Source organism: Streptomyces sp. NPDC033136 (assembly GCF_055578235.1).
This window is the reverse complement of sequence record NZ_JBVIPD010000026.1, coordinates 75,713-118,310: the sequence shown is the minus strand read 5'-3', so window position 1 is coordinate 118,310 and position 42,598 is coordinate 75,713. Positions and strand designations below refer to the sequence as shown.

Annotated in this window: 38 protein-coding genes, 1 tRNA gene and 4 pseudogenes; 34 read left to right on the top strand and 9 right to left on the bottom strand. The window is 70.5% G+C overall.

The annotated features are described in order from the left end of the window. Positions 1-356, bottom strand: a pseudogene (locus ACZ5TL_RS33885) (helix-turn-helix domain-containing protein); the annotation flags it as partial. A 504-nt stretch (positions 357-860) separates the two neighbouring features. Continuing rightward, positions 861-932: transfer RNA gene (locus ACZ5TL_RS33880), tRNA-Arg, on the bottom strand. 109 nt (positions 933-1,041) lie between these two features. Between ACZ5TL_RS33880 and ACZ5TL_RS33875 the strand changes: the two genes are divergently transcribed. From ACZ5TL_RS33875 to ACZ5TL_RS33750, 26 genes are all read left to right on the top strand, one after another. After that, on the top strand, positions 1,042-1,563 hold the full coding sequence (locus ACZ5TL_RS33875) for a response regulator (RefSeq protein ID WP_468594637.1): 522 nt from the start codon (positions 1,042-1,044) through the stop codon (positions 1,561-1,563). 343 nt (positions 1,564-1,906) lie between these two features. Further along, positions 1,907-2,956, top strand: a complete 1,050-nt coding sequence (gene nrtL / locus ACZ5TL_RS33870; protein ID WP_468594636.1) for an ArgS-related anticodon-binding protein NrtL — start codon at positions 1,907-1,909, stop codon at positions 2,954-2,956. Positions 2,957-2,980: 24 nt separating this feature from the next. Further along, complete coding sequence (gene lysA, locus ACZ5TL_RS33865; RefSeq protein WP_468594635.1) at positions 2,981-4,372, top strand: diaminopimelate decarboxylase; 1,392 nt, start codon at positions 2,981-2,983, stop codon at positions 4,370-4,372. Between the two features lie 155 nt (positions 4,373-4,527). Next, complete coding sequence (locus ACZ5TL_RS33860; RefSeq protein WP_468594634.1) at positions 4,528-5,820, top strand: homoserine dehydrogenase; 1,293 nt, start codon at positions 4,528-4,530, stop codon at positions 5,818-5,820. A 6-nt stretch (positions 5,821-5,826) separates the two neighbouring features. Next, positions 5,827-6,885: a threonine synthase gene (gene thrC, locus ACZ5TL_RS33855; RefSeq protein ID WP_468594633.1), complete on the top strand. Its 1,059-nt coding sequence runs from the start codon at positions 5,827-5,829 to the stop codon at positions 6,883-6,885. A gap of 341 nt (positions 6,886-7,226) precedes the next feature. Then, positions 7,227-8,156 carry a homoserine kinase gene (thrB, locus tag ACZ5TL_RS33850; protein WP_468594632.1) on the top strand — a complete coding sequence of 310 codons (930 nt, stop codon included), beginning with the start codon at positions 7,227-7,229 and terminating at the stop codon, positions 8,154-8,156. A gap of 402 nt (positions 8,157-8,558) precedes the next feature. Further along, positions 8,559-10,616 (top strand): transcription termination factor Rho, encoded by a 2,058-nt coding sequence (gene rho / locus ACZ5TL_RS33845; protein ID WP_468594631.1) that lies wholly within the window; start codon positions 8,559-8,561, stop codon positions 10,614-10,616. Between the two features lie 124 nt (positions 10,617-10,740). Then, a complete protein-coding gene (locus tag ACZ5TL_RS33840; protein WP_468594642.1) occupies positions 10,741-12,528 on the top strand; it encodes a trypsin-like serine protease in 1,788 nt (595 codons plus the stop codon). A gap of 208 nt (positions 12,529-12,736) precedes the next feature. Beyond that, positions 12,737-13,873: an LCP family protein gene (locus ACZ5TL_RS33835; RefSeq protein ID WP_468594630.1), complete on the top strand. Its 1,137-nt coding sequence runs from the start codon at positions 12,737-12,739 to the stop codon at positions 13,871-13,873. A 198-nt stretch (positions 13,874-14,071) separates the two neighbouring features. Next, positions 14,072-14,293 (top strand): 50S ribosomal protein L31, encoded by a 222-nt coding sequence (gene rpmE / locus ACZ5TL_RS33830; RefSeq protein ID WP_468594629.1) that lies wholly within the window; start codon positions 14,072-14,074, stop codon positions 14,291-14,293. Positions 14,294-14,397: 104 nt separating this feature from the next. Next, entirely contained in the window at positions 14,398-15,474 is a 1,077-nt protein-coding gene (gene prfA, locus ACZ5TL_RS33825; protein ID WP_468594628.1) for a peptide chain release factor 1, read from the top strand. A gap of 39 nt (positions 15,475-15,513) precedes the next feature. After that, complete coding sequence (prmC, locus tag ACZ5TL_RS33820; protein ID WP_468594627.1) at positions 15,514-16,359, top strand: peptide chain release factor N(5)-glutamine methyltransferase; 846 nt, start codon at positions 15,514-15,516, stop codon at positions 16,357-16,359. Positions 16,360-16,429: 70 nt separating this feature from the next. Further along, positions 16,430-17,077 carry an L-threonylcarbamoyladenylate synthase gene (locus ACZ5TL_RS33815; RefSeq protein WP_468594626.1) on the top strand — a complete coding sequence of 216 codons (648 nt, stop codon included), beginning with the start codon at positions 16,430-16,432 and terminating at the stop codon, positions 17,075-17,077. Next, positions 17,074-17,754: an arsenate reductase/protein-tyrosine-phosphatase family protein gene (locus ACZ5TL_RS33810; RefSeq protein WP_468594625.1), complete on the top strand. Its 681-nt coding sequence runs from the start codon at positions 17,074-17,076 to the stop codon at positions 17,752-17,754. Before ACZ5TL_RS33815 ends, ACZ5TL_RS33810 begins: the two co-directional genes overlap by 4 nt. Before the next feature lie 68 nt (positions 17,755-17,822). Continuing rightward, a complete protein-coding gene (locus tag ACZ5TL_RS33805) occupies positions 17,823-19,061 on the top strand; it encodes a serine hydroxymethyltransferase (protein ID WP_468594624.1) in 1,239 nt (412 codons plus the stop codon). Between the two features lie 129 nt (positions 19,062-19,190). Further along, the gene (locus tag ACZ5TL_RS33800) at positions 19,191-20,537 is read left to right on the top strand and encodes an MraY family glycosyltransferase (protein WP_468594623.1); all 1,347 of its coding nucleotides are present in this window, start codon (positions 19,191-19,193) and stop codon (positions 20,535-20,537) included. 299 nt (positions 20,538-20,836) lie between these two features. Then, entirely contained in the window at positions 20,837-21,274 is a 438-nt protein-coding gene (locus tag ACZ5TL_RS33795; protein WP_468594622.1) for a hypothetical protein, read from the top strand. 225 nt (positions 21,275-21,499) lie between these two features. Beyond that, positions 21,500-22,321 (top strand): F0F1 ATP synthase subunit A, encoded by an 822-nt coding sequence (atpB, locus tag ACZ5TL_RS33790; RefSeq protein WP_468594621.1) that lies wholly within the window; start codon positions 21,500-21,502, stop codon positions 22,319-22,321. A gap of 77 nt (positions 22,322-22,398) precedes the next feature. Further along, a complete protein-coding gene (atpE, locus tag ACZ5TL_RS33785; RefSeq protein WP_468594620.1) occupies positions 22,399-22,629 on the top strand; it encodes an ATP synthase F0 subunit C in 231 nt (76 codons plus the stop codon). 44 nt (positions 22,630-22,673) lie between these two features. Beyond that, positions 22,674-23,222 carry a F0F1 ATP synthase subunit B gene (locus ACZ5TL_RS33780; RefSeq protein WP_468594619.1) on the top strand — a complete coding sequence of 183 codons (549 nt, stop codon included), beginning with the start codon at positions 22,674-22,676 and terminating at the stop codon, positions 23,220-23,222. Beyond that, positions 23,219-24,034 (top strand): F0F1 ATP synthase subunit delta, encoded by an 816-nt coding sequence (locus tag ACZ5TL_RS33775; protein ID WP_468594618.1) that lies wholly within the window; start codon positions 23,219-23,221, stop codon positions 24,032-24,034. Before ACZ5TL_RS33780 ends, ACZ5TL_RS33775 begins: the two co-directional genes overlap by 4 nt. A gap of 126 nt (positions 24,035-24,160) precedes the next feature. Next, positions 24,161-25,750 carry a F0F1 ATP synthase subunit alpha gene (gene atpA / locus ACZ5TL_RS33770; protein ID WP_468594617.1) on the top strand — a complete coding sequence of 530 codons (1,590 nt, stop codon included), beginning with the start codon at positions 24,161-24,163 and terminating at the stop codon, positions 25,748-25,750. A gap of 20 nt (positions 25,751-25,770) precedes the next feature. Beyond that, positions 25,771-26,712, top strand: a complete 942-nt coding sequence (locus tag ACZ5TL_RS33765) for a F0F1 ATP synthase subunit gamma (protein WP_468594616.1) — start codon at positions 25,771-25,773, stop codon at positions 26,710-26,712. Continuing rightward, positions 26,713-28,161, top strand: coding sequence for a F0F1 ATP synthase subunit beta (gene atpD / locus ACZ5TL_RS33760; protein ID WP_468594615.1), 1,449 nt, complete (start codon positions 26,713-26,715; stop codon positions 28,159-28,161). 112 nt (positions 28,162-28,273) lie between these two features. After that, positions 28,274-28,651 (top strand): F0F1 ATP synthase subunit epsilon, encoded by a 378-nt coding sequence (locus ACZ5TL_RS33755; protein WP_468594614.1) that lies wholly within the window; start codon positions 28,274-28,276, stop codon positions 28,649-28,651. Positions 28,652-28,781: 130 nt separating this feature from the next. Continuing rightward, positions 28,782-29,228, top strand: coding sequence for a DUF2550 domain-containing protein (locus tag ACZ5TL_RS33750; RefSeq protein WP_468594613.1), 447 nt, complete (start codon positions 28,782-28,784; stop codon positions 29,226-29,228). Between the two features lie 23 nt (positions 29,229-29,251). Here ACZ5TL_RS33750 and ACZ5TL_RS33745 read toward each other — a convergent pair whose 3' ends face one another. The 3 genes from ACZ5TL_RS33745 to ACZ5TL_RS33735 form a co-directional block, all read right to left on the bottom strand. Next, positions 29,252-31,078, bottom strand: a complete 1,827-nt coding sequence (locus ACZ5TL_RS33745) for a glycosyl hydrolase family 18 protein (protein WP_468594612.1) — start codon at positions 31,076-31,078, stop codon at positions 29,252-29,254. Positions 31,079-31,212: 134 nt separating this feature from the next. Beyond that, on the bottom strand, positions 31,213-31,854 hold the full coding sequence (locus tag ACZ5TL_RS33740) for a response regulator (RefSeq protein ID WP_468594611.1): 642 nt from the start codon (positions 31,852-31,854) through the stop codon (positions 31,213-31,215). Continuing rightward, the gene (locus ACZ5TL_RS33735; RefSeq protein ID WP_468594610.1) at positions 31,851-33,083 is read right to left on the bottom strand and encodes a sensor histidine kinase; all 1,233 of its coding nucleotides are present in this window, start codon (positions 33,081-33,083) and stop codon (positions 31,851-31,853) included. The genes ACZ5TL_RS33740 and ACZ5TL_RS33735 overlap by 4 nt, the downstream gene beginning before the upstream one ends. Positions 33,084-33,236: 153 nt before the next feature. Between ACZ5TL_RS33735 and ACZ5TL_RS33730 the strand changes: the two genes are divergently transcribed. Beyond that, a complete protein-coding gene (locus ACZ5TL_RS33730) occupies positions 33,237-33,815 on the top strand; it encodes a hypothetical protein (protein WP_468594609.1) in 579 nt (192 codons plus the stop codon). Further along, positions 33,812-34,000, top strand: coding sequence for a DUF5708 family protein (locus tag ACZ5TL_RS33725; protein WP_468594608.1), 189 nt, complete (start codon positions 33,812-33,814; stop codon positions 33,998-34,000). The genes ACZ5TL_RS33730 and ACZ5TL_RS33725 overlap by 4 nt, the downstream gene beginning before the upstream one ends. A gap of 70 nt (positions 34,001-34,070) precedes the next feature. Here ACZ5TL_RS33725 and ACZ5TL_RS33720 read toward each other — a convergent pair whose 3' ends face one another. Continuing rightward, positions 34,071-34,643: a cob(I)yrinic acid a,c-diamide adenosyltransferase gene (locus ACZ5TL_RS33720; protein ID WP_468594607.1), complete on the bottom strand. Its 573-nt coding sequence runs from the start codon at positions 34,641-34,643 to the stop codon at positions 34,071-34,073. Positions 34,644-34,766: 123 nt separating this feature from the next. Further along, positions 34,767-34,877, bottom strand: a pseudogene (locus ACZ5TL_RS33715) (ABC transporter permease); the annotation flags it as partial. Positions 34,878-35,036: 159 nt separating this feature from the next. Between ACZ5TL_RS33715 and ACZ5TL_RS33710 the strand changes: the two are divergent. The 4 genes and pseudogenes from ACZ5TL_RS33710 to ACZ5TL_RS33695 all read left to right on the top strand — a co-directional run. After that, a pseudogene (locus tag ACZ5TL_RS33710) lies at positions 35,037-35,168 on the top strand (TetR/AcrR family transcriptional regulator); the annotation flags it as partial. Positions 35,169-35,284: 116 nt separating this feature from the next. After that, complete coding sequence (locus ACZ5TL_RS33705) at positions 35,285-36,133, top strand: 3-hydroxyacyl-CoA dehydrogenase family protein (RefSeq protein WP_468594606.1); 849 nt, start codon at positions 35,285-35,287, stop codon at positions 36,131-36,133. 148 nt (positions 36,134-36,281) lie between these two features. Continuing rightward, a complete protein-coding gene (locus ACZ5TL_RS33700; protein WP_030246483.1) occupies positions 36,282-36,605 on the top strand; it encodes an STAS domain-containing protein in 324 nt (107 codons plus the stop codon). Positions 36,606-36,872: 267 nt separating this feature from the next. Then, positions 36,873-39,377 (top strand): ATP-binding protein, encoded by a 2,505-nt coding sequence (locus ACZ5TL_RS33695; protein WP_468594605.1) that lies wholly within the window; start codon positions 36,873-36,875, stop codon positions 39,375-39,377. 68 nt (positions 39,378-39,445) lie between these two features. On the opposite strand, the gene nucS is transcribed toward ACZ5TL_RS33695, so the two are convergent. After that, positions 39,446-40,126 carry an endonuclease NucS gene (gene nucS, locus ACZ5TL_RS33690; protein WP_468594604.1) on the bottom strand — a complete coding sequence of 227 codons (681 nt, stop codon included), beginning with the start codon at positions 40,124-40,126 and terminating at the stop codon, positions 39,446-39,448. Positions 40,127-40,378: 252 nt separating this feature from the next. Here nucS and ACZ5TL_RS33685 point away from each other — a divergent pair, with 252 nt between their 5' ends. Continuing rightward, positions 40,379-40,771 carry an SCO5389 family protein gene (locus ACZ5TL_RS33685; protein ID WP_468594603.1) on the top strand — a complete coding sequence of 131 codons (393 nt, stop codon included), beginning with the start codon at positions 40,379-40,381 and terminating at the stop codon, positions 40,769-40,771. A 132-nt stretch (positions 40,772-40,903) separates the two neighbouring features. On the opposite strand, the gene ACZ5TL_RS33680 is transcribed toward ACZ5TL_RS33685, so the two are convergent. Beyond that, positions 40,904-41,929, bottom strand: coding sequence for an LLM class flavin-dependent oxidoreductase (locus ACZ5TL_RS33680; RefSeq protein WP_468594602.1), 1,026 nt, complete (start codon positions 41,927-41,929; stop codon positions 40,904-40,906). Between the two features lie 279 nt (positions 41,930-42,208). Between ACZ5TL_RS33680 and ACZ5TL_RS33675 the strand changes: the two are divergent. Then, positions 42,209-42,493 (top strand): annotated as a pseudogene (locus ACZ5TL_RS33675) (ATP/GTP-binding protein); the annotation flags it as partial. Positions 42,494-42,598: the final 105 nt, after the last annotated feature.

Below are 42,598 nucleotides of genomic sequence, written 5' to 3'. Positions count from 1 at the left end.
GAAGCACGAACGCCTTCGTCGACGCCGTCCGGGCCGCTTCCGCGAGAGTCGGGGCGAGCGCGGCCAGGAGCTCGACGGCCTCGGCGATGTACCGGTAGGCCGTCGTGGTCCCGATGCCGAAACCGGCTGCGAGCTGGGCGTACGGATGGCCGCTGCGAAGGTGGGCGAGGGTGAGCAAAGCCTGCCGGTCCGGGCTCAGACGCCGCCACCGGGTGGCGAGCTCCCGGCGGTGCCTGCGGAGCCTGGCGGACAAGAAGCGCAGGGCCCGAGCTGGACACGTCGACGCCGGACGGGTAGACAAGCGCACGAAGCCTCTGGTGGAGACGGTTCTTCTTGGTCGAAAACCCATCTACCAGGGGCTTCATCTGTCTGTCAGCCCAACTGACGTGCTCAGTCGTCAAGTTGGAAAGGGCTCAGTACTTGTTTCTGTTGGCGTCACCGACCTCAAGGTGGTCGCCACGCAACTCGACGTCCGGGGTGTACCAGGAGCGCCAAGTCTCGGCTCTGGCCCCACTCTCAGGGGTGCTGACCACCGAGCAGGTAGAACAGGTGCACAACGGCGCTCGCCATCGCCGGGCCTGGAGCAAGGCTTGAGCCCGTGTCCCGCAGCAGGGCGCTGGGTGTTCCCCTAGGTACTGCGGGCACGGCGTCGTCATGGTCCCGGAGTGGTGGTCTGGCGCTGATGCGGGCTCCCGTCCTTTTGCCGACGTCACCTGCGGCGATGCTCCAAGATCCCGTCCACGCCTCGTCCACAGCCCCCGACATACGCCCGCTCCGGGCCGCACACGCCTGCACATACGCGAAGACCCCGTCCTCAGCGTTCTCGCTGGTGGCGGGGTCTTTGGGCACCTCGTGCAAGGTGCCCCCGGCAGGATTCGAACCTGCGCACACGGCTCCGGAGGCCGTTGCTCTATCCCCTGAGCTACGGGGGCGTGTCCGTCGCGTTGCTCGCGGCGACGGGTAGAACACTACCAGCTCCCTCGGGGTGGTCATGAACGGGTTTCCGCTGCCGGGGGCGGGGGTTCGGAACGCTCGTGCGGGGTGGAAGTGGGGAAAACCCGGACGCGGTGGCCGGGGCCGACCTACTCTCGAGTTGTGCCAGGCGCGTCGGGTCGGGTGCTTGTTGTGGACGACAACAAGGTCATCCGACAGTTGATCAGGGTCAACCTCGAGCTGGAGGGGCTGGAGGTCGTGACCGCGGCCGATGGTGCCGAGTGCCTGGATGTCGTCCATCAGGTGCGGCCCGATGTCGTGACCCTCGACGTCGTCATGCCCCGGCTGGACGGACTCACGACCGCCGCTCGCCTGCGGGCCGACCCACGTACCCGTGACGTGCCGCTGGCCATCGTCAGCGCCTGCAGCCATCTCGAGGTCGAGGCCGGGCTCGAGGCGGGGGTCGACGCCTTTCTCTCCAAGCCCTTCGAGCCGACCGAACTGGTCCGGATGGTGCGGCAGTTGATGGAGCGGGCGGGGCGTGGAGGGCGGCAGCAGGGGGGTGGGGACTCCGACCCCGCGGAAGACGGTACCCAGGCGCCGGCGGTGGATCAGCCGGCCGTGCCGTAGTCGACCGTGTTGTGCGTCGGCCGTGCCGTAGACGGCCCGGCGACGAGCAGCGCGAGCCCCGCCGCGCCGGCAGGCCCTGTTGTGCAGTCGGCCGTACGGTAGACGACCCCGTTGCACAGTCGGCCGTGCCATAGATGGCCTTGTCGCACAGCCGACCGTGCCGCAGTCGGTGAGCCGGCCCTGCTCGGGCGGGTTCGTCGCCGGGGGCGCGGCCGCGGTCGGGGTGGCGCAGTGAAGTGAGCGGGGAGCAGCGCGCCCCCGTCCACCACCCTCCGCGTCCACATCCCGGACCCTCCCGAAACCGGTTCGCTCACCCACCCCCCTCCTCCCATACGCTTGTCCCGTGACCCCCGTCGAGCTCTCCCGCACCGTGCTGCACGCCGTGCGTCGCGCTGTCGACGACGGGGAGCTCAGCGTGACGGTGCCGGAGCGAGCCGTGGTCACGCCGCCGGGCCCCGGGGGCTGTGGCGACTACGCCACCAACATCGCCCTGCAGCTGGCCGGTGCGGCGGGGGAGCCGCCGCAGCGCGTCGCCGAGATCCTGCGCGCGCGGCTGCTCGACGAACGGCGCATCACCGACGTCGTCGTCACCGGGCCCGGGTTCCTCAACCTCAGCCTGGAGAGCACCGCCTCCGCCGGGCTCGTCGAGGCGATCCTGCGGCGCGGGCGGCGGTACGGGTGCGTCGCGGGGTCAAGCGGGAACAGGGTCGAGGTCCGGTGCCCGGCAGAGGTCCGGGCTGTCGTGATCGCGGACGTGCTCGCCCGTGTGCTGTGCAGTCAGGGCGACTTCGTACGGGTCGAGTGCGACGGCCGGCCCGCTCCGGAGTGGGAGTCCGTCCTCGGCGTGGACGTCACCAGCCGAGGGCCCCGCACTTTCGCCGACCGTCGTATCGACCTGCGTCCGGCGCCCGCCCCCGCCGATCCCCTTCCTCTCGGGCGCGACGCCGCCCGCTGGGCCCTGCTGCACCCCGCCGCCCACGACCGGCCCCGCATCACGCGCGAGCATCTCGTGCAGCGGGAGACCAACCCCCTCTTCCGTGTCCGGTACGCCCACGCCCGCACCCGGGCCCTCCTGCGCAACGCCACCGACCTGGGCTTCCACTCCGAGCCCGGCCCGGTGAGCGGGGCAGACGCGGACGCGCTGCTCGCCCTGCTCGGCGACCACCCCCGCCTCCTCACCGCCGCCGCCACGCACCACACCCCCGACCGTCTGGCCCGGCACCTCGTCACTGTCGCCGACGCCACGCTGCCCCTGCTCCCCGCCGTGCTGCCCCGCGGCGAGGAGAAACCCTCGGCCGCCCACCGTGCCCGGCTCGCGCTCGCCGAAGCCGCCGGGACGGTGCTGGCCGGCGGCCTGTCCCTGCTCGGCATCGACGCACCCGACCATCTCTGAGAGCCAAGAAGAGACACACGAACCATGAGCCGTTCCGCACACCCCGCCGGGCCCCGTCACGCCGATGTCCTCCCCGAGGGCCACTACTCCGCCCCGCCCGCCGACCTCAACGCGCTGGACCCCAAGGTGTGGGCCCAGACCGTGACGCGTGACGCGGACGGTGTCGTCACCGTCGGCGGTATCCCCGTCACCCGGCTCGCCGAGGAGTTCGGCACCCCCGCCTACGTCCTCGACGAGGCCGACTTCCGGGCACGCGCGCGTGCGTGGCGCAGCGCGTTCGGGACCGAGGCCGACGTCTTCTACGCGGGCAAGGCCTTCCTCTCCCGCGCCGTCGTGCGCTGGCTGCACGAGGAGGGGCTGAACGTCGACGTCTGCTCCGGCGGGGAGCTGGCCACCGCCCTGTCCGCCGGCATGCCCGCCGAGCGCATCGCCTTCCACGGCAACAACAAGTCCGTCGACGAGATCACCCGGGCCGTCGAGACCGGAGTCGGGCACATCGTGCTCGACTCCTTCCAGGAGATCGTCCGCGTCGCCCACATCGCGCGGAGCCTCGGGAAGCGGCAGAAGGTCCTCATCCGGATCACCGTCGGCGTCGAGGCCCACACCCACGAGTTCATCGCCACGGCCCACGAGGACCAGAAGTTCGGCATCCCGCTGGCCGGTGGCCAGGCCGCCGAGGCCGTGCGCCGGGCGCTCCAGCTCGAGGGTCTCGAGCTGGTCGGCATCCACAGCCACATCGGCTCGCAGATCTTCGACATGTCCGGGTTCGAGGTCGCTGCACATCGGGTGGTCGGGCTGTTGAAGGACATCCGCGACGAGCACGGCGTCGAGCTGCCCGAGATCGATCTCGGCGGCGGGCTCGGCATCGCGTACACCAGCGGCGACGACCCCCGTGAGCCGCACGAGATCGCCAAGGCGCTCACCGAGATCGTCACCCGGGAGTGCGAGGCCGCCCGGCTGCGTACGCCACGGATCTCCGTGGAGCCGGGGCGGGCCATCGTCGGCCCGACCGCCTTCACGCTCTACGAGGTCGGCACCGTCAAGCCCCTCGACGGGCTGCGGACCTACGTCTCCGTGGACGGCGGCATGTCGGACAACATCCGCACCGCGCTGTACGACGCCGAGTACAGCGTCGCGCTGGTCTCCCGCACCTCCGACGCCGAGCCGATGCTCGCCCGCGTCGTCGGCAAGCACTGCGAGAGCGGGGACATCGTGGTCAAGGACGCGTTCCTGCCGGCCGACCTGGCGCCGGGTGACCTCATCGCCGTGCCCGCGACCGGCGCCTACTGCCGGTCCATGGCCAGCAATTACAACCACGTGCTCCGCCCGCCGGTCGTCGCCGTCGACGGTGGTGCGGCGCGGGTGATCGTCCGGCGCGAGACGGAGGAGGACCTGCTGCGTCTCGACGTCGGCTGAGTGAGGAGCCGCAGGCCACGGGCGGCGGAAGATCTCCTGTCCGCCGCCCCCGCACAAATGAAATGCACGTCTCACGATCCGGACTGGGGGCAGAAACTCCCGTCCGGTGAGTGAGACTGGTTCCACCGTAGACGGTAATGAGGAAACGAGGTCGGATGATGCGTACGCGTCCGCTGAAGGTGGCGCTGCTGGGCTGTGGAGTGGTCGGCTCAGAGGTGGCGCGCATCATGACGACGCACGCCGACGACCTCACGGCCCGCGTCGGGGCCCCGGTGGAGCTCGCGGGCGTGGCCGTACGGCGGCCCGACAAGGTGCGCGAGGGCATCGCCCCCGAGCTGGTCACCACCGACGCGACCGCCCTCGTCAAACGCGGCGACATCGACGTCGTGGTCGAGGTCATCGGGGGCATCGAGCCCGCCCGGACCCTCATCACCACCGCTTTCGAGCACGGCGCCTCCGTCGTCTCCGCCAACAAGGCGCTGCTCGCCCAGGACGGAGCGGCCCTGCACGCCGCCGCCGGGCAGCACGGCAAGGACCTCTACTACGAGGCCGCCGTCGCCGGTGCCATCCCGCTGGTCCGGCCGCTGCGCGAGTCCCTCGCCGGCGACAAGATCAACCGCGTGATGGGCATCGTCAACGGCACGACCAACTTCATCCTCGACAAGATGGACTCGACCGGGGCCGGCTACCAGGAGGCCCTCGACGAGGCCACCGCCCTGGGATACGCCGAAGCCGACCCGACCGCCGACGTCGAGGGCTTCGACGCCGCCGCCAAGGCCGCCATCCTCGCCGGCATCGCCTTCCACACGCGCGTACGCCTGGACGACGTCTACCGCGAGGGCATGACCGAGGTGACGGCGGCCGACTTCGCCTCCGCGAAGGAGATGGGCTGCACCATCAAGCTGCTCGCCATCTGCGAGCGGGCCGCGGACGGAGGGTCCGTCACCGCGCGCGTGCACCCGGCCATGATCCCGCTCAGCCACCCGCTGGCCTCCGTCCGCGGCGCCTACAACGCCGTGTTCGTCGAGTCCGACGCCGCCGGGCAGCTCATGTTCTACGGCCCCGGAGCGGGCGGTTCCCCCACGGCCTCCGCCGTGCTCGGCGACCTCGTCGCCGTCTGCCGCAACCGCCTCAACGGCACGACCGGACCGGGCGAGTCCGCCTACGCCGCCCTCACCGTGTCCCCGATGGGCGATGTCGTCACGCGCTACCACATCAGCCTCGACGTGGCCGACAAACCGGGCGTTCTCGCCCAGGTCGCGACCGTCTTCGCCGAGCACGGCGTCTCGATCGATACGGTTCGCCAGCAGGGGAAGGACGGCGAGGCGTCCCTCGTCGTCGTCACGCACCGTGCGTCCGACGCCGCCCTCACCGGGACCGTCGAGGCGTTGCGCAAGCTCGACACCGTGCGTGGTGTCGCCAGCATCATGCGGGTTGAAGGAGAGTAACCAGCAATGACCCACCAGTGGCGCGGAATCATCGAGGAGTACCGGGACCGGCTGCCGGTATCCGACACCACGCCGGTCGTGACGCTCCGCGAGGGCGGCACGCCCCTCGTGCCCGCGCAGGTGCTCTCCGAGCGCACGGGCTGCGAGGTCCACCTCAAGGTGGAGGGCGCGAACCCGACCGGGTCCTTCAAGGACCGCGGCATGACCATGGCCATCACCCGGGCCAAGGAGGAGGGCGCGCAGGCCGTCATCTGCGCCTCCACCGGCAACACGTCGGCCTCCGCCGCCGCCTACGCCGTCCGGGCCGGGATGGTCTGCGCCGTGCTCGTGCCGCAGGGCAAGATCGCGCTCGGCAAGATGGGCCAGGCCCTCGTGCACGGCGCGAAGATCCTCCAGGTCGACGGCAACTTCGACGACTGCCTCACCCTCGCCCGTGGCCTGAGCGACAACTACCCCGTCGCTCTGGTCAATTCGGTCAATCCGGTGCGTATCGAGGGGCAGAAGACGGCCGCGTTCGAGATCGTGGACATGCTCGGCGACGCGCCTGACGTCCACGTCCTGCCGGTGGGCAACGCGGGCAACATCACGGCCTATTGGAAGGGCTACAAGGAGTACGCCGCCGACGGCGTCGCCTCCCGGACCCCGCGGATGTGGGGTTTCCAGGCATCCGGCAGCGCTCCGATCGTGCGCGGCGAGGTCGTCAAGGACCCCTCGACCATCGCCACCGCCATCCGCATCGGCAACCCGGCCTCCTGGCAGTACGCGCTCGCCGCGCGGGACGAGTCGGGCGGTTTCATCGACGAGGTGACGGACCGTGAGATCCTGCGCGCCTACCGGCTGTTGGCCTCCCAGGAGGGCGTCTTCGTCGAGCCCGCGTCCGCCGCGTCCGTAGCCGGCCTGCTGAAGGCCGCCGAGCAGGGCAAGGTCGACCCCGGGCAGCGGATCGTCTGCACGGTCACCGGCAACGGGCTGAAGGACCCCGACTGGGCCGTCGCCGGAGCCCCGCAGCCGGTCACCGTCCCCGTCGACGCGGTGGCCGCGGCGGAGCGCCTCGGGCTGGCCTGACGTGCGCTGACGCGCCGAGCGCCGGTGTAATGCCCGACACGTTCCGGCGTAAGACGGCGCTTACCTGGGGAATCTCCCTACGGCGGGTGCACAGGGGGCTTACGACACGCATCGTGCGCCTCCTGTGCGCCCTGTGTCGCCACAGAACCTTCCTTCGATAGGCTGTACTGAACCCGCCCGCGCATATGCCTTCGCATGGAGCGCGGTGCCGCGCCGTCTCGGCGGCCCGGGACAGTGGCCGGCCACCCCGGTCGGCAGCGGCCCCCAGGGTTCTCGTACGCCATCGGATGTCCATCCCACGTCATTCGACCATCACGCAGCTCAAGGAGAGTCATCGAGCGATGGCCGGTCCAGCGTTCCGCGCCGCCGCCGTCCGGGTGCGCGTCCCCGCCACCAGCGCCAACCTCGGCCCGGGCTTCGACGCCCTCGGCCTCGCGCTGGGCTTGTACGACGACGTGGTCGTCCGGGTGGCCGACTCCGGGCTGCACATCGACATCGCGGGTGAGGGCAGCGAGACGCTCCCGCGCGACGAGAAGCACCTTCTCGTCCGTTCCCTGCGCACCGCATTCGACCTGCTGGGCGGACAGCCGCGCGGTCTGGAGATCGTCTGCGCCAACCGCATTCCGCACGGCCGGGGCCTCGGCTCCTCCTCGGCCGCCATCTGCGCCGGCATCGTCGCCGCCCGGGCCGTGACCATAGGCGCGGAGGCCAAGCTCGACGACACCGCGCTGCTGGAGCTCGCCACCGAGATCGAGGGTCACCCCGACAACGTCGCGGCGTGCCTGCTGGGCGGCTTCACGCTGTCCTGGATGGAGGGCGGCGCGGCCCGGGCGATCAGGATGGAGCCCGCCGATTCCATCGTTCCGGTGGTTTTCGTGCCCGGAAAACCGGTACTCACCGAAACCGCGCGTGGCCTGCTCCCGCGCACCGTGCCGCACGTCGACGCCGCCACCAACGCCGGCCGGGCCGCCCTGCTCGTCGAGGCCATGACGCGGCGCCCCGAACTGCTGTTGCCCGCCACCGAGGACCGCCTGCACCAGGAGTACCGCGCGCCGGCCATGCCCGAGAGTGCGGCACTGGTGGAGCGGCTGCGGGGCGACGGCATCCCCGCGGTCATCTCCGGCGCCGGACCGACGGTCATGGCGCTGGCCGACGCGGACACCGCCGACAAGGTCCAAGCCCTGGCCGGCACGGACTGGGCCGCCAACCGGCTGAGCCTCGATCCGCAGGGCGCGAGTGTGCTTCCGCTCGCCACCTCCGGTGACATCTAGAAGCACACGATTGCCGGATTTCGAGAGGGGGAATGTTTGTTGGATCCGGTAGTGTTAATCTCAAGTCTGCACCCGACCCCACCATGGCGAGGTGCCTCGTGTCCCCGTCCGGGACAGACATTCTTCCGGGAGCCCCCCAAGCCGCACTGTGTTCCGTACGTCGGACCGTACGCCGTACAAGGACACTGAGCGGGGCGCAGGGCACGCTCCGGAACCGGTGCGACCACGCCACGTGACACTGACACTGGGTGCCACGGCTCAAGGAAGCGCCATCACCAGATTCCTCCGCCGTTTAGGCGGACCACCGCCCCGGCACGGTTCACACCACACGGACCGAAGTCGGACAGCACAACCGGTCGCCGAGCCAGACAGGCCGACGTCCGCTCCAGGGAAGGACCCTTCGTGAGCGACACCACCGATCTGATGGGCGCACGTGTCGAGGAGACCGCTGCCGCGCCCGCCACGGACGCCTCCGCGCCTGCCACCGGTGCCGGCTCCCGGCGGCGCCGCGGTACCGGCCTCGAGGGCATGGTGCTGGCCGAGCTGCAGCAGGTCGCATCCGGCCTCGGCATCAGGGGCACCGCGCGCATGCGCAAGAGCCAGCTGATCGAGGTCATCAAGGAGGCGCAGGCGTCCGGCGGCGCCGCGCCGGCCGCGAAGGCCGACGCCGCCGCCGAGACCAAGCCGAAGCGCCGCGCGACTTCCCGGACCCGTACGGGTGACAACGCCGAGAAGGCCGAGAAGAAGGCCGGCGCGAAGGAGGCCTCCGAGGCCCCCGCCGACACGGCCGGCAAGGCCGCCGCCCAGCAGCAGATCGACATTCCCGGTCAGCCCGCTGGGGGCCCCACCCGCGCGAGCGAAGCCGAGCGCGGGGGAGACGACGCGCCGTCCGAGCGCCGCCGTCGCCGTTCCACCGCCGAGGCCGGAGCCCCCGCTTCCACTCCCGAGACGGTCGCGGCCGAGGCGAAGAACGAGCCCAAGGCCGAGACGCCCGCGCAGTCGCAGCAGCAGTCCTCCGGCAACGACGCCAAGTCCGACTCCGGTGACGGCGAGGGCCGCCGTCGCGACCGCCGTGACCGCGGCCGGGACCGTGACCGCGGTGACCGCGACCGCCGCAGCGGCAAGGGCGACGACCAGCAGGGCGGCGGCCAGCGCGGCCAGCAGCAGAACCAGCAGGGCGGCGGCGGTCGCCAGGACCGCGGTCAGCAGGACGACGACGACTTCGAGGGCGGCCGTCGTGGCCGTCGCGGCCGCTACCGGGACCGCCGTGGCCGCCGCGGGCGCGACGAGATGGCCACGGAGCCGCAGATCAACGAGGACGACGTCCTGATCCCCGTCGCGGGCATCCTGGACATCCTCGACAACTACGCCTTCATCCGAACGTCCGGCTACCTGCCCGGCCCGAACGACGTGTACGTCTCCCTCGCCCAGGTCCGCAAGAACGGCCTGCGCAAGGGCGACCACATCACCGGTGCCGTGCGCCAGCCCAAGGAAGGCGAGCGGCGCGAGAAGTTCAACGCGCTGGTGCGCCTGGACTCCGTCAACGGCATGGCGCCCGAATCCGGGCGCGGGCGGCCCGAGTTCAACAAGCTGACGCCGCTGTACCCCCAGGACCGCCTCCGCCTGGAGACGGACCCGGGTGTCCTCACCACCCGCATCATCGACCTCGTGTCGCCGATCGGTAAGGGCCAGCGCGGTCTGATCGTGGCCCCGCCGAAGACCGGCAAGACCATGATCATGCAGGCGATCGCCAACGCGATCACGCACAACAACCCCGAGTGCCACCTGATGGTCGTCCTCGTCGACGAGCGTCCGGAAGAGGTCACAGACATGCAGCGGTCGGTGAAGGGCGAGGTCATCTCCTCGACCTTCGACCGCCCGGCCGAGGACCACACGACGGTGGCCGAGCTGGCCATCGAGCGCGCCAAGCGCCTGGTGGAGCTGGGTCACGACGTGGTCGTGCTGCTCGACTCGATCACCCGCCTGGGCCGTGCGTACAACCTCGCCGCCCCGGCCTCCGGCCGCATCCTGTCCGGTGGTGTCGACTCGACGGCGCTGTACCCGCCGAAGCGCTTCTTCGGTGCGGCCCGGAACATCGAGGACGGCGGCTCGCTCACCATCCTCGCCACCGCCCTGGTGGACACCGGGTCCCGCATGGACGAGGTGATCTTCGAGGAGTTCAAGGGCACGGGCAACGCCGAGCTGAAGCTCGACCGGAAGCTCGCCGACAAGCGCATCTTCCCGGCGGTGGACGTGGACGCGTCCGGTACCCGCAAGGAAGAGATCCTGCTCGCCCCCGACGAGCTCGCCATCGTCTGGAAGCTGCGCCGGGTGCTGCACGCGCTCGACCAGCAGCAGGCGGTCGAGCTGCTCCTCGACAAGATGAAGCAGACGAAGTCGAACGCCGAGTTCCTGATGCAGATCCAGAAGACGACGCCGACGCCCGGCAACGGCGACTGACGCAGCACCGCGCGAGAGGGCCGCTCCCCTTAAGGGGGCGGCCCTTTGTGGTGTCCATGTAGAGATAGGATCACGCTCTCTTCGAACTTGTGATCCCGAGGGGGGGACATACGTGGGTACACCCATGTCCGGGGGCGGTCGGCACAGACGCCGGATACGCATCGCACTGCCCGTCGCCGCGGCCGGTGCCGCCACCGCCGTGGCCGCCGCGCTGCTGACGACGTCCGCCGGTGCGGCCACCCCGCTGCCGCAGCCGACGGTCAAGCCCGCCACCAGCTCGCCGTCGCTCGCCGAGCTGGAGAAGCGCGTCGCCGGCGCCATGGCCGGTGACGACGTCGCCGGGAAGACGAGCAAGGCCTCGCTCAGCGCGGGCACCGTCGCCGGCAGCATCAACCCGAAGGTCATCGGCGGCAACGAGACCACCATCAGCACGGCCCCGTGGATGGCGCAGCTCCACTACTACGACGACCGGGGCACCTCCACCACCGGTGACGACATCGGCTTCTTCTGCGGTGGCGCCGTCGTCGCGCCGACGAAGATCCTCACCGCCGCGCACTGCGTCAAGGGCTACAACTGGAAGGGCAACGGCGCCGTCGTCACCGGCACCGCGCAGCTGCCCTCGGCCGACGGCACCGACCTGCACGGCGGCACCGTCACCGGCGTCTGGCGGCAGTGGAACCACCCGTCGTACAACGCGACGACCATCGACAACGACATCGCCGTGCTCACCCTGCCCGTCCCGGTGAAGGCCACCCCGATCCGGATGACGACGTCCGGCGACACCACGTCGTACAAGGCCGGCACCAGCGCCAAGGTCTACGGCTGGGGCCGCACCAGCTCGACCAGCGACGCCATCTCCGAGACGCTGAAGACCGCCACGCTGCCCATGCAGTCCGACACGACCTGCGCCGGCGCCTACGGCAGCGACTTCGTCAAGGGCCACATGGTCTGCGCGGGCAAGCCCGCCACCGGCAGCGACACCGGCACCGTCTCCGCCTGCAACGGCGACTCCGGCGGCCCGCTGGTCGTGAACAACCGGATCGTCGGTGTCGTGTCCTGGGGCGTGACGGACTGCGTCGCCAAGGGCGCCTACAGCGTCTTCAGCAAGGTGCGCTCGTACGTCGGCGCCACCTACCCGCGCCTCGACGACACCAACATCAGCGGCGACCACAAGGCCGACCTGTGGGTGCGCAAGGCCTCCACCAAGACGGGTTACTCCAAGGACTCCAAGGGCACGTCGTTCGCCGCCCGCGAGTCCTGGGGCAACTGGAACGGCGTCAACGTCGTCCTGCAGACCGACCTCGACCGGGACGGCTACCAGGACCTGGTCCACCGGCGCAGCAGCGACGGCGACCTCTTCTGGACCCACTACGTGATCTCCAGCGGCACCTGGTCCACCAAGAAGCTCGCCGACAACTGGAAGACCCGCACCCGCGTCATCACCCCCGGTGACGTCACCGGCGACTACCTGCCCGACCTGCTCTCGGTCGACTCGGCGGGCGTGATGTGGATCTACCCGGGCAAGGGCAACGGCAGCTTCGCGTCCCGCGTGAAGGTCGGCACCGGCTGGAACCAGTACAACTCCGTGCGCGGCAAGGGCGACTTCAACGGGGACGGCAAGACCGACCTGATCGCCCGCAGCAGGTCGGGCAGCTACGTCTACCTCTACAAGGGCACCGGCAAGGCCGGCTCGGGCGCCTTCTCGGCCCGCGTCAAGGTGCGCACGTGGAGCGGCTACAACGCCTTCGACGCCACCGGCGACGTCACCGGCGACGGCAGGGCCGACTTCCTGGCCCGCACCCCCGGCGGCACGCTCTACCTGTACCCGGGCACCGGCAAGGCGACCAGCGAGATCTTCGCCACAAGGAAGTCCGTCGGTACCGACTTCAAGCAGTACGACATCTTCGGCTGACACCGCAGGTGAGCGGGTACGTCCCGCGCCAACCGAGCACGGACTGTGCCCACCGCCGCACGCGGTGGGCACAGTCCGTCGTGCAACCCTTCTCCGAGTTTCCCCGTCTGACCAGGCGGAGCGACGATGGTGTGAGGAGGAGGTCCCCGACCTCGACGCCTGACGCTGACCGCAGGGGGTAGCCGACCGTAGACGAGCTGAGGAGCACATGGCTGCCGAGAGCACGCCGGATCCGGACATACCGGGCGAAACCGGAACCGAGGGAGCGCGGCGCCGCGCCAAGGGCCGACGCCGCAGGTCCCGCACGCGTCACAAGGGCCTGATGATCACGGCCTGGACCGCCGCGGGCATCGTCGTCCTGGGCGGCGCCGGGGCCGGGTACCTGCTCTTCAGGCTCAACGACAACCTCAGGAGCGTCGACATCGACCAGGTCCTCGGCGCCGACCGGCCCCGGAAGGCCGACAACGGCTCCGAGAACATCCTGGTCCTCGGCTCCGACACCCGCGCCGGCGGCAACAAGAAGCTCGGCGGCGGCACCGACGACGGCAGCGCCCGCTCCGACACGGCGATGATCGTGCACGTCTACAAGGGCCACAAGAAGGCCAGCGTGGTCTCCGTCCCGCGGGACACCCTCATCGACCGCCCCGCGTGCACGGACGCCGAGGGCAAGGAGTACCCCGCGGCGAACGGCGTCATGTTCAACTCCGCGTACTCCACCGGCGGGGCCGCGTGCGCCGTGAAGACCGTCGAGTCCCTCACCGACCTGCGCATGGACCACTATCTGGAGGTCGACTTCGCCGGCTTCCAGAAGCTCATCGACGACCTCGGCGGCGTCGAGATCACCACGACCAAGAGCATCGACGACCCCGACAGCCACCTGAAGCTGAAGGCCGGCACCCACAGACTCGACGGCGAGCAGGCCCTCGGCCTGGTTCGCACCCGCCACGGCGTCGGCGACGGCTCCGACCTCGGCCGCATCCAGCTCCAGCAGGCCTTCATCAAGGCCCTGGTCAAACAGGTCAAGGACATCGGCGTCTTCACCAGCCCCAAGAAGCTGCTCGACCTCGCGGAGACCGCGACCAAGACGGTGACGACCGACTCCGGCCTCGGCTCGGTCAACAAGCTCGCGTCCTTCGCGGGCGGCCTCAAGGGCATCACCCCGTCCAACATGCACATGGTCACGATGCCGGTGGCCTACGACCCGGCCGACCCCAACCGCGTCCTGCTGCAGAAGAAGAAGGCCGACCAGATCTGGAAGGCCCTGGAGCACGACAGGCCCATCCCCGAGTCGGCGACCTCCGGATCGGCGACAGGCGAAGCCAAGGGTGTGGTCAGCGCCCCGTAAGGCGCGCGGGGCTGTACCGATGTGCGGCTCCGCCGCGTGGGCGCGACCAGCCCAGGTCCGCCCCGCGGGGAACAAACGACGGCAACCCCCGGTTTGGGGAGTAGGCCCCAGTCCTGGCAGACTGGTACGTCGGCTCCGGTTCACGCTCCCGCACCCCGCGTCAGCGACCCGGCGCCCTCCCGAAACCTAGGAGACACCTTGAAGCGCGACATCCACCCCGCGTACGTCGAGACGCAGGTCAGCTGCACCTGCGGCGCGTCGTTCACCACTCGCAGCACCATCGAGTCCGGCTCCATCCGCGCCGATGTCTGCTCCGAGTGCCACCCGTTCTACACGGGCAAGCAGAAGATCCTCGACACCGGTGGCCGCGTGGCCCGCTTCGAGGCCCGCTTCGGCAAGGCCGCCGGCTCCAAGAAGTAGCGAGCCCCATTCCGCCGGTCCGCGGACGCCCCCTCACCGGGCGCTCCGGGACCGGCGTTTTTGGTCGCCCGCCCTTCACCCCCGTAAGTACACAGGAGCCCAAGATGTTCGAGGCCGTCGAGGAACTCGTCGCCGAGCACGCCGACCTGGAGAAGAAGCTCTCCGACCCGTCGGTCCACTCCGACCAGGCCAACGCGCGCAAGCTGAACAAGCGTTACGCGGAGCTCACCCCGATCGTCGCGACGTACCGCTCCTGGACGCAGACGGGCGACGACATCGAGACCGCGCGCGAGTTCGCCGCCGACGACCCCGACTTCGTGGCCGAGGTCAAGGAACTGGAGCAGCAGCGCGAGGAGCTGACCGAGAAGCTGCGCCTGCTCCTCGTCCCGCGTGACCCCAGTGACGACAAGGACGTCATCCTCGAGATCAAGGCGGGCGCGGGCGGTGACGAGTCGGCGCTGTTCGCCGGCGACCTGCTGCGCATGTACCTGCGGTACGCCGAGCGCGTCGGCTGGAAGACCGAGATCATCGACGCCACCGAGTCCGAGCTGGGCGGCTACAAGGACGTCCAGGTCGCCGTGAAGACCAAGGGCGGCCAGGGGGCGACGGAGCCCGGGCAGGGCGTATGGGCCCGCCTGAAGTACGAGGGCGGTGTGCACCGCGTGCAGCGCGTGCCCGCGACGGAGTCCCAGGGCCGGATCCACACCTCCGCGGCCGGTGTCCTCGTGACGCCCGAGGCCGAGGAGATCGACGTGGAGATCAACCCGAACGACCTCCGCATCGATGTCTACCGCTCCTCCGGGCCCGGCGGACAGTCCGTCAACACCACCGACTCCGCCGTGCGCATCACGCACATTCCGACCGGAGTCGTCGCCTCCTGCCAGAACGAGAAGAGCCAGCTGCAGAACAAGGAGCAGGCACTGCGTATCCTGCGCTCCAGGCTGCTCGCGGCGGCGCAGGAGGAAGCCGAGAAGGAAGCCGCCGACGCCCGCCGCAGCCAGGTCCGCACGGTCGACCGCTCCGAGAAGATCCGCACGTACAACTTCCCGGAGAACCGCATCTCGGACCACCGCGTCGGCTTCAAGGCGTACAACCTGGACCAGGTCCTGGACGGCGACCTCGACGCGGTGATCCAGGCCTGCGTCGACGCCGACTCGGCGGCGAAACTGGCGGCTGCGTAAGGCACGCACGAGCACGTACGAGTACTACGGAGGACTTGCGTGAATCTGCTGCTCGCGGAGGTGGCCCAGGCCACCCAGCGGCTCGCCGACGCCGGCGTGCCCTCGCCGCGCACCGACGCGGAGGAACTCGCCGCGTTCGTACACGGCGTCAAGCGCGGCGAGCTGCACTCCGTCAAGGACTCCGACTTCGACGCCCGGTACTGGGAGGTCATCGCCCGCCGCGAGGCCCGCGAACCGCTCCAGCACATCACCGGGCGCGCCTACTTCCGCTACCTGGAACTCCAGGTGGGGCCGGGGGTGTTCGTGCCGCGGCCCGAGACGGAGTCCGTGGTCGGCTGGGCCATAGACGCCGTGCGCGCCATGGACGTCGTCGAGCCGTGCATCGTCGACCTGTGCACCGGCTCCGGCGCCATCGCGCTCGCCCTCGCCCAGGAGGTGCCGCGTTCGCGCGTGCACGCCGTGGAGCTGTCCGAGGACGCCCTGCACTGGACCCGCAAGAACGTCGAGGGGTCCAGGGTCGACCTGCGGCAGGGCAACGCCCTGACGGCCTTCCCGGACCTGGACGGCCAGGTGGACCTGGTCGTCTCCAACCCGCCGTACATCCCGCTCACCGAGTGGGAGTACGTCGCGCCCGAGGCACGGGACTACGACCCCGGCATGGCCCTCTTCTCCGGTGAGGACGGCCTCGACCTGATCCGGGGTCTGGAGCGCACCGCGCACCGGCTGCTGCGCCCCGGCGGCGTCGTGGTCGTGGAGCACGCCGACACCCAGGGCGGACAGGTGCCGTGGATCTTCGCCGAGGACCGCGGCTGGACCGACGCCGCCGACCACCCGGACCTGAACAACCGCCCGCGTTTCGCCACGGCCCGCAAGGCACTGCCGTGAGCGCACCGGGCACACCGCGGTCTTCGCGGACATCACCCCAGCAGCACGTGTACGAGGAGGCCAGCTAAAGATGGCACGGCGATACGACACCAACGACGCGACCGACCGCGTGACCGGTCTGCGCGAGGCAGCGTCCGCCGTCCGCCGTGGCGAACTCGTGGTGCTGCCGACGGACACGGTGTACGGCATCGGCGCCGACGCGTTCTCCTCGGAGGCGGTCTCCGACCTGCTGGAGGCCAAGGGCCGGGGCCGCAACATGCCCACCCCCGTCCTCATCGGCTCCCCGAACACGCTGCACGGGCTCGTCACGGACTTCTCCGAGCTGGCCTGGGAGCTGGTCGACGCCTTCTGGCCGGGCGCGCTGACGCTCGTCGCCAGGCACCAGCCGTCCCTCCAGTGGGACCTGGGCGACACCCGGGGCACGGTCGCCGTGCGCATGCCGCTGCACCCGGTCGCCATCGAGCTGCTCACCGAGGTCGGCCCCATGGCCGTGTCGTCGGCGAACCTCACCGGCCACCCGGCGCCGGAGGACTGCGACGCCGCGCAGGAGATGCTCGGCGACTCCGTCTCCGTCTACCTGGACGGCGGCCCGACCCCCGGCATCGTCCCGTCGTCGATCGTCGACGTCAGCCGCGAGGTCCCCGTGCTGCTGCGCGCCGGTGCCCTCTCGGCGGACGAGCTGCGAAAGGTCGTACCCGACCTCGAGGTGGCGAATTGACGGCCGCTGGAGCGGGGCGTGGCATAGGCAACGGGGAACGCGCGGCGGAGATCACGACGACCTTCGTGGGACTTCCGCGCGACAGCTTCCGCATCCTCCACGTCAGCACCGGCAACGTGTGCCGCTCACCCATCACCGAGCGGCTGACCCGCCATTTCGTCACCGAGCGGCTTGGCATCCTGGGCGGCGGTCTGATCGTGGAGAGCGCGGGCACCTGGGGCCACGAGGGCGCGCCCATGGAGTCCCACGCCGAGACCGTCCTGGCCGACTTCGGCGCGGACGCCTCCGGCTTCACCGGACGCGAACTCCTCGACGACCACGTGATCCGGGCCGACCTGGTGCTGACCGCCACCCGGGACCACCGGGCGCAGGTCATCTCCATGGGCCACTCGGCGGGCCTGCGCACCTTCACGCTCAAGGAGTTCACCCGCCTGGTGAAGGCCATCGACCCCGCGACCCTGCCCCCGCTGGAGGAGGGCGTGGTCATCCGCGCGCGTGCCCTGGTACGCGCCGCGGCGGCCCTCCGCGGGTGGCTCCTGGCACCGGACGCCGAGGCGGACGAGGTGTACGACCCCTACGGCGCGCCCCTGACGTTCTTCCGGTCCATCGGGGACGAGATACACCAGGCGCTCGACCCGGTCGTCACGGCCCTGACGGGCGTCCCCGCACGGACGTAACGACCGAGCGCCCAGCGGGCCCCGGGCCTACATTGGTCGTACGTCACCGTCGACGCCCGGAGCCCACCATGACGGTCATCCCTGCCATCGAGGCCGATGTCCTGCGCCGCCAGGACCCGGAGCTCGCGGACGTCCTGCTCGCGGAACGGGAGCGGCAGGCGACGACGCTCCAGCTGATCGCCGCCGAGAACTTCACCTCGCCGGCCGTGCTGGCCGCCCTCGGCTCACCGCTCGCCAACAAGTACGCCGAGGGCTACCCGGGGGCCAGGCACCACGGCGGCTGTGAGGTCGCCGACATCGCCGAACGTCTCGCCGTCGACCGGGCCAGGGCCCTGTTCGGCGCCGACCACGCCAACGTCCAGTCGCACTCGGGGTCTTCGGCCGTCCTCGCCGCCTACGCCGCCCTGCTCCGCCCCGGTGACACCGTCCTCGCCCTCGGCCTGCCCTACGGCGGCCACCTCACGCACGGCTCGCCCGCCAACTTCTCCGGCCGCTGGTTCGACTTCGTCGGATACGGCGTGGAGGCCGAGTCCGGGCTCATCGACCACGAGCAGGTCCGCACCCTGGCCCGCACCCGCCGACCCAAGGCGATCGTGTGCGGCTCGATCGCCTACCCGCGGCACATGGACCACGCGTTCTTCCGCGAGGTCGCCGACGAGGTGGGCGCCTACCTCATCGCGGACGCCGCGCACCCCATCGGGCTCGTCGCCGGGGGAGCGGCGCCGAACCCGGTGCCCTACGCGGACATCGTCTGCGCGACCACGCACAAGGTGCTGCGCGGTCCGCGCGGCGGCATGATCCTGTGCCACGCGGAGCTGGCAGAGCGGGTCGACCGGGCGGTGTTCCCTTTCACACAGGGCGGCGCGCAGATGCACACCATCGCCGCCAAGGCGGTCGCGTTCGGGGAGGCGGCAACGCCGGCGTTCGCCGCGTACGCCCATCAGGTGGTGGCGAACGCGCGGGTTCTCGCGGCCCGGCTGGCCGCCGAGGGCCTGGTCGTCACCACCGGCGGCACGGACACCCACCTGATCACCGCCGACCCGGCACCGCTCGGCGTCGACGGCCGCACCGCCCGGGGGCTGCTCGCCGCGTCCGGCCTGGTCCTGGACTGCTGTGCCCTGCCGCACGGCGACGCCCGGGGACTCAGGCTCGGCACGGCCGCGATCACCACGCAGGGCATGGGCGAGGCGGAGATGGCCCGGATCGCCAAGCTGCTCGCCGGGGTGCTCCGTGGCGTGACGGAAGCATCGAGGGCCCGTGAAGAAGTGCGGGAGCTGGCCGGTGGATTTCCGCCGTATCCCCGCTGAGCCGGGGTAAGCGCATCAGGGTGCACAGCCACTCGTGCAACCATCGTCGCTACCCGGAAGTCCCCACCCTTATGCGCGCATCGCTAGGGTGTGAGGCTGAGATGGCCAGCGAGACCTGTGGGGAAGCCCGTGCGTGAATACCTGCTGACGCTCTGCATCACGGCCGCGGTGACGTATCTGCTGACCGGGCCGGTACGGAAGTTCGCGATCGTGGCCGGAGCGATGCCGGAGATCCGGGCACGTGACGTGCACCGGGAACCCACTCCGCGGCTCGGCGGGATCGCGATGTTCTTCGGTTTGTGCGCGGGCCTGCTGGTCGCCGACCACCTGACCAACCTCAACCAGGTCTTCGAGACGTCGAACGAGCCCCGGGCCCTGCTGTCCGGGGCCGCGCTGATCTGGCTGATTGGTGTGCTGGACGACAAGTTCGAGATCGACGCCCTGATCAAGCTGGGCGGCCAGATGATCGCCGCGGGCGTGATGGTCGTGCAGGGTCTGACCATCCTGTGGCTGCCGATCCCGGGCGTCGGCTCGGTCGCGCTCACCCAGTGGCAGGGCACCCTGCTGACGGTCGCCCTGGTCGTCATCACCATCAACGCGGTCAACTTCGTCGACGGCCTGGACGGCCTCGCGGCCGGCATGGTCTGCATCGCGGCCACGGCGTTCTTCCTGTACGCCTACCGCATCTGGTACTCGTACGGCATCGAGGCCGCCGCCCCCGCCACCCTCTTCGCGGCGATCCTGATGGGCATGTGCCTGGGCTTCCTGCCGCACAACATGCACCCGGCGCGGATCTTCATGGGTGACTCGGGCTCGATGCTGATCGGCCTGGTCCTCGCCGCGGGCGCGATCTCCGTCACCGGGCAGGTCGACCCGGACGCGCTCAACCTGTACGTCGGGTCCGAGAAGGAGGCCGTGCACCAGACGGTCCCGGTCTACATCCCGCTGCTGCTGCCGCTGACGATCATCGCGGTCCCGGCCGCCGACCTGGTCCTGGCGATCGTGCGCCGCACCTGGCGCGGCCAGTCCCCGTTCGCCGCCGACCGCGGCCACCTGCACCACCGGCTGCTGGAGATCGGCCACTCGCACAGCCGCGCGGTGCTCATCATGTACTTCTGGTCCGCGCTGATCGCCTTCGGCGCCCTCGCCTACTCGGTCAACTCGGCGTCCATGTGGATCGTGCTCGGTGTCGTGTTCCTCAGCGCGATCGGCCTGGTGCTGCTCCTGCTGCCGCGCTTCACCCCACGCGCCCCGCGCTGGATGGAGCACTTCGTGCCGCCGCGCTACCGGCGCCGGCGCTCGGTCGCGGCCCTGTCACCCGAGGCCTCGACGCCGGCGTCCGCCGCTGAACAGCCCGCCGCCGTCGGTGCCGAGAACCGCACCCCGGTGGTGGCCGGGGTCTCCGGTGTCAACGGGGCGACCGCCGTCGGCCCCCGTTCGCGTCTGGCCGACCGGGGCAAGGCCGGGACAAGGTAAGAATCTGACTAGAGCATTGCCAAGTCGTGGGATGGTGATGGGGGTACGAAGCGCCCCAATACCAGACATCTGGGCAAGGTTCTCGCTCAGACGCGCATGTTCACCCTCATGTGTGACAGTGCGCACACCCTCAGGTAAAGACTGCATCAAATAGTTTGTGATACGGTTCACGAGAACCCCCCGGATAGAGCCGAAGGACCGCAGTGCGACGGTCCATTTGGCGTGAGGTCTCCACTCAGCCCGGGACTACGCTCGTCCATGACGACACCCCTGCCCCCTGCGAAAGCGGAGTTGCCGCCATGCCGTCCAATGACGCCCGGATCCTGGCCCAGGCCGCCGTGCCCACGGCTGTCGTAGGTGTGACGGCTGCCGTCGTCGGCGCGGTGGCCGCGGGAGGCGACGGGGCCGTCGGCGCGGGGATCGCCACCGCCGTAGTGATCCTTTTCATGGGCGTGGGCCTCTATGTCCTGCAGTGGACCGCCCGGTCACTTCCCCATCTCTTCCAGGCGATGGGTCTGATGCTCTACATGGCGCAGATCCTCCTGCTGTTCGTCTTCATCGCGGTCTTCAAGGACACGACGCTGTTCGACCCCAAGGTCTTCGCCCTCACGCTGGTGGCCACCACCCTGACGTGGGTGGCCACGCAGGCGCGGGCCACCATGAAGGCCAAGATCCTTTACGTCGAGCCCGAATCCTCGGCCGAGCAGTCGGCCGAGAAAACAGGGCGCCCGGCGTGAGGCGTAGGGCCGGGACAAGGGCGCATGAGCGACCCTGCTATCGTCCGGTGCCAACTGCGGCATCGCGGGCGCGGGCATCTGAGCTGACGCCTGCTCGATCGCGAGGCTTGATGCCCCACAGCCGCCCCCACATCCGTAACACCAGTCCAGTGCCGACCCGCGGCTGTGCGCCGCGCCGACACAACGAGGTTGCCGTACCCATGCGTCACGCTGAAGGAGCCCGCGGTGAGTGCTGATCCGACGCAGGTGCTCGCCTTCGAGACCGACTGCCACATCTTCGATGGCTGTGGCTTCCCCTCTCCGGGCCTGCACTCGTTTCTGTTCGAGCCCCTGTGGGGCGACGCGGACAGCAGCCTGTACTTCAACAAGACGATGCTGCTGGCGCTGCTCGGCTCGGTTGTCGTGGTCGGCTTCTTCTGGGCGGCCTTCCGCAAGCCGCAGGTCGTTCCCGGCAAACTGCAGATGGTCGCCGAGGCGGGGTACGACTTCATCCGGCGCGGCATCGTGTACGAGACGATGGGCAAGAAGGAAGGCGAGAAGTACGTTCCGCTCGTCGTCGCACTGTTCTTCTTCGTCTGGATGATGAACCTCTGGTCGATCATTCCGGTCGCCCAGTTCCCGGTGACCTCGAGCATCGCGTACCCGATGGCGCTCGCGGCGATCGTCTACATCACTTGGGTCTCGCTGACCTTCAAGCGGCAGGGCTTCACCGGTGCCCTGAAGAACTTCACCGGCTACGACAAGTCGCTCGGTGGCGCGCTGCCGGTCGTCATGCTCATCGAGGCCTTCTCGAACCTGCTCGTGCGGCCGTTCACCCACGCCGTGCGACTCTTCGCGAACATGTTCGCGGGCCACATCCTGCTGCTGCTGTTCACCATCGCCAGCTGGTACCTGCTGAACGGCATCGGCATCGCCTACGCCAGTGTCTCGTTCGTGATGGTCATCGTGATGACCGCCTTCGAGCTCTTCATCCAGGCCCTGCAGGCATACGTCTTCGTCCTCCTGACCTGCACCTACATCCAGGGCGCGCTCGCCGAGCACCACTGAGCGTCCGTCCCCCTCCGAACCCCCAGTCACCCGGTGGCCAACACCCACCGGCCCGTGAAGAAAAGGAAGAACCTGGCATGTCCTACACCCTTGCGGCCGTCACCGGTTCGATCGCCTCCGTTGGCTACGGCATCGCCGCGTTCGGCCCCGGCATCGGCGTCGGCATCATCTTCGGCAAGGGCACCGAGGCCCTCGCCCGTCAGCCCGAGGCCGCCGGTCTGATCCGCGCCAACCAGATCCTCGGCTTCGCCTTCTGTGAGGCGCTCGCCCTCATCGGCCTGGTCATGCCGTTCGTCTACGGCCTGTGATCGTCTGATCCACGACCAGCTCACTCGACGAAAGGCCCTCTGATATGAGCCTACTGCTCACTATCGCGGCCGAGGGGGAAGCCCAGAACCCCCTCGTCCCGGAGATCCCCGAGGTCGTCATCGGCCTGCTCGCCTTCGTCATCGTCTTCGGCTTCCTCGCCAAGAAGCTCCTCCCGAACATCAACAAGGTTCTGGAGCAGCGCCGCGAGGCGATCGAGGGCGGGATGGAGAAGGCCGAGGCCGCCAGGACCGAGGCCCAGAGCGTGCTCGAGCAGTACAAGGCTCAGCTCGCCGAGGCCCGGCACGAGGCCGCGCGCCTGCGCCAGGAGGCGCAGGAGCAGGGCGCCGCGCTCATCGCCGAGATGCGTGCGGAGGGCCAGCGGCAGCGCGAGGAGATCGTCGCCGCCGGTCACGCCCAGATCGAGGCCGACCGCAAGGCCGCCGCTTCCGCGCTCCGCCAGGACGTCGGCAAGCTCGCCACCGACCTGGCCGGCAAGCTCGTCGGCGAGTCCCTCGAGGACCACGCCCGCCAGAGCCGCGTGATCGACCGGTTCCTCGACGAGCTCGAGGAGAAGGCCGAGGCCGGACGATGAACGGAGCGAGCCGCGAGGCCCTGGCAGCCGCACGAGAGCGTCTCGACGCGCTGACGGACTCCACGTCCGCCGACGCGGCGCGGCTCGCCGACGAGCTGGCCGCCGTCACCGCGCTGCTCGACCGCGAGGTGTCGCTGCGTCGGGTCCTCACCGACCCGGCGCAGGCCGGTCAGGCCAAGGCCGAACTGGCCCAGCGCCTGCTCGGCACCCAGGTCAGCGGCCCGGCCGCCGACCTGGTGGCCGGCATGGTGCGCTCCCGCTGGTCGCAGTCGCGCGACCTGGTGGACGCGCTGGAGACGCTGGCCAACGCCGCCGACCTCACCGCTGCCCAGCAGGCCGGCAAGCTCGACGACGTCGAGGACGAGCTGTTCCGGTTCGGCCGGATCGTCTCCGGCAGCACCGAGCTGCGTGCCGCGCTGACCGACCGCAAGGCCACCACCTCGGCCAAGGGCGAGCTGCTGCGCAGCCTGCTCGGGGGCAGGGCGCAGTCGGCCACCGAGCGTCTGGTGACGCGCCTCGTGACCGCGCCGCGGGGACGTAGCCTGGAGTCGGGACTGGAGTCCCTGTCCAAGCTCGCCGCCGACCGCCGGGACCGCATGGTGGCCGTCGTCACCTCGGCGGTGCCGCTGAGCGACCCGCAGAAGCAGCGCCTGGGCGCCGCCCTCGCGAAGCTCTACGGCCGCAAGATGCACCTCAACCTGGACGTGGATCCCGAGGTCCTCGGCGGAATCCGGGTGCAGGTCGGTGACGAGGTCATCAACGGCTCCCTCGCGGACCGTATCGAGGACGCCAGCCGCCGGCTCGCCGGCTGAGCAGCAACTCAATAGGCAGTACGTACTTACGACGGCCCTGGTTGGGCCGTGCAGAAGAATCCTGGGGGTCGCCCCCAGACCCCCAAAGTGAAACTTCGGGCCCAACAAGGAGAGCAGGGAACCCAGATGGCGGAGCTCACGATCCGGCCGGAGGAGATCCGGGACGCGCTGGAGAACTTCGTCCAGGCGTACAAGCCGGACGCGGCCTCGCGCGAGGAGGTCGGTACGGTCACCTTCGCCGGCGACGGTATCGCGAAGGTCGAGGGCCTGCCCTCGGTCATGGCCAACGAGCTGCTGAAGTTCGAGGACGGCAGCCTCGGTCTCGCCCTCAACCTCGAGGAGCGCGAGATCGGCTGCGTCGTCCTCGGCGAGTTCAGCGGCATCGAGGAGGGTCAGCCGGTCTCCCGTACCGGTGAGGTTCTCTCCGTCGCGGTGGGCGAGGGCTACCTCGGCCGCGTGGTGGACCCCCTCGGCAACCCGATCGACGGCCTCGGCGAGATCGAGACCGAAGACCGTCGCGCCCTGGAGCTTCAGGCCCCGGGCGTCATGGTCCGTAAGTCGGTGCACGAGCCGATGGAGACGGGCTACAAGGCCGTCGACGCGATGACCCCGATCGGCCGTGGCCAGCGTCAGCTGATCATCGGTGACCGCCAGACCGGCAAGACCGCCCTGGCCGTCGACACCATCATCAACCAGCGTGACAACTGGCGCTCGGGCGACCCGAACAAGCAGGTCCGCTGCATCTACGTCGCCATCGGCCAGAAGGGCTCCACGATCGCCGGTGTGCGCGGCGCTCTGGAGGAGGCCGGCGCGCTGGAGTACACGACCATCGTCGCCGCCCCGGCGTCCGACCCGGCCGGCTTCAAGTACCTGGCGCCGTACACCGGTTCGGCCATCGGCCAGCACTGGATGTACCAGGGCAAGCACGTCCTGATCATCTTCGACGACCTGTCGAAGCAGGCCGACGCCTACCGCGCCGTGTCGCTGCTGCTGCGCCGCCCGCCGGGCCGTGAGGCCTACCCGGGTGACGTCTTCTACCTGCACTCCCGGCTGCTGGAGCGCTGCGCGAAGCTCTCCGACGAGATGGGTGCGGGCTCGATGACCGGTCTGCCGATCGTCGAGACGAAGGCCAACGACGTCTCGGCGTTCATCCCGACCAACGTCATCTCCATCACCGACGGCCAGTGCTTCCTGGAGTCGGACCTGTTCAACGCCGGTCAGCGCCCCGCGCTGAACGTCGGTATCTCCGTCTCCCGCGTCGGTGGTTCCGCCCAGCACAAGGCGATGAAGCAGGTTTCCGGCCGTCTGCGCGTGGACCTCGCCCAGTTCCGTGAGCTGGAGGCGTTCGCCGCCTTCGGTTCCGACTTGGACGCCGCGTCCAAGGCGCAGCTGGAGCGCGGTCAGCGCATGGTCGAGCTGCTGAAGCAGGCGCAGTACCAGCCGATGGCCACCGAGGACCAGGTCGTCTCCGTCTGGGCCGGTACCACCGGCAAGATGGACGACGTCCCCGTCGCCGACATCCGCCGCTTCGAGAAGGAGCTGCTGGAGTACCTGCACCGCAAGGAGCAGGGCCTGATGACCTCCATCCGCGAGGGCGGCAAGATGTCCGACGACACCCTTCAGGCTGTCGCCGAGGCCATCGCGGAGTTCAAGAAGCAGTTCGAGACCTCCGACGGCAAGCTGCTCGGCGAGGACGCCCCGGCTGCCGGCAAGTGACGACGGAAGGGACCTGACTCATGGGAGCCCAGCTCCGGGTCTACAAGCGTCGCATCCGATCCGTCTCCGCGACCAAGAAGATCACCAAGGCGATGGAGATGATCGCCGCCTCGCGCGTCGTCAAGGCGCAGCGCAAGGTGGCGGCGTCCACGCCGTACGCGACCGAGCTCACCCGCGCGGTCACGGCGGTCGCCACCGGCTCTGACACCAAGCACCCGCTGACGACGGAGGCCGAGAACCCGACCCGCGCCGCGGTCCTGCTCCTCACGAGCGACCGCGGTCTGGCCGGCGCCTTCAACTCCAACGCCATCAAGGCCGCGGAGAAGCTCACGGCGAAGCTGGAGGCCGAGGGCAAGGAGGTCGACAGCTACATCGTCGGCCGCCGCGGTGTCGCCCACTACAACTTCCGCGAGCGCAAGATCGCGGAGTCGTTCACGGGCTTCACCGACGACCCGTCGTACGCGGACGCCAAGAAGGTCGCGGCCCCGCTGATCGAGGCCATCGAGACGGACACGGCCGAGGGCGGCGTGGACGAGCTCCACATCGTCTACACCGAGTTCGTGTCGATGATGACGCAGACGGCGATCGAGGCCCGGCTCCTGCCGCTCAGCCTCAAAGAGGTCGAGCAGACGGATACACCTGCCGCCGACGCGGCGGGCAAGCCCAAGGGCGAGATCCCCCCGCTGTTCGACTTCGAGCCCTCGGCGGAGGACGTCCTGGACGCCCTGCTGCCGCGTTACGTGGAGAGCCGCATCTACAACGCGCTGCTCCAGTCGGCCGCCTCCAAGCACGCCGCCACGCGGCGCGCGATGAAGTCGGCCACCGACAACGCCGGAGAGCTCATCGAGACGCTCACCCGGCTTGCCAACCAGGCCCGCCAGGCCGAAATCACCCAGGAAATCAGCGAGATCGTCGGTGGCGCCAGTGCCCTGGCCGACGCGACCGCGGGGAGTGACCGATAAATGACCACCACTGTTGAGCCGACCGCTCCTGCTGGCGTGGCCACTGGCCGCGTCGCGCGGGTCATCGGCCCGGTCGTCGACGTGGAGTTCCCCGTCGACGCGATGCCGGAGATCTACAACGCCCTGCACGTCGAGGTCGCCGACCCGGCGCTGGCGGGCGAGAAGAAGACGCTGACCCTCGAGGTCGCCCAGCACCTGGGTGACGGCCTGGTCCGCGCCATCTCCATGCAGCCCACCGACGGTCTGGTCCGCCAGGCCTCGGTGACCGACACCGGAGCGGGCATCTCCGTCCCGGTCGGCGACTTCACCAAGGGCAAGGTGTTCAACACCCTCGGTGAGGTGCTGAACAGCGACGAGACCTACGACGGTGAGCGCTGGTCCATCCACCGCAAGGCCCCCGCGTTCGACCAGCTCGAGTCGAAGACCGAGATGTTCGAGACGGGCCTGAAGGTCGTCGACCTGCTCACCCCGTACGTCAAGGGCGGCAAGATCGGTCTGTTCGGTGGTGCCGGTGTCGGCAAGACCGTGCTGATCCAGGAAATGATCATGCGTGTCGCCAACCTCCACGAGGGCGTCTCCGTCTTCGCGGGCGTCGGTGAGCGCACCCGTGAGGGCAACGACCTCATCGCGGAGATGGAAGAGTCCGGCGTTCTGGACAAGACCGCCCTGGTCTTCGGTCAGATGGACGAGCCCCCGGGCACCCGTCTGCGCGTGGCCCTGGCCGGCCTGACGATGGCGGAGTACTTCCGTGACGTCCAGAAGCAGGACGTGCTGTTCTTCATCGACAACATCTTCCGCTTCACCCAGGCCGGTTCCGAGGTGTCGACCCTGCTCGGCCGTATGCCCTCCGCGGTGGGCTACCAGCCGAACCTGGCCGACGAGATGGGCACCCTCCAGGAGCGCATCACCTCGACCCGTGGTCACTCGATCACCTCGATGCAGGCGATCTACGTCCCCGCGGACGACCTGACCGACCCGGCCCCGGCCACCACCTTCGCCCACCTCGACGCGACGACGGTGCTGTCCCGTCCGATCTCCGAGAAGGGCATCTACCCGGCCGTGGACCCGCTGGACTCCACGTCCCGGATCCTCGACCCGCGGTACATCTCGGCGGAGCACTACAACGCCGCGATGCGTGTGAAGAACATCCTGCAGAAGTACAAGGACCTGCAGGACATCATCGCGATCCTCGGTATCGACGAGCTCGGCGAGGAGGACAAGCTCGTCGTCCACCGTGCCCGTCGCGTGGAGCGCTTCCTGTCCCAGAACACCCACGCTGCCAAGCAGTTCACCGGCGTGGACGGTTCGGACGTGCCGCTGGACGAGTCGATCTCCGCGTTCAACGCGATCTGCGACGGCGAGTACGACCACTTCCCGGAGCAGGCGTTCTTCATGTGCGGTGGTCTCGAGGACCTGAAGAAGAACGCGAAGGAGCTGGGCGTCTCCTGAGCCTCGTGCTCATGACAGAGGGGGCGGGCGCGTCCCGCCCCCTCTGCCACGCCCATTAGACTTGTAACCAACACCCGGCACTCCCGCCGGGTGGTGACCCGAGGAGCCACCCTTGGCTGCTGAGCTGCACGTCGCGCTGGTCGCGGCCGACCGTGAGGTCTGGTCCGGCCAGGCCACCCTGGTCGTCGCGCGCACCACGTCCGGCGACATCGGCGTCATGCCCGGTCACCAGCCGCTGCTCGGTGTGCTGGAGTCGGGCCCGGTGACCATCCGTACGAGCGAGGGCGGCACGGTCGTCGCCGCGGTCCACGGCGGATTCATCTCGTTCGCGGACGACAAGCTCTCCCTGCTGGCCGAGATCGCCGAGCTGTCGGACGAGATCGACGTCCATCGCGCCGAGCAGGAGCTGGAGCGCGCGAAGGCGGAGGAAAACGCGGAGGCCCAGCGCCGCGCGGACGTCCGGCTGCGGGCTGCGACGGCGGCGCGCTGACTCCGTCCACCGTGTGATGACGTCACTCAGCCGCGGCTGGGTACCGGAGAGATCCGGACCCAGCCGCGGCTGAGGCGGATGTGGGTGATTTTTACGTTCCGTTACCTAGGAGACGAGGAGGTCGGTGTCGATGGTCCTCGCTCTGACTGTGTGCGGAATCGTGGTGGCTCTCGTGGTGGTGGGACTGTTCGTCTTCGGTCTGCGCCGCCGGCTCATCCAGCGCTCGGGCGGTACCTTCGACGCGAGCCTGCGCTGGGACACCCCGGCCGAGGGCGACACCAACGGCAAGGGCTGGGCGTACGGGGTGGCCCGGTACAACGGCGACCGCGTCGAGTGGTTCCGCGTCTTCTCCTACTCGCCGCGCCCGCGCCGCATCCTGGAGCGGTCCGCGATCGAGGTGGCCGGCCGCCGGGTCCCTCAGGGCGAGGAGGAGCTGGCGCTGCTCTCCGACCATGTGATCCTTGCCTGTCTGCACCGGGGCACGCGTCTGGAGCTCGCGATGAGCGAGGACGCGCTGACCGGTTTCCTCGCGTGGCTCGAGGCAGCCCCGCCCGGACAGCGAGTGAATGTGGCGTAGTCACATTCACTCGCCGAATGTTTTTACGACAGCCCGTTGTCGATCGCTGTCACCAGCTCCCCGTTTCCGGTGTCTCCGCTGAACTCCCAGAAGAACGCTCCGCCGAGCCCCTGGGACTTCGCCCACGCCATCTTCGAGCCGATGGTGGCCGGAGTGTCGTACGACCACCAGTTGCTGCCGCAGTGGGCGTACGCCGTGCCCGCGACGGTGCCGGTGGCCGGGCAGGAGCTCTTCAGGACCTTGTAGTCCTCGATGCCCGCCTCGTACGTGCCGGGAGCCGCGCCGGTCGCCGATCCGCCCGGGGCGGACTGGGTGACACCGGTCCAGCCGCGGCCGTAGAAGCCGATGCCGAGCAGGAGCTTGGCGGACGGGACGCCCTTCGCCTTCAGCTTCGCGATGGCGTCGGCCGAGTTGAAGCCCGCCTGCGGGATGCCGGGGTACGAGGTGAGCGGCGAGTGCGGGGCGGTCGGGCCGTCCTTGTCGAAGGCGCCGAAGTAGTCGTACGTCATCACGTTGTACCAGTCGAGGTACCGGGCGGCGCCGCCGTAGTCGGCCGCGTCGATCTTGCCGCCCGACGAGCCGTCGGCGGTGATGGCCGCGGTGACCAGGTAGTCCGGTCCGAACTCGGCGCGCAGTGCCTGCGAGAGGTTCCTGAAGGCCGCAGGTCCTGAGGTGTCGCAGGTCAGGCCGCAGGCGTTCGGGTACTCCCAGTCGATGTCGATGCCGTCGAAGACGTCGGCCCAGCGCGGGTCCTCCACGACGGCCTTGCAGGACCTGGCGAACGCGGCCGCGTTCTGCGCCGCCTGGCCGAAGCCGCCGGAGTAGGTCCAGCCGCCGAAGGAGTACAGCACCTTGATGTGCGGGTACTTCGCCTTCAGCTGGCGCAGCTGGTTGAAGTTCCCGCGCAGCGGCTGGTCCCAGGTGTCGGCGGTGCCGCTGACGGACTGGTCGGCGGTGTAGGCCTTGTCGTAGGCGGCGTAGGTGTCGTCGACGGTGCACTGACCGTTCTTGACGTTGCCGAACGCGTAGTTGATGTGGGTGATCTTCGACGCGGAGCCGGACGTCACCAGGTTCTTGACGTGGTAGTTGCGGCCGTAGACACCCCACTCGGTGAAGTAGCCGAGCTTGATCTTGTCGCCGGTGGGCGGGGGCTCCTCGGTGCCGCCGGTGGTGCGGACCCTGACCGAGCCACTGACCGGGCCGGTCTGGTCGGCGGTGTCGCGGGCCCGGACCGAGTAGGAGTAGTCGGTGCCCTTCGTCAGGCCGGTGTCCGTGTACGACGTGGTCGTCACGGTGGCGACCTTGGTCCCGTCGCGCAGGACGTCGTAGTTCCTGACGCCCTTGTCGTCGGTGGCGGCGGACCAGGTCAGCTTCACCGAGGTGTCGGTGATGCCGGACGCGGTGGGGGTGCCGGGGGCGCCCGGCGCGCTGTCTCCGGGCTCGGTGGTGCCGCCGTCGCAGCTGCCGCCGTTGAGCTCGCAGTGGGCGGGGGAGCCGGATCCGGTGCCGTTGAAGCCGAAGGTGACGGAGGCGCCGGGGGCGAGGGTGCCGTTCCAGGACTTGTTCTTCGCGGTCCAGTGAGTGCCGGAGGAGGTGACGTCGGCGTCCCAGGAGGAGGTGACGGACGTGCCGGAGGGGAAGTCCCACTCGACGGTCCAGGAGCTGAGGGTGGTGGTGCCAGTATTCTTCACCGTCCACTTGCCCTCGAAGCCGGAGCCCCAGTCCTGGGTCTTGGCGTAGGTGGCGGTGGCGGACGTGGCGGCCTGGGCCGGGCTCGCCAGGCCGACGAGACCGGCCAGGGGGAGCAACAGGCTCGCGAACCCTGCCGCGGCTCTGTGTCTGAAGCGCATGCTGCGCCTCCTTGATGGAGTTGTGGGGGGCGTGACTGAGCCTCACGCCACTCATGGTGCGGTGAGAATAGAAAGGTCTGTACCACCGGTCAATAGGTCTGGACCATCGTGACCCACGGTGATCAGCGGCCCGGTCAGATCCCCAACTCCTGCGCGAGCACCGCCGCTTGCACCCGGCTGCGCAGCTCCAGCTTCCCCAGCAGACGGCTGACGTGGGTCTTCACGGTCGCCTCGGCCATGTCGAGCCGCTCGGCGATGCCCGCGTTGGACAGGCCCTCGCCCAGACAGGACAGCACCTCCCGCTCGCGCGGGGTCAGCCGGTCGAGGACGGCCGGGTCGGCCGCAGGCGTCCGCGCGGGCCTCGCGGCGAACTCCGCGATCAGCCGCCGCGTGACCGCCGGGGCGATCAGCCCCTCCCCGCGCGCGACCGTCCGCACGGCCTCCAGCAGCTCCCTCGCCTCGGTGTTCTTCAGCAGGAAGCCGGACGCGCCCGCGCGCAGCGCCCCGAAGACGTACTCGTCGAGATCGAAGGTGGTCAGCACCAGTACGTCCGCGAGCCCTTCCGCGACCACCTGCCGGGTCGCCGACACCCCGTCCAGACGCGGCATCTGCACGTCCATCAGCACCAGGTCCGGCCGCAGCTCGCGGGCCAGCGCCACCGCCTGCTCGCCGTCCGCCGCCTCGCCGGCCACCTCGATGTCGGGCGCGCTGCGCAGGATGAGGACCAGGCCGGAACGGACGGCCGACTGGTCCTCGGCGACCAGGACGCGGATCATGCGGGGTCTCCTTCGACGGTGTCGTGCACGGGGAGGGCGGCGCGTACGGCCCAGATCTTGCCGTCGGCCGACTCCTCGGGGCCGGCCTCGAACATGCCGTCCAGCAGGGCGGTGCGCTCGCGCATGCCGATGAGCCCGGCGCCCGAGCCGGGGGCGCTCGGCTGGTCCCGGTCACCGTAAGGGCTGGTCACCGAGACGGTCAGCGCACCGTCCTGGCGGGCGAGGGCGACGGTGACCCGGCCGGGCCCGGCGTGCTTGAGGGCGTTGGTGAGGGACTCCTGCACGATGCGGTAGGCGGCGAGTTCGACGGGTGCGGGGACCGTGCCGTGCGCGGCGTCGAGGGCGACGTCGAGGCCGTTGGCGCGGGCGCCCTCGACCAGGGCGCCGAGTCCGTCGAGGGTGGGGGCGATGGGGGTACCTCCCTGCTCGAGCGAAGCCGAGAGCCTGGGGGACGGCTCGACGTCGCCGCTGGAGTCGCGGAGGATCCCGATCAGCCGCCGCATCTCCGCGAGCCCCTCGACGCTGTTCTCACGGATGACGGCCAGGGCGTCCTGGGAGGTCTTCGAGTCCGCCAGGGAGAGCGCGGCGGTGGAGTGGATGGCGATCGCCGACAGGTGGTTGGCGACCATGTCGTGCAGTTCGCGGGCCATCCGGGCGCGTTCGGCGGTGACCGCCTGGGTGCGGTCCATCTCGGCGAGCAGCGCGGTCTGCTCGGCGCGCAGCCGGGCCGCCTCCGCGGCCTCACGGTGGTTGCGGACGATCAGGCCGGTGGAGGAGGGGCCGAACGTCACGAGGCCGGTGATCACGCCGATCAGCAGCGCCTCCGGCTCGCGCCACAGCGCGAACGGCACCACGGCCCCGGCCAGCGAGAGCAGCCCGGTGATCCGCGGGATGCGGCGGGCCGAGGCGGGCGGGCCGTACAGGACGGCCGCGTACATGAGGTCGGTGTACATCAGGACCGTGACCAGGTTGCCCTGGGTGACGGTGTCCAGGGCGATCGCGGCCGTGCCGGTCAGCAGGGCGGTGCGCGGGGAGGTCCGGCGCAGCAGCTCGCAGCCGGCCATGACGAGGAGCGGCAGCAGGACCGGCCAGCGGCCCGGCAGCAGCACGTACGGTTCGGTGTGCGGGCGGGTGGCCAGACCGACGCCCCAGAGCAGCAGCCCGCCGAGCAGGCCGCCGAGCGCGACGTAGACGTCGAAGCGGTGCGGGCGGGGGAGTCGTGCGGCCATGGCCACCATCCAACACGGCCGTCGTGCCCTGCGCGTGGACCCCGCGAAGGGTCCCTCGCTGCATCTTTCGATGTACCGCGGGTTCGTCAGCCGCGACGACGATTCCGGCCGCGCCGAACGGGAGCCTGGAAGGGTGACCGAGAGGAGCGAATCGTGATCGTCGCGTTGATCGCCGCCTGTGAGATCGGCTTCTGGGTACTGCTGGCGGCCGGGCTGGCCTTCCGCTACCTGCTGCGCATGCCGCGTACGGGGCTGGCGCTGCTGCTGTGCGAGCCGCTGCTGGAGGTCGTCCTGCTGGTCGCCACCGCGCTGGACCTGAGGAACGGCGCGGATCCGAACTGGACGCACGGGCTGGCCGCGCTGTACATCGGCTACACCGTCGGTCACGGCCACCGCACCGTGAAGTGGCTCGACGGCCACGCGGCCCACCGCCTCGGCGGCGCCCCGCCGCCACCGCGACCCCCGCGCTCCGGCACGGCCCGGGCCCGCCACGAGGCCAAGGTCTGGACGGGCACGCTGGTGGGCGCCGCCGTCGCGACGGTGCTGCTCCAACTCGCCATCTGGTACGTGGACGACCCGAGCCGTGTCACGTCCCTGGAGAGCTGGCGCTACGTGGCCTGGCGTGCTGCGGGGATCCACGGCCTGATCGCGTTGAGCTACTGGATCTGGCCGCGGAAGGCTCCGGAGGGTGAGCCGGAGGTCGCGCTGGAGAAGGAGAGGGCGCACCGATGAGCAAGGCCCGCGGGAACCTGGTGGAAGGGATCGTCACCTTCGTGATCGGCCTCGGGTTGTGGCTGTTCACCGGCGACGTGGAGGTCCCCGTGGTCACCCTCACCAAGGTCGGCGTCGTGATGATGTGCGCCGGCGGCGTGCTGGTCGCCGCCGGGCTGTGGCAGGGGGCGCGGCGCGGGACCTGAGCGCGGCCTGCCCGGTGCGGGTGTGTCGTGGCTGGGCGCGCGGTTCCCCGCGCCCCTTGGGGACGAGGCTTCAGCGCTCCCCGCCCGGCACCCACAGCACGTCCCCGACCTGCTTGTTCGCCGTCCTCGCGAGGATGAACAGGAGGTCGGAGAGGCGGTTGAGGTAGGTGGCCGTCAGCGGGTTCATGACCTCGCCGTGGACCTCCAGGGCCGCCCAGGTCGAGCGCTCCGCCCGGCGGACCACCGTGCAGGCCTGGTGGAGGAGGGCCGCGCCGGGGGTGCCGCCCGGCAGGATGAAGGAGCGGAGCTTCTCCAGCTCTTCGTTGAAGCGGTCGCAGTCCGCCTCCAGCTTGTCGATGTAGAACTGCTCGACCCGCAGGGGCGGGAACTCCGGGTTCTCCACCACCGGTGTCGACAGGTCCGCACCCACGTCGAACAGGTCGTTCTGCACACGGGTGAGGACCTTGACGACCTCCTCGACCAGGCCGCCCAGCGCGATCGCCGTGCCGATCACCGCGTTCGCCTCGTTGGCGTCGGCGTACGCGGAGATCCGCAGGTCGGTCTTGGCGACCCGGCTCATGTCACCGAGGGCGGTCGTGCCCTGGTCGCCGGTCCTGGTGTAGATGCGCGTCAGATTGACCATGCGGCCAGCCTAGTGCCGCGGCAGGCAGCGTTTTGCCCGTCAAGGAGCGGCGTCCGGTGCGGCGAGAGTGCGTGCCGGGCGTCGCGACGGGGCGAACGTTGCCTGCCGCGGCACTGGTTGGACTCCCGCGGTTCGGAACACGCGTCTGCCCACTGTCACGGACAGGGCCGTGAGCCCGACGGCCACCAGGACGCCGTACAGCATGTGCGCCGTCGCGTAGCTGCCGGCGTGCGCCGGGCAGCGGGGTCGGCAGGCCCGGTGACGCGCATGCGCTCGACCACGCCGTGGCCCTTCGGGCTGATGATCGAGAAGTCCGCGGACGAGGCCCCGAACCGGGACGATCGCGGACGTGGCGGAAGCGGCCGACGTCTCCTTGAACACCGTCGTCCTGTCGCGATCGGCCGCGAGATGACCAAGGGGCGCAACCCGGGCGAAGTGTCAGGGGAGGTGCTCGTCCTCCTCGACGCCATCGAGGAGCTGTTGAGCGAGAAGGTGCTCAACTGCGTCGTCCGAGGCGGCGCGTGACGCGTGTCTCACGTCGTGAGACGTGAAACGCGTTACTAAGCGCTCACACACACTCTCACGAGCGCTAGTCTCCGCCCGAGAGGCAGACATAAGCAGCGCGTCAGGGGAGTCGCACAGTGGCACGGAAGCTCGCCGTCATCGGAGCCGGCCTCATGGGATCCGGCATCGCCCAGGTCTCCGCACAGGCGGGCTGGGAGGTGGTCCTGCGTGATGTCACCGACGAGGCGCTGGCGCGGGGCACCGACGGCATCAAGGCGTCGTACGACAAGTTCGTCGCCAAGGGCAAGCTGGAGGCGCACGACGCCGACGCCGCCCTCGCCCGCATCACCGCGACCACAGACCTGGACGCCTGCGCGGACGCGGATGTCGTCGTCGAGGCCGTGTTCGAGAAGCTCGAGGTCAAGCACGAGATCTTCCGCGCCCTCGACAAGATCGTGAAGGACGAGGCGATCCTCGCCTCCAACACCTCCGCCATCCCGATCACCAAGATCGCGGCCGCGACGGAGCGTCCCGAACGGGTCGTCGGCACGCACTTCTTCTCGCCGGTGCCGATGATGCAGCTGTGCGAACTGGTCCGCGGCTACAAGACCAGCGACGAAACCCTCGCCGCGGCCCGGGAGTTCGCCGAGTCGGTCGGCAAGACCTGCATCGTCGTCAACCGTGACGTCGCCGGCTTCGTGACGACCCGTCTCATCTGTGCCCTGGTCGTCGAGGCGGCGAAGCTGCAGGAGTCGGGCGTGGCGAGCGCCGAGGACATCGACCTGGCCTGCAAGCTGGGCTTCGGTCACGCCATGGGCCCGCTGGCGACGGCGGACCTGACGGGCGTCGACATCCTGCTGCACGCCACGAACAACATCTACACCGAGTCCCAGGACGAGAAGTTCGCGCCCCCCGAGTCGATGCGCCGGATGGTTGACGCCGGTGACATCGGACGCAAGAGCGGGCAGGGCTTCTACAAGCACTGAAACCGCACACGCCCCGGGGTTGTCACTCCCCGGGGTGAATTCGGTATCGGTTCGCTTACAACAAGCAACCTCTGCGTCCTCCACGCAGTCAGAGGTTGCATCACCGGCATCAGAACGCGGAGCACGAGACGCACGCACGGGAGCACATATGTACATCAGGGGCGACCACGCCGAGCTGGTCGTCGGGGGCCGCCTCGACGTCCGGAGCGCGGCGGACGCCCGTACGGTTCTGCACTCGGCCGTCGACGACGGAGTCGGCGATCTCGTGCTCGACCTGTCCGAACTGGACTCCTGGGACGCCACCGGACTGGGGGTGATCATGGGAGCCCACCGGCGGGCCGGCCGCTGCGGCCGGCGCCTGGTGCTGCGCGGTGTCCCGCCGCAGATGCAGCGCCTGCTGGTGGCCACCCGCCTGCACCGGATCCTGGCGATCGAAGGGGGCATCGGGGTGGAGACACTGCCCCGGGTGTGAGGCCCCGTACGGGTGTGAACCGGGCGACCGGGGAGACCCGGGCGGACGTCGTCGAATCGTGCGACGCGCACAATCCTCACGAGACCGTGACGTTACGGACGGCGCGGTACCCCGGACTGTCGTAGATACTGTGCGAAGGTTTAGGGTTCGGCTGCCCGCTGCCTTGCCACCCTTCAAGCGGGCCCGGACCAGAAGCGACAGCGCGGTGTGCAGCAAGGCCGGGAGGGGCTTTTCCAGGCACACACACGCTTTTGGGGGGCTTGACCTATGGACCCGAACAACCGGGGACCCGAGGAGTACGGCCAGGACGGCGACGGCGGGACGCCGCGCCAGCGCCCTCCCAGGGACTCCCTCACACCGGACTTCGCACAGCACGCGCCCGCGCTCGCCCGCACGGTGCAGCTCGTCTCCGGCGACTTCCTGCTGACCGTCAACCCCGTCGACGGCAGCGAGATAGAGGCCTGCCCGCCCGCCGAGCGGCCCGCCCGGCCCGTGAAGCTCACCGCGGCCGAGCGCGCCGAGGCCGACCGCGCGGCCCGGCCGCCCGTCCCGCCCGGCCCCGCGCAGCCCGCGCTGCCGCTGCTGGCCCGCCAGGACGAACGCGAGCGCCTGGTGCGCCTGCTCGCCCGCGGCCGCTCCGTCCGCCTCACCGGCCCCGCCGGGTCCGGCCGCACCCGCCTCCTCGACCTCGTCGCCGAGGACTGCTCGGACCTCGCCCCCGACGGCGTCGTCCGCCTCAACGGCTTCGGCCGCACCTCCGCCGACCTGCTGTACGACCTGTTCCACGCGGTGTACAACGCCCCCCTGCACCGCCCGGACCGGGACGGACTGCTCACCCACGTCCGTGACATCGGCGCGGTCGTCGTCCTCGACGACCTGGAGTTCGGCGGCGCTGCGCTCGACGAGCTGCTGGAGGCCACCCCCGAGTGCGCCTTCCTGCTGGCCTCCACCCCGCAGGTGCCGGCTCCCTCCGCCGACGCCGCCATCGAGGAGGTCTCCCTCGGCGGTCTGGAACGCGCGGACGGCCTCGACCTGCTGGAGCACGCCGTCGGCAGGTCTCTCACCGAGGAGGAGTCCAACTGGGCGGGCGACCTCTGGTTCGAGTCCGAGGGCCTGCCCCTGCGCTTCGTCCAGGCCGGTGCCCTGCTCCGGCAGCGCGACCGGCTGCGCGCCGGCACCAGCGCCGTCGACGAGTTCGGCGTCTTCGAGGACACGCCCCCGGCCGACGCCTACGACCCCGCCGACGGTGACGACGTACCGCTGCCGGCCCTCGGTGAGGCCGCCGCGCCCGCCCCGCTGCTCGCCTCCCGGCTGAGCGCCTCCGCGCGCGCCACCCTGCGCTTCGCCGTCGCCCTCGGCGGCGAGGTCCCGCACCAGGCGCATCTGCCCGCCCTGGTCGGCGACACCCACGCGGACGCCGCACTCGGCGAACTGGCCGCCTGCGGCCTCGTCTCCCCGGTCGGCTCCCGCTACCGGCTCGCCGCGGGCGTCCCGGCCCAGCTGGAGGCCGCCGGGTACGCCGACGAGGCAGAGGCCTGCGCCCGCAGCGCCGCCCAGCACTACTCCTGGTGGGCAGGGCACCCTTCCGTCACTCCGGAGCGCGTGTGCGCCGAGGCCGACGCGGTCCTCGCCGCGCTGGGCGTCCTCGCCCCGCTCACCCGCCCGCCCGCCGAGGGCGAGGAGAGCGCGGCCGTGCACCTGGCGCGCACCGCCGCACCCGCGTTCGCCGCAGGACTGCACTGGAGCGCCTGGCAACGGATCCTGCGGTCCGGCGCCGAGGCCGCCCGGCTCGCCGGGGACGTCGCCGAAGAGGCCTACTTTCACCACGAGCTCGGCATCCTCGCCCTGTGCGAGGGCCGGCTCGACCGGGCCCGGGCCGAGCTGGAGGCCTCCATCGGCCTGCGCGGTGCCCTCGCCGACAAGCGCGGCACGGTCGCCGGACGCCGTGCCCTGGCCCTGGTCGCCGACCGCTCGGGCACGCCGATCGGGCTCGGGCCGACCGCCGGGGAGGAGGTGCCCGACGCCCGGTACGAGGAGTCGGCGTCGCCGGCCGGCGGTGTCCCGGCGGCCTTCCCGACGCTGCAGCCGCCCTCGTCCCCGGCCCTCGTCACGCACGGTAGCCCGCTCGCGCCCTCGCGCAAGGCCCGGGCCGGTCTCAGGGGCCTGGCCCGGCGCAACCTGGTGGCCGCGGGCGCCGGTGCCCTGCTCGTCGCCGTGCTCGGCACGGTGGTGACGCTCGGTGCCACCTCCGACAACGACCCGAACCCGCCGTCGGAACAGGTCGGCGTCAACCCGTCCGCCAGCCCGGGCGCCGACGACGGCAGCCTGGGTGCCGACCGCCCGGTCAGCGACAGCAACGGCGACACGGGCCCGGCGACCGGCCGCCCGACCGACCCGGGTCCGGACGGCTCGCTCGGCACGTCGGACGACCCGACGCCGACGGACGAGCCGAGCGGTTCGCAGAACCCGAGCGACCCGGCGGAGACGTCCGAGCCTCCGACGTCCTCGAAGTCGCCGTCCCCGTCCAAGCCGCCGACGACGTCCAGGCCCCCCACGACGACCAAGCCGCCGCCGACGACCACCAAGCCGCCCACCTCACAGTCGCCGACCTCCGAGCCGTCCACCTCCGAGCCGCCGACGCCCGACCCGTCGTCGTCGCCGTCCACGTCGGTCTCGGCGAGCGGTCCCGCCTCCAGCGCTCCCGCCAGCGCCACGGCGAGCGCGCCGGAGAGCGGCGCGGGGACGCCGAGCACGTCGCCGATGGTGATCTGACGGCCCTCCACACAGCAGGGCCGGGTCCGCTCCGCGGACCCGGCCCTTTCGTCGTGAGGAGCGTGTGGTCAGAACAGGCGCAGCTTGTCGTCCTCGATGCCGCGCAGGGCGTCGTAGTCGAGGACCTGGCAGCCGATGCCCCGGTCGGTGGCGAGGACGCGGGCCTGGGGCTTGATCTCCTGGGCGGCGAAGACACCGCGCACCGGGGCCAGATGGGGATCGCGGTTCAGCAGCTCCAGATAGCGCGTCAGCTGCTCCACGCCGTCGATCTCACCGCGCCGCTTGATCTCCACCGCGACGGTCCTGCCGTCGGCGTCCCGGCACAGGATGTCGACCGGCCCGATGGCCGTCGGATACTCGCGGCGGATGAGCGTGTAGCCCTCGCCGAGTGTCTCGATGCGGTCGGCGAGCAGCTCCTGCAGGTGCGCTTCCACGCCGTCCTTGATCAGGCCCGGATCGACGCCCAGTTCGTGCGAGGAGTCGTGGAGGACTTCCTCCATCGTGATGATGAGCTTCTCGCCCGCCTTGTTGACGACGGTCCAGACGCCCCCGGCGCCGTCGGAGTCACCGGGCTCCTCCTTCAGGGTGCAGGGCGGCGACATCCAGTTCAGGGGCTTGTAGGCCCGGTCGTCGGCGTGGATCGAGACGCTGCCGTCCGCCTTCACCAGGATCAGGCGCGGGGCCGAGGGAAGGTGGGCGGTGAGCCGCCCGGCGTAGTCCACGGAGCAGCGGGCAATGACGAGACGCATGGTCGGCAACGCTACTCGACGGGTGCCTGTCGACGCGATTCGCCCTGGAAAACGCATGTTCGGTAATGGCCGATTGTGTGCATGGTGTGCTCAATGAGAGTGCCTCATCTGCGCATTTTCCTGGTGCGGTCACCGTCCGTTGCTTACGGTATGGACGGGAGGTCGCGATGTGTGTACGCAGCGTGTCCGGTGTCGCGAACTCTCTTATCTGTCCGGCAACCCCTGCTCGTTGGGGGTGCGAGAGGAGAACTCATGTCGCTCGACGTCTCACCGGCCCTACTCGAACAGGCCGAGCGAGGCGAGGTCGACGAAGCGGAATTCGTCGACTGCGTCCGGACCTCCCTGCCCTATGCGTGGGAGATGATCAGCTCCCTGGTGGTTCAGCTGAAGGTGGACGGCGGTGCGTTCGCCGACAACCAGACGCCTCCGCCGGACGAGCGGGCACGCGGTCAGTTGCTGCGTGCACTCGCGAGTGACGCGATACGCGGCGCGCTGCAACGGCACTTCGGTGTGCGCCTGGCCTTCCAGAACTGCCACCGGGTGGCCGTGTTCCCGCTTGACTCCTCGGTCGACGAGACGCTGACCCGCTTCACCTCGGTCCGCAGTCAGGTGCGGAATCAGTCACCCGAGTTCCGGGACTGCTGACGCAGCGCCGCTTGCTTGCCGCTCCGTACGCGGGAGGTGCAGTTCTGTACCGGAGCGGCAGGCACGCCGTCGACATCCCCGGCAGCCCGAAGTCCCGTGCGTCGCAGGGTCGTTCCCCGGCGCCCGGTTCGCTCAGCGGAGTTGGGGGAGCACCTCGGCGCCGAGCCGCCGTACGTTCTCCTCGGTCGCCGCCAGGTCCCCGGAGCCCTCGACGAGCAGGGCGAAGCGGGAGATGCCGGTCCGCTCGCTGGTCGCCGCCAGCCGGTCGGCGCAGAGCCGCGGCGTGCCCACCGGGTGCAGCCCGCAGAGCAGTTCGGTGTACGCCAGCGGGTCGCGCATCCGGCGTGTGCGCCCGTCGACCGTGACATGCGCCTCCAGGCCCTGCTTCAGCCAGCCCGGCATCGCCTTCATCAGCGTCTCGGCCGCGTCGACCCGCCGGTCCGCGATCTGGCAGACACCGGCCGACACATGGGCGGCGTCGCGGATCTCCTCCGCCGGCCGGCTCGCCCGCGCGTGCCGCCGCCACAGCGCGACCATCTCCGCCTTCTCCTCGTCCCCCACGTGCATCCCGAGCAACATCGGCAGCCCGCGCTCGGCGGCCAGCCGGACACTCGCCGGCGACGTGCAGGCCACGACCAGCTCGGGACCCGCGACCTCGGTCAGGGCCTCCGACGGCCGGGGAACCACCGGGACTTCACGGAAGCGGAAGCGCTCCCCGTCCGCCGCCACGGACGGCTCGCGCAGCCAGCGCACCAGGATCTCCAGGGCCTCCGGGAACCCCTTCTCGTACGCCTCCAGGCCCGCGCCGAACACCTCCAGGTCGACCCACGGGCCGCCGCGGCCGACGCCGAGCGTGAAACGGCCGCCGCTCGTGTGGTGCAGCAGCGCGGCCTGTTCACCGAGGGCCACGGGGTGGGCGGTGGGCAGCACGCTGACCGCCGTACCGACCCGGACCCGACGGGTGCGGCCCAGCAGTAAGGCGGCCAGGGTGATGGCCGACGGGCAGGTGCCGTACGGCACGAAGTGATGCTCGGCCAGCCAGACCGTGTCAAGGCCGGACTCCTCGGCCACCTCGGCCGAGCGAACCGCCCGGTGCAGCGCCTCTCCCTCGCCCTGACCGGGGAACTGGGCCGCCAACACGAAACTTCCAACGCGCATTGCTTTCCCGCTTCCTTGGCTCCGACACGGAGCTCCCCCACAGCGCATAACCGTCTGACACGTGCCGAGGACACGGCCGGGCGGAGTATTTTGCGGATTGTCTGCAGAATCGGGCGCTCCGCGGGGGACCCGGGGAGACCCCGCGGGAAGGGCCCAGGGGGAGGCGCCGGCCTCGCCCGGCGAGCACCTTGTGACGATCCGCGCTGTACGCGTACCCCCGTGCGCGCCGCGTAGGCTGGTCGCGGCCCGTGCTCCCTGTATAGCCCCGAGAGGTGTCCCGTGTCCCCGCGTCGCAACCGACCCAAGGGCGCCGGATCGTCCGGCCGGACCACCGAGGACGACCGCGGCCGTTACGGCGGCTGGCAGTCCTCGGAGAGCTGGCAGGGCGAGAGCTGGAGCGTGCGGCACGTGGCCGGCGCGAGCGCACAGGGCAAGTCGTACCGCTGCCCCGGCTGCGACCAGATGATCCCGGACGGGGTGCCGCACGTGGTGGCCTGGTCCGAGCACACGGGCGTCGACGACCGGCGGCACTGGCACAAGGCCTGCTGGAACGCGCGGGACCGGGGGGAACCAGGGGGGGGGGGGGGGCGGGGAAAAACAAGGGGGTGGGGGGGGGTAAAAGCCCCACCTTTCCCACGACAAGAAAGAGGGGGAGGGAGAGGCGGAGGT

What these genes read in the sequence shown, in the direction of transcription:
- lysA (WP_468594635.1), top strand. Translation starts at nt 2,981, where the DNA reads ATGAGCCGTTCCGCACACCCCGCCGGGCCCCGTCACGCCGATGTCCTC.
- ACZ5TL_RS33860 (WP_468594634.1), top strand. Translation starts at nt 4,528, where the DNA reads ATGATGCGTACGCGTCCGCTGAAGGTGGCGCTGCTGGGCTGTGGAGTG.
- thrC (WP_468594633.1), top strand. Translation starts at nt 5,827, where the DNA reads ATGACCCACCAGTGGCGCGGAATCATCGAGGAGTACCGGGACCGGCTG.
- thrB (WP_468594632.1), top strand. Translation starts at nt 7,227, where the DNA reads ATGGCCGGTCCAGCGTTCCGCGCCGCCGCCGTCCGGGTGCGCGTCCCC.
- ACZ5TL_RS33840 (WP_468594642.1), top strand. Translation starts at nt 10,741, where the DNA reads ATGTCCGGGGGCGGTCGGCACAGACGCCGGATACGCATCGCACTGCCC.
- ACZ5TL_RS33835 (WP_468594630.1), top strand. Translation starts at nt 12,737, where the DNA reads ATGGCTGCCGAGAGCACGCCGGATCCGGACATACCGGGCGAAACCGGA.
- prfA (WP_468594628.1), top strand. Translation starts at nt 14,398, where the DNA reads ATGTTCGAGGCCGTCGAGGAACTCGTCGCCGAGCACGCCGACCTGGAG.
- ACZ5TL_RS33815 (WP_468594626.1), top strand. Translation starts at nt 16,430, where the DNA reads ATGGCACGGCGATACGACACCAACGACGCGACCGACCGCGTGACCGGT.
- ACZ5TL_RS33805 (WP_468594624.1), top strand. Translation starts at nt 17,823, where the DNA reads ATGACGGTCATCCCTGCCATCGAGGCCGATGTCCTGCGCCGCCAGGAC.
- ACZ5TL_RS33795 (WP_468594622.1), top strand. Translation starts at nt 20,837, where the DNA reads ATGCCGTCCAATGACGCCCGGATCCTGGCCCAGGCCGCCGTGCCCACG.
- atpE (WP_468594620.1), top strand. Translation starts at nt 22,399, where the DNA reads ATGTCCTACACCCTTGCGGCCGTCACCGGTTCGATCGCCTCCGTTGGC.
- ACZ5TL_RS33780 (WP_468594619.1), top strand. Translation starts at nt 22,674, where the DNA reads ATGAGCCTACTGCTCACTATCGCGGCCGAGGGGGAAGCCCAGAACCCC.
- ACZ5TL_RS33775 (WP_468594618.1), top strand. Translation starts at nt 23,219, where the DNA reads ATGAACGGAGCGAGCCGCGAGGCCCTGGCAGCCGCACGAGAGCGTCTC.
- atpA (WP_468594617.1), top strand. Translation starts at nt 24,161, where the DNA reads ATGGCGGAGCTCACGATCCGGCCGGAGGAGATCCGGGACGCGCTGGAG.
- ACZ5TL_RS33765 (WP_468594616.1), top strand. Translation starts at nt 25,771, where the DNA reads ATGGGAGCCCAGCTCCGGGTCTACAAGCGTCGCATCCGATCCGTCTCC.
- atpD (WP_468594615.1), top strand. Translation starts at nt 26,713, where the DNA reads ATGACCACCACTGTTGAGCCGACCGCTCCTGCTGGCGTGGCCACTGGC.
- ACZ5TL_RS33750 (WP_468594613.1), top strand. Translation starts at nt 28,782, where the DNA reads ATGGTCCTCGCTCTGACTGTGTGCGGAATCGTGGTGGCTCTCGTGGTG.
- ACZ5TL_RS33745 (WP_468594612.1), bottom strand. Translation starts at nt 31,078, where the DNA reads ATGCGCTTCAGACACAGAGCCGCGGCAGGGTTCGCGAGCCTGTTGCTC.
- ACZ5TL_RS33740 (WP_468594611.1), bottom strand. Translation starts at nt 31,854, where the DNA reads ATGATCCGCGTCCTGGTCGCCGAGGACCAGTCGGCCGTCCGTTCCGGC.
- ACZ5TL_RS33735 (WP_468594610.1), bottom strand. Translation starts at nt 33,083, where the DNA reads ATGGCCGCACGACTCCCCCGCCCGCACCGCTTCGACGTCTACGTCGCG.
- ACZ5TL_RS33725 (WP_468594608.1), top strand. Translation starts at nt 33,812, where the DNA reads ATGAGCAAGGCCCGCGGGAACCTGGTGGAAGGGATCGTCACCTTCGTG.
- ACZ5TL_RS33720 (WP_468594607.1), bottom strand. Translation starts at nt 34,643, where the DNA reads ATGGTCAATCTGACGCGCATCTACACCAGGACCGGCGACCAGGGCACG.
- ACZ5TL_RS33700 (WP_030246483.1), top strand. Translation starts at nt 36,282, where the DNA reads ATGTACATCAGGGGCGACCACGCCGAGCTGGTCGTCGGGGGCCGCCTC.
- ACZ5TL_RS33695 (WP_468594605.1), top strand. Translation starts at nt 36,873, where the DNA reads ATGGACCCGAACAACCGGGGACCCGAGGAGTACGGCCAGGACGGCGAC.
- nucS (WP_468594604.1), bottom strand. Translation starts at nt 40,126, where the DNA reads ATGCGTCTCGTCATTGCCCGCTGCTCCGTGGACTACGCCGGGCGGCTC.
- ACZ5TL_RS33685 (WP_468594603.1), top strand. Translation starts at nt 40,379, where the DNA reads ATGTCGCTCGACGTCTCACCGGCCCTACTCGAACAGGCCGAGCGAGGC.
- ACZ5TL_RS33680 (WP_468594602.1), bottom strand. Translation starts at nt 41,929, where the DNA reads ATGCGCGTTGGAAGTTTCGTGTTGGCGGCCCAGTTCCCCGGTCAGGGC.